The 57,226-nt window shown below is 65.7% G+C and carries 54 protein-coding genes, 1 tRNA gene and 1 other RNA gene (1 of these 56 running past the window's edge); 28 read left to right on the forward strand and 28 right to left on the reverse strand.

Annotation, left to right across the window (positions count from 1 at the left end):
* Window positions 1–89: 89 nt before the first annotated feature.
* Entirely contained in the window at window positions 90–2,036 is a 1,947-nt protein-coding gene (locus tag G6N38_RS12800) for an alpha/beta hydrolase family protein (protein WP_163747871.1), read from the forward strand.
* A gap of 17 nt (window positions 2,037–2,053) precedes the next feature.
* On the opposite strand, the gene G6N38_RS12805 is transcribed toward G6N38_RS12800, so the two are convergent.
* The 4 genes from G6N38_RS12805 to G6N38_RS12820 all read right to left on the reverse strand — a co-directional run bounded on the left by G6N38_RS12805 (window position 2,054) and on the right by G6N38_RS12820 (window position 4,927).
* A complete protein-coding gene (locus G6N38_RS12805) occupies window positions 2,054–2,722 on the reverse strand; it encodes a cutinase family protein (protein WP_246227891.1) in 669 nt (222 codons plus the stop codon).
* Window positions 2,723–2,896: 174 nt separating this feature from the next.
* Window positions 2,897–3,967 carry an NAD(P)H-dependent amine dehydrogenase family protein gene (locus tag G6N38_RS12810; RefSeq protein ID WP_163747873.1) on the reverse strand — a complete coding sequence of 357 codons (1,071 nt, stop codon included), beginning with the start codon at window positions 3,965–3,967 and terminating at the stop codon, window positions 2,897–2,899.
* A gap of 95 nt (window positions 3,968–4,062) precedes the next feature.
* The gene (locus G6N38_RS12815; RefSeq protein WP_163747875.1) at window positions 4,063–4,755 is read right to left on the reverse strand and encodes a lipid uptake coordinator LucA; all 693 of its coding nucleotides are present in this window, start codon (window positions 4,753–4,755) and stop codon (window positions 4,063–4,065) included.
* 83 nt (window positions 4,756–4,838) lie between these two features.
* Window positions 4,839–4,927 (reverse strand) — tRNA-Ser (locus G6N38_RS12820).
* Window positions 4,928–5,033: 106 nt separating this feature from the next.
* Here G6N38_RS12820 and ffs point away from each other — a divergent pair.
* The 4 genes from ffs (at window position 5,034) to G6N38_RS12840 (ending at window position 8,827) form a co-directional block, all read left to right on the forward strand.
* Window positions 5,034–5,128: signal recognition particle sRNA small type (gene ffs, locus G6N38_RS12825), an RNA gene on the forward strand.
* A gap of 13 nt (window positions 5,129–5,141) precedes the next feature.
* Window positions 5,142–6,437, forward strand: a complete 1,296-nt coding sequence (locus tag G6N38_RS12830; RefSeq protein WP_163751977.1) for an aspartate aminotransferase type Ic — start codon at window positions 5,142–5,144, stop codon at window positions 6,435–6,437.
* Between the two features lie 9 nt (window positions 6,438–6,446).
* Entirely contained in the window at window positions 6,447–8,378 is a 1,932-nt protein-coding gene (locus G6N38_RS12835; RefSeq protein WP_163747877.1) for a DNA polymerase III subunits gamma/tau, read from the forward strand.
* Between the two features lie 83 nt (window positions 8,379–8,461).
* Complete coding sequence (locus tag G6N38_RS12840; RefSeq protein WP_163747879.1) at window positions 8,462–8,827, forward strand: heme-binding protein; 366 nt, start codon at window positions 8,462–8,464, stop codon at window positions 8,825–8,827.
* A gap of 15 nt (window positions 8,828–8,842) precedes the next feature.
* On the opposite strand, the gene G6N38_RS12845 is transcribed toward G6N38_RS12840, so the two are convergent.
* Together G6N38_RS12845 and G6N38_RS12850 are read right to left on the reverse strand one after the other, a co-directional pair.
* On the reverse strand, window positions 8,843–10,156 hold the full coding sequence (locus tag G6N38_RS12845) for a class I SAM-dependent methyltransferase (RefSeq protein WP_163747881.1): 1,314 nt from the start codon (window positions 10,154–10,156) through the stop codon (window positions 8,843–8,845).
* Window positions 10,153–11,526: an FAD-binding oxidoreductase gene (locus tag G6N38_RS12850; protein ID WP_163747883.1), complete on the reverse strand. Its 1,374-nt coding sequence runs from the start codon at window positions 11,524–11,526 to the stop codon at window positions 10,153–10,155. The genes G6N38_RS12845 and G6N38_RS12850 overlap by 4 nt, the downstream gene beginning before the upstream one ends.
* Before the next feature lie 90 nt (window positions 11,527–11,616).
* On the opposite strand from G6N38_RS12850, the gene G6N38_RS12855 reads away from it, so the two are divergent.
* Entirely contained in the window at window positions 11,617–12,057 is a 441-nt protein-coding gene (locus tag G6N38_RS12855; protein WP_163747885.1) for an SRPBCC family protein, read from the forward strand.
* 4 nt (window positions 12,058–12,061) lie between these two features.
* Here the strand turns inward: G6N38_RS12855 and G6N38_RS12860 are convergent, their stop codons facing one another.
* Complete coding sequence (locus tag G6N38_RS12860; RefSeq protein ID WP_163751979.1) at window positions 12,062–12,817, reverse strand: Rv3717 family N-acetylmuramoyl-L-alanine amidase; 756 nt, start codon at window positions 12,815–12,817, stop codon at window positions 12,062–12,064.
* A gap of 158 nt (window positions 12,818–12,975) precedes the next feature.
* Between G6N38_RS12860 and G6N38_RS12865 the strand changes: the two genes are divergently transcribed.
* The 3 genes from G6N38_RS12865 to G6N38_RS12875 all read left to right on the forward strand — a co-directional run bounded on the left by G6N38_RS12865 (window position 12,976) and on the right by G6N38_RS12875 (window position 14,913).
* Window positions 12,976–13,305, forward strand: coding sequence for a YbaB/EbfC family nucleoid-associated protein (locus G6N38_RS12865; RefSeq protein ID WP_163751978.1), 330 nt, complete (start codon window positions 12,976–12,978; stop codon window positions 13,303–13,305).
* A gap of 15 nt (window positions 13,306–13,320) precedes the next feature.
* Entirely contained in the window at window positions 13,321–13,932 is a 612-nt protein-coding gene (gene recR, locus G6N38_RS12870; RefSeq protein WP_163747887.1) for a recombination mediator RecR, read from the forward strand.
* A 99-nt stretch (window positions 13,933–14,031) separates the two neighbouring features.
* The gene (locus tag G6N38_RS12875; RefSeq protein ID WP_163747888.1) at window positions 14,032–14,913 is read left to right on the forward strand and encodes a type IV toxin-antitoxin system AbiEi family antitoxin; all 882 of its coding nucleotides are present in this window, start codon (window positions 14,032–14,034) and stop codon (window positions 14,911–14,913) included.
* Window positions 14,914–14,935: 22 nt separating this feature from the next.
* Here G6N38_RS12875 and G6N38_RS12880 read toward each other — a convergent pair whose 3' ends face one another.
* Complete coding sequence (locus G6N38_RS12880) at window positions 14,936–15,652, reverse strand: type 1 glutamine amidotransferase (RefSeq protein WP_163747890.1); 717 nt, start codon at window positions 15,650–15,652, stop codon at window positions 14,936–14,938.
* Window positions 15,649–16,950 carry a Mur ligase family protein gene (locus tag G6N38_RS12885; protein ID WP_179968515.1) on the reverse strand — a complete coding sequence of 434 codons (1,302 nt, stop codon included), beginning with the start codon at window positions 16,948–16,950 and terminating at the stop codon, window positions 15,649–15,651. Before G6N38_RS12885 ends, G6N38_RS12880 begins: the two co-directional genes overlap by 4 nt.
* A 90-nt stretch (window positions 16,951–17,040) precedes the next feature.
* Here G6N38_RS12885 and G6N38_RS12890 point away from each other — a divergent pair, with 90 nt between their 5' ends.
* From G6N38_RS12890 to G6N38_RS12900, 3 genes are all read left to right on the forward strand, one after another.
* The gene (locus G6N38_RS12890) at window positions 17,041–18,030 is read left to right on the forward strand and encodes a DEDDh family exonuclease (protein WP_163747891.1); all 990 of its coding nucleotides are present in this window, start codon (window positions 17,041–17,043) and stop codon (window positions 18,028–18,030) included.
* A gap of 40 nt (window positions 18,031–18,070) precedes the next feature.
* On the forward strand, window positions 18,071–20,392 hold the full coding sequence (locus G6N38_RS12895; protein ID WP_163747893.1) for a putative bifunctional diguanylate cyclase/phosphodiesterase: 2,322 nt from the start codon (window positions 18,071–18,073) through the stop codon (window positions 20,390–20,392).
* A gap of 118 nt (window positions 20,393–20,510) precedes the next feature.
* Window positions 20,511–20,738 carry a hypothetical protein gene (locus G6N38_RS12900; protein ID WP_163747895.1) on the forward strand — a complete coding sequence of 76 codons (228 nt, stop codon included), beginning with the start codon at window positions 20,511–20,513 and terminating at the stop codon, window positions 20,736–20,738.
* 7 nt (window positions 20,739–20,745) lie between these two features.
* On the opposite strand, the gene G6N38_RS12905 is transcribed toward G6N38_RS12900, so the two are convergent.
* A complete protein-coding gene (locus tag G6N38_RS12905) occupies window positions 20,746–21,615 on the reverse strand; it encodes a helix-turn-helix transcriptional regulator (RefSeq protein WP_163747897.1) in 870 nt (289 codons plus the stop codon).
* A 73-nt stretch (window positions 21,616–21,688) separates the two neighbouring features.
* Here G6N38_RS12905 and G6N38_RS12910 point away from each other — a divergent pair, with 73 nt between their 5' ends.
* Window positions 21,689–22,348, forward strand: a complete 660-nt coding sequence (locus G6N38_RS12910; RefSeq protein WP_163747898.1) for a class I SAM-dependent methyltransferase — start codon at window positions 21,689–21,691, stop codon at window positions 22,346–22,348.
* Between the two features lie 76 nt (window positions 22,349–22,424).
* Here G6N38_RS12910 and G6N38_RS12915 read toward each other — a convergent pair whose 3' ends face one another.
* Complete coding sequence (locus G6N38_RS12915; protein ID WP_163747900.1) at window positions 22,425–22,811, reverse strand: SHOCT domain-containing protein; 387 nt, start codon at window positions 22,809–22,811, stop codon at window positions 22,425–22,427.
* Between the two features lie 10 nt (window positions 22,812–22,821).
* Window positions 22,822–24,657 carry a 2-isopropylmalate synthase gene (gene leuA / locus G6N38_RS12920; RefSeq protein WP_407662970.1) on the reverse strand — a complete coding sequence of 612 codons (1,836 nt, stop codon included), beginning with the start codon at window positions 24,655–24,657 and terminating at the stop codon, window positions 22,822–22,824.
* A gap of 430 nt (window positions 24,658–25,087) precedes the next feature.
* On the opposite strand from leuA, the gene G6N38_RS12925 reads away from it, so the two are divergent.
* A complete protein-coding gene (locus G6N38_RS12925; RefSeq protein WP_163747902.1) occupies window positions 25,088–25,972 on the forward strand; it encodes a hypothetical protein in 885 nt (294 codons plus the stop codon).
* Here G6N38_RS12925 and G6N38_RS12930 read toward each other — a convergent pair.
* The 7 genes from G6N38_RS12930 to G6N38_RS12960 form a co-directional block, all read right to left on the reverse strand.
* Window positions 25,944–26,585, reverse strand: a complete 642-nt coding sequence (locus G6N38_RS12930) for a helix-turn-helix domain-containing protein (RefSeq protein WP_163747904.1) — start codon at window positions 26,583–26,585, stop codon at window positions 25,944–25,946. The genes G6N38_RS12925 and G6N38_RS12930 overlap by 29 nt on opposite strands.
* 11 nt (window positions 26,586–26,596) lie before the next feature.
* Entirely contained in the window at window positions 26,597–27,784 is a 1,188-nt protein-coding gene (locus tag G6N38_RS12935; RefSeq protein WP_163747905.1) for an NAD(P)/FAD-dependent oxidoreductase, read from the reverse strand.
* Window positions 27,781–29,115, reverse strand: a complete 1,335-nt coding sequence (locus tag G6N38_RS12940; RefSeq protein ID WP_163747906.1) for an FMN-binding glutamate synthase family protein — start codon at window positions 29,113–29,115, stop codon at window positions 27,781–27,783. Before G6N38_RS12940 ends, G6N38_RS12935 begins: the two co-directional genes overlap by 4 nt.
* Window positions 29,116–29,802, reverse strand: coding sequence for a protein glxC (locus G6N38_RS12945; protein WP_163747908.1), 687 nt, complete (start codon window positions 29,800–29,802; stop codon window positions 29,116–29,118). It lies immediately after the preceding gene.
* Window positions 29,790–30,683 carry a class II glutamine amidotransferase domain-containing protein gene (locus G6N38_RS12950; RefSeq protein WP_163747910.1) on the reverse strand — a complete coding sequence of 298 codons (894 nt, stop codon included), beginning with the start codon at window positions 30,681–30,683 and terminating at the stop codon, window positions 29,790–29,792. The genes G6N38_RS12945 and G6N38_RS12950 overlap by 13 nt, the downstream gene beginning before the upstream one ends.
* A 32-nt stretch (window positions 30,684–30,715) precedes the next feature.
* Window positions 30,716–32,023, reverse strand: a complete 1,308-nt coding sequence (glnT, locus tag G6N38_RS12955; RefSeq protein WP_163747912.1) for a type III glutamate--ammonia ligase — start codon at window positions 32,021–32,023, stop codon at window positions 30,716–30,718.
* Between the two features lie 90 nt (window positions 32,024–32,113).
* A complete protein-coding gene (locus G6N38_RS12960; protein ID WP_163747914.1) occupies window positions 32,114–33,367 on the reverse strand; it encodes an ammonium transporter in 1,254 nt (417 codons plus the stop codon).
* 135 nt (window positions 33,368–33,502) lie between these two features.
* Here G6N38_RS12960 and G6N38_RS12965 point away from each other — a divergent pair, with 135 nt between their 5' ends.
* Complete coding sequence (locus G6N38_RS12965; RefSeq protein WP_108052556.1) at window positions 33,503–33,946, forward strand: hypothetical protein; 444 nt, start codon at window positions 33,503–33,505, stop codon at window positions 33,944–33,946.
* Here G6N38_RS12965 and G6N38_RS12970 read toward each other — a convergent pair.
* Window positions 33,887–34,522: a nitroreductase family protein gene (locus tag G6N38_RS12970; RefSeq protein ID WP_163747916.1), complete on the reverse strand. Its 636-nt coding sequence runs from the start codon at window positions 34,520–34,522 to the stop codon at window positions 33,887–33,889. The genes G6N38_RS12965 and G6N38_RS12970 overlap by 60 nt on opposite strands.
* 94 nt (window positions 34,523–34,616) lie before the next feature.
* On the opposite strand from G6N38_RS12970, the gene G6N38_RS12975 reads away from it, so the two are divergent.
* The 12 genes from G6N38_RS12975 (at window position 34,617) to egtE (ending at window position 47,459) form a co-directional block, all read left to right on the forward strand.
* On the forward strand, window positions 34,617–35,882 hold the full coding sequence (locus tag G6N38_RS12975) for an aspartate kinase (protein WP_163747918.1): 1,266 nt from the start codon (window positions 34,617–34,619) through the stop codon (window positions 35,880–35,882).
* A 2-nt stretch (window positions 35,883–35,884) separates the two neighbouring features.
* The gene (locus G6N38_RS12980) at window positions 35,885–36,919 is read left to right on the forward strand and encodes an aspartate-semialdehyde dehydrogenase (RefSeq protein WP_163747925.1); all 1,035 of its coding nucleotides are present in this window, start codon (window positions 35,885–35,887) and stop codon (window positions 36,917–36,919) included.
* 30 nt (window positions 36,920–36,949) lie between these two features.
* Window positions 36,950–38,074 (forward strand): DUF4185 domain-containing protein, encoded by a 1,125-nt coding sequence (locus tag G6N38_RS12985; RefSeq protein WP_407662971.1) that lies wholly within the window; start codon window positions 36,950–36,952, stop codon window positions 38,072–38,074.
* Between the two features lie 829 nt (window positions 38,075–38,903).
* Window positions 38,904–39,347 carry a hypothetical protein gene (locus tag G6N38_RS12990; RefSeq protein ID WP_163747927.1) on the forward strand — a complete coding sequence of 148 codons (444 nt, stop codon included), beginning with the start codon at window positions 38,904–38,906 and terminating at the stop codon, window positions 39,345–39,347.
* Between the two features lie 127 nt (window positions 39,348–39,474).
* Window positions 39,475–40,923, forward strand: a complete 1,449-nt coding sequence (locus G6N38_RS12995; RefSeq protein ID WP_163747929.1) for a catalase — start codon at window positions 39,475–39,477, stop codon at window positions 40,921–40,923.
* Window positions 40,924–40,931: 8 nt separating this feature from the next.
* The gene (locus tag G6N38_RS13000; RefSeq protein ID WP_179968516.1) at window positions 40,932–41,360 is read left to right on the forward strand and encodes an organic hydroperoxide resistance protein; all 429 of its coding nucleotides are present in this window, start codon (window positions 40,932–40,934) and stop codon (window positions 41,358–41,360) included.
* Between the two features lie 4 nt (window positions 41,361–41,364).
* Window positions 41,365–42,015 carry a sensor domain-containing protein gene (locus G6N38_RS13005; protein ID WP_163747933.1) on the forward strand — a complete coding sequence of 217 codons (651 nt, stop codon included), beginning with the start codon at window positions 41,365–41,367 and terminating at the stop codon, window positions 42,013–42,015.
* Window positions 42,016–42,081: 66 nt separating this feature from the next.
* Window positions 42,082–43,371 (forward strand): ergothioneine biosynthesis glutamate--cysteine ligase EgtA, encoded by a 1,290-nt coding sequence (gene egtA / locus G6N38_RS13010; RefSeq protein WP_179968517.1) that lies wholly within the window; start codon window positions 42,082–42,084, stop codon window positions 43,369–43,371.
* Window positions 43,368–44,654: an ergothioneine biosynthesis protein EgtB gene (egtB, locus tag G6N38_RS13015; RefSeq protein ID WP_163747935.1), complete on the forward strand. Its 1,287-nt coding sequence runs from the start codon at window positions 43,368–43,370 to the stop codon at window positions 44,652–44,654. Before egtA ends, egtB begins: the two co-directional genes overlap by 4 nt.
* Complete coding sequence (egtC, locus tag G6N38_RS13020) at window positions 44,654–45,385, forward strand: ergothioneine biosynthesis protein EgtC (RefSeq protein WP_163747937.1); 732 nt, start codon at window positions 44,654–44,656, stop codon at window positions 45,383–45,385. The genes egtB and egtC overlap by 1 nt, the downstream gene beginning before the upstream one ends.
* Entirely contained in the window at window positions 45,382–46,347 is a 966-nt protein-coding gene (egtD, locus tag G6N38_RS13025) for an L-histidine N(alpha)-methyltransferase (RefSeq protein WP_163747939.1), read from the forward strand. The genes egtC and egtD overlap by 4 nt, the downstream gene beginning before the upstream one ends.
* Window positions 46,344–47,459, forward strand: coding sequence for an ergothioneine biosynthesis PLP-dependent enzyme EgtE (gene egtE, locus G6N38_RS13030; protein ID WP_163747941.1), 1,116 nt, complete (start codon window positions 46,344–46,346; stop codon window positions 47,457–47,459). The genes egtD and egtE overlap by 4 nt, the downstream gene beginning before the upstream one ends.
* Window positions 47,460–47,513: 54 nt before the next feature.
* Here the strand turns inward: egtE and G6N38_RS13035 are convergent, their stop codons facing one another.
* The 7 genes from G6N38_RS13035 to G6N38_RS13065 form a co-directional block, all read right to left on the reverse strand.
* Window positions 47,514–48,866, reverse strand: a complete 1,353-nt coding sequence (locus G6N38_RS13035) for an MFS transporter (protein WP_163747943.1) — start codon at window positions 48,864–48,866, stop codon at window positions 47,514–47,516.
* 104 nt (window positions 48,867–48,970) lie between these two features.
* Window positions 48,971–49,648, reverse strand: a complete 678-nt coding sequence (locus tag G6N38_RS13040; protein ID WP_163747945.1) for a class I SAM-dependent methyltransferase — start codon at window positions 49,646–49,648, stop codon at window positions 48,971–48,973.
* A gap of 10 nt (window positions 49,649–49,658) precedes the next feature.
* Window positions 49,659–51,140 carry a glutamate-cysteine ligase family protein gene (locus G6N38_RS13045; protein WP_163747947.1) on the reverse strand — a complete coding sequence of 494 codons (1,482 nt, stop codon included), beginning with the start codon at window positions 51,138–51,140 and terminating at the stop codon, window positions 49,659–49,661.
* A 50-nt stretch (window positions 51,141–51,190) separates the two neighbouring features.
* Window positions 51,191–51,919 (reverse strand): class I SAM-dependent methyltransferase, encoded by a 729-nt coding sequence (locus G6N38_RS13050; RefSeq protein ID WP_246227893.1) that lies wholly within the window; start codon window positions 51,917–51,919, stop codon window positions 51,191–51,193.
* Window positions 51,916–52,785, reverse strand: a complete 870-nt coding sequence (locus G6N38_RS13055) for a hypothetical protein (RefSeq protein WP_163747948.1) — start codon at window positions 52,783–52,785, stop codon at window positions 51,916–51,918. Before G6N38_RS13055 ends, G6N38_RS13050 begins: the two co-directional genes overlap by 4 nt.
* Entirely contained in the window at window positions 52,772–55,114 is a 2,343-nt protein-coding gene (locus G6N38_RS13060) for a TPR repeat domain-containing protein (RefSeq protein WP_163747950.1), read from the reverse strand. The genes G6N38_RS13055 and G6N38_RS13060 overlap by 14 nt, the downstream gene beginning before the upstream one ends.
* A gap of 6 nt (window positions 55,115–55,120) precedes the next feature.
* Window positions 55,121–55,426, reverse strand: a complete 306-nt coding sequence (locus G6N38_RS13065) for a WXG100 family type VII secretion target (RefSeq protein WP_163747952.1) — start codon at window positions 55,424–55,426, stop codon at window positions 55,121–55,123.
* Between the two features lie 137 nt (window positions 55,427–55,563).
* Between G6N38_RS13065 and glpK the strand changes: the two genes are divergently transcribed.
* On the forward strand, window positions 55,564–57,078 hold the full coding sequence (gene glpK, locus G6N38_RS13070) for a glycerol kinase GlpK (protein WP_163747954.1): 1,515 nt from the start codon (window positions 55,564–55,566) through the stop codon (window positions 57,076–57,078).
* Window positions 57,079–57,135: 57 nt separating this feature from the next.
* On the opposite strand, the gene G6N38_RS13075 is transcribed toward glpK, so the two are convergent.
* On the reverse strand, window positions 57,136–57,226 hold the final stretch of the coding sequence (locus tag G6N38_RS13075) for a PadR family transcriptional regulator (protein ID WP_163747956.1). 683 nt of this gene lie beyond the right edge of the window; the window shows 91 of its 774 coding nt (coding positions 684–774); its start codon lies off the right edge, out of view — the gene reads right to left on this strand; the stop codon is at window positions 57,136–57,138.

The following is a 57,226-nucleotide window of genomic DNA, read 5'->3' on the forward strand; positions in this document are numbered from 1 at the left end:
CCGGTGGATTGCCGGCGGTGCCCGCGGATTCGCCACTCGCACTTGGCTTTGTGGCGCTCCAGCGCCGGGGGAGTGCGACGGCCAGTAGCGTGACGTCGGCGTTGTCCACGGCGTCGCTGACGCTCAGCAACCCCATCACCATCAACCAGTCGCTGAGCATTGTTGACGGCATCTACAACGGCAGCACCGGGGCGACGACAACGTCGACCAACCCGCTCACCTACACCTTGATCAGTGGTCCGAGTGCTGGCGGCAAGGTCACCTTCTCGAGCTCGAACGACACCAACTATGTGCTCGGCAATTTCAGCTACCTGCCGAATCAGTCGATCCTTGCCTCGGGCAGCGAGACGTTCAAGGTCCTGGTGGCCGAGAAGACCCAGTTCGACAAGATCGTCGAAGGGATCCCGCTCCTGGGCGGCCTCGCTGGACAGGTGATCCTCGTCCTGCACCAGACCCCGATCCTCGGTGGCCTGCTGGCCCCTATCATCGGCTACTCGCAGGTCGTTACGTTCGCGCCGAATCCGTCGGCCGACAACCCGCTCGGCAACCCGCTGGCGTTCACGTACAAGATGCCGTCGTTCGACGGCACACTGATCAGCCTCAACTGGTTCCCGGCATCGACGGTGGGCGCCAACGGAGTTCCGGCCGGTGACGTGGCACCGACCATCCTCAACGGCCCGGGCTTGGCCACCGCCGGTCAGACTGATCCGTACACGCCGTACGGGATCAGCGGACTCACTCCCGGTGTGCAATCGCTGCGCAACGACGGCTATAACGTCGTCACCTGGGATCCGCGCGGCGAGTTCAACTCCGGCGGCATCCTGCAGCTCGACAGCCCGGCTTTCGAGGGTCGCGATGTCACCGCGATGATCAATTGGATTGCGACGCAACCCACATCAGATCTCAACGGGCCCAACGATCCTAAGGTCGGCATGGTCGGCGGCTCCTATGGCGGTGGCATTCAGCTGACGTCCGCGGGCACCGATTCCCGCATCGACGCCATCGTGCCTGGCATCGCGTGGAACTCGCTGAACCAAGCGCTCTACCCCAGCGGCGCGTTCAAGACCTCCTACTCGACCTTGTTGTTACTGGATCTGGTCCTGAGCAACGCGCGCATCAACAACCAGATCTACCTGGGCGTCATCAGCGGCTTGCTGACCGGCTTCCTCAGTAACACCGCGCAAGCCGTGTTGGCTAGCAGCGGGCCCGATTTCGTGGTCGGGAACATCAGCGCGCCAACGCTCTTCCTGCAGGGCACGATCGACGTGCTGTTCACCCTGCAGCAAGCCATCCAGAACGCGGAGGCGTTGAAGCCGGGCGTGCCCGCCCAGATGATCTGGTCCTGCACCGGCCACGGGGTCTGCCTGACCCCCGACACCACCGGTACCCGCAACCTGGATGCGACCCTGAACTGGCTCGACAAGTACGTCAAGGGCAAGGTGGTGCCGGCGGCGCCGAACTTCCAGTACACCGACCAGTTCGGGAACTGGTTCTCCTCCAACGATCTGCCGACCGCGGGCAGCGCGTTCTTCGGTTCGAATTTCACCGCCGCCAGTGGGGCATCGGGTGGAACATTGGGCATCGTTCCGATCGTCGGCGGCTCCGGCCCGGCTCCGCAGGCCTCGATTCCGTATTCGCTGGGGTTGGCGTCGAAGGCCAGCAATGCGATCAACGTCAAGCTGAATTTGACCGGGCTGGATCAGACGGTTGGGGCGCCGACGCTGACCTTCGACTACCAGGGCCTGGGGACCAGCCGCTTCGTCTACGCGCAGTTGGTGGACAACAACACCGGCCTAGTGGTGGGCAACCTCGTCACGCCGGTACCGGTGACCCTGGACGGGCGCACGCACAGCGTGACGTTCAACATGGAGAACATCGTCTACACCTCGGATGATCCGGTCACCCCGGGTGATCTGACGCTGCAGATCACCAGTTCGGCCACGGCGTACGAGAACTTCACCGCGTTCGGTGTCATAAACATCTCCAACATCGGCCTGACACTGCAGACGCCGGCCACCGTCACCCCGGAGCCGTAGGCCACTGGCGATCCCGGTCAGCCGGCGCTCGATGTCAGCCGGCCGGCCGCGAACTGCGCAGCCTGGGCCACCAGCCCAGAACTGACGTACCTGCCGTGAGCGGTCAGGTCCGTCCCGTTCGAACAGATCGGGTCGCCGGTCAGGCAGACATCGACGGCCTTGGAGCCGTAGAGAACGCTTCGGGTCGGCAGCGGTCCGCCGCCGACCTTTCTCGACGGGTTACCGAAGACCACGACCGCCGCTATGTGGCCTGCGACGGCATCGGGCATCGGGGTGGGGGTGCCGAACGCGGCGCCCGCCGTGGTGGTGAGCAGGTCGATGACGTCAGCACCCTGTGAATACCCGCCGAGTACCACTCGGGTATTCGGACATGCGGCCACCAGGTTCTGGACATGCACCCACCCGTCGGTGGCACCGGTGGTGGACCCGCCGGCGAGATCCAGATTGGCCGGGTAATTGATGCCATAGATGGCCAGGGACTTGCCTGGCAGTCGTGCACTCAACGCGTTGACCAGAGCCTGCCCGACCTGGTCGACCGGCGGAATTGTGTCGGTTCCCCGCGCGTAGACGACCTGGATATCGGCGCAGTTGTCGGCACGTGCGACCGGTGTTGGTACGGACGCCAGATGTGCAGCGGTCATGAGGAACGCAGCAGCAAAAATCCGTGCGGCGTGGCTGTTCTGCACGGGCGCATGTTGACACCGTTGGGGCGAAGACGTCCCAGGCGCGCCGACACGGACGGCAAGTCGTGGGCAAATCCACAGCGTTGCCTAGGGGCAGTTAGGGGCGCCTAAGTTGTTGGTGGGTACGGGAATTCGACTCAAGGTCGCCTTGGCTTTGGCGCCTGCATCGAGCGTCCTCTAACTCGACGGCACCACGCCGCGGGCCTGGGGCAGGTTGAGGTCGTTGTAGGTCGCGATTCCCGGCGCCGCCGCGACGACAGCGGGGATGGCGTGGATCGGTGGCATCGCGGTCATGATGTGGCCGAGGACGAAGAAGTCCTCGATCGAGGTGGCGTTCTCGATGAGATCGGGCGGCGGCAGGAAGCCGACGTTCATGGTCACTGTCGGACGCCCGTCGATGGTGATCTTCCAGCCGTCACCGTCGAGTTTCCAATCCGGCTCCAGGGTCTGGCCCTTCTTCCATCGCACATTGATGTCGATGACGGTCTTGCCGTTGACCAAGCCCTGCCAGCTGGCGTAGACACCGGCCACGTGGCCGGCCTTGATGGTCCACGACGCCATCGGCAGATCCTCGGTGGTCTGGGCGTAGTCGGACACGCAGGTGATCTCGTCCAGCTCGACGCCGAGCGAGTCGGCGACCAATTGCACGGCCTCGGCGAAGACGGCTGTGCCCTTGGCGGCCATCGGCTGCAGTTCGGGATCGTCGATCGCCATATCGAATCCGACCGGACGCTCGGTCTCGGGGGAGTCGTACAGGGTGGTGTCCGCCGTTTCTTGGATGGTGACTTTGTCGACGCGATCGCAGGCGGTGGCGGCGACGATCGCCAGCAGTTCGGCGAAGCCGGGGCTCACACCCGAGCCGAACATCGTTGACCCGCCGCTCTTGCACGCCGCTTCGAGGCGAGCGCGGCCTTCGCCGAGGTTGTGTCCGGTGATGAACGAGGCTGAGGCGACCACGTTGACGCCGGCCGACAAGATTCGGACCAGCTCATCGACATCGATCCACATCGGGTTGTAGACCACGCAGTCCGGCTTCAGCGCCAGCAGGGCGTCGATGTCGCTGGTCGCGGTGATTCCCAGCGGTTCAATGCCGACCAGTTCCCCGACATCGCGGCCAGACTTCGCGTCTGACCAGGCATAACAGCCCACGAGTTCGAGGGTGGGATTGGCGGCGATCGCCTGGACGGAGCTCTTGCCGACGTTGCCGGTCGTCCACTGGACGACCCGATAGGGGGAAGTGTTGTGCACTCGCTCAGCATAGGGCGCGCAAGCGTCACCCGAACCAACGTTTGGGCGAAGAAGCTCGAGAGAATGGCGCTGAAACGTCGATCTCGACGCCGGGCCTACTCCGATTCGTCGACGGCGACGGCACCGCGATTGCGCCGACGCAGCCGGTGGTTCGTCTTTCCGGTCGGGCGCTTGTTACGCAGGCCGCCGGCAGAATCTTCAGGTCCGGCTTCGGTCGACACCTCGACCGTCTCTTCGATCGCGACGGCTTTTTCGATCGATACGGCCTCGGGCTCATTGGGCTCGCCGGCCGAATCTTCGCCGGACTCGACGGACTCGGCCGTCTTGTTGCGCTTCGCCTTCTCTTTCTTGGGCTTCGGCGCCTTGGCCGGCAGTTCGGCGGTGTGCGCCAGGTTGTAGGCCAGCAGCGCCAGGACCGCGATGGCGGCGGCCGCGCCGTAGATCCCGAACAACCATTTCCCGTCTTTGTCCAGGCTGACCCAGATCTCGGCAACCGCCGCCCCGACGATCAATACACCGGCCAGCACGTACAGGCTCATCGACCACACCCGCAACCGCAGCGCCACCTGTGGTGTTCCGAGCTCGGGCTTACGGGTGCGCAGCAGGGTGGCCAGCACCGGTAGCGCGGCCAGCGCGATCACGACACCGGTGACGATGCGCAGCACGGTGCCCAGGGTGTGGGACGTGTCGCCCATCAGCTCCCACCACCGGGGCAGGACGAACAGGAAGTACAGGGCGCCGGACAGTACCCACAACACGAGGTGCGCTGCAGTCGCGGCGGCGCGCATGCCCCTCCTAGCCCAGCTCGTCTGATGGCGAAAATCCGAGGTGCGACCAGGCGCTTTGATCCCCCGATCGCACCTCGGACAGGTGGCGGAGGATAGGGGATTTGAACCCCTGAGGGCTATTAACCCAACCCGCGTTCCAGGCGAGCGCCATAGGCCACTAGGCGAATCCTCCGTCGGCAATGGTAACCGACTTGGGAAGTGCCTCGCCCCGGCTGCCTGACTCGGGCTGGTCTTGCGGCCTCCGCGGCGGGCCGGCACCCGGTGGGTATTACACTCGCGATGGACCCCGCGCGGCGTCTATCCTGTGAACTCCCCCAGGGCCGGAAGGCAGCAAGGGTCAATGGGCTCTGGCGGGTGCGCGGGGTCCCCCTCTTGAAAGGCGCATGGTGTCGTTTTTGTCCCTGGGCCCCGACGAATTGCAGGCCCAGTATGAATTGCAGCGGCAGAACTACGCCGACCTGCAGGCCAAGAAGCTGTCCCTGGACCTCACCCGCGGTAAGCCGTCGGCCCAGCAGCTCGATCTGTCGAACCCGCTGCTGAGCCTGCCCGGCGAGCAGTACCGGGACGAGGACGGTACCGACACCCGCAACTACGGCGGCCTGCACGGACTTCCCGGGCTGCGGTCGGTCTTCGGCGAACTGCTCGGCATCCCGGTGCCCAACCTGATTGCCGGCAACAACGCCAGCCTCGAGATGATGCACGACATCGTCGTGTTCTCGTTGCTGCACGGTGGCGTGGACTCGCCGCGGCCGTGGATCGAAGAACCGGTGGTGAAGTTCTTGTGCCCGGCACCGGGATACGACCGCCACTTCGCGATCACCGAGAGCTTCGGCATCGAGATGATCAGTGTCCCGATGCTCGAGGACGGCCCCGACGTCGACCTCATCGAGGAACTCGTCGCCGCCGATCCGGCGATCAAGGGCATGTGGTGCGTACCGATGTTCTCCAACCCGACCGGAACCACCTACTCCTGGGAAGTCGTCCGCAGACTGGTGCAAATGCACACCGCCGCAACGGATTTCCGGCTGTTCTGGGACAACGCCTACGCGGTGCACGTTCTGACGCTGGATTTCCCCCGGCAGGTCGACATCCTCGGCCTGGCGGAGGCGGCTGGTCATCCCAACCGGCCCTATGTGTTCGCCTCGACGTCGAAGATCACTTTCGCCGGAGCCGGGGTGAGCTTCTTCGGTGGCTCGCTGGGCAACATCGCGTGGTACCTGCAATACGCCGGGAAGAAGTCGATCGGTCCCGACAAGGTCAACCAGCTGCGGCACCTGTTGTTCTTCTCCGACGCCGACGGGGTGCGCCTGCACATGCTGCGCCATCAGCAGCTGCTCGCGCCGAAGTTCGCGCTGGCCCTGGACATCCTCGACACGCGGCTCTCGGATTCCAAGATCGCGTCCTGGACCGAACCCAAGGGCGGCTACTTCATCAGCCTCGATGTATTGCCCGGGACGGCCAAGCGCACCGTCGCGCTGGCCAAGGACGCCGGTATCGCCGTCACCGAGGCGGGCGCATCGTTCCCGTACCGAAAAGATCCGGACGACAAGAACATTCGCATCGCTCCGACGTTCCCGCCAGTGTCGGATCTGACCGACGCGATCGACGGACTGGCCACCTGTGCGTTGCTGGCGGCCACCGAGTCCCTGCTGGGGTCCACCGCTGTCACACAAGGTCGGTAGCCTTCACCCGTGGCGCTCTACCGCAAGTATCGGCCGGCAACTTTTGCCGAGGTGGTGGGCCAGGAGCACGTCACTGAACCGCTGTCGACCGCGTTGTCGGCGCATCGGATCAACCACGCGTATCTGTTCTCCGGTCCGCGCGGCTGCGGTAAGACATCCTCCGCGCGCATCCTCGCCCGTTCGCTGAACTGCGAGCAGGGCCCGACGCCAACCCCGTGCGGGGTGTGCGGCTCGTGCGTGGCACTGGCCCCCAACGGCGGCGGCAGCGTGGACGTCACCGAACTCGACGCCGCCAGCCACGGCGGTGTGGACGACACTCGCGAACTGCGTGACCGGGCGTTCTACGCGCCCGCGCAATCGCGCTACCGCATCTTCATCATCGATGAAGCGCACATGGTCACCAACGCCGGCTTCAACGCGCTGCTCAAGATCGTCGAGGAGCCACCCGAGCATCTGATTTTCGTGTTCGCCACCACCGAGCCGGAGAAGGTGCTGCCGACGATCCGGTCGCGGACCCACCATTACCCGTTCCGGCTGCTGGCGCCGAAGACCATGCGCGCGTTGATCGAGAAGATCGTCGCCTCGGAGAGCGTCGAGGTCGACGATGCGGTGTATCCGCTGGTGATCCGCGCCGGTGGCGGCTCGCCCCGTGACACCTTGAGCGTCCTCGACCAGCTGCTCGCCGGTGCGGAGGGCAATCATGTCGCCTACCAGCGCGCCCTGGCGCTGCTGGGTGCCACCGATGTCGCCCTGATCGACGACGCGGTGGACGCGTTGGCCGCCGGCGACGCCGCCTCGCTGTTCGGCGCCGTGGAGTCGGTGATCGACGCCGGTCACGATCCGCGTCGGTTCGCCATCGACCTGCTCGAACGGTTCCGGGATTTGATTGTGCTGCAAGCAGTTCCGGATGCTGCCAGCCGAGGCGTCGTCGATGCGCCCGATGACATCCTGGACCGGATGCGTGACCAGGCCACTCGCGTCGGCCCCGCGACGCTGACGCGCTACGCCGAGGTGGTGCACGCCGGCCTGGGGGAGATGCGCGGTGCGACGGCTCCACGACTGTTGCTGGAGGTGGTGTGCGCCCGGTTGTTGCTGCCGTCGGCCAGCGACACCGAGTCAGCACTGTTGCAGCGCATCGAACGCATCGAGACCCGGATGGACATCTCGATACCCGCCGGCGAGGCCGCGATGAGTTCCGGCGCGCCGGCGGCCGCGCCGGTCAAGCAATACGTACGCAAGACGCAGGCGGCACCGGCCGCTGCGCAGCCCACGCCCGAGCCGGTTGCGGCGCCCGAGCCCGTCGCTTCACCGGAGCCCGTTGCCAGGCCCGAACCCGTTGCGAGGCCCGAACCCGTTGCCCGGCCTGCCGCGGTCGTCGAGGCGCCGAAAGCGGAGCCGGTCGTTGAAGCGCCCAGGATCGCGCCGGCGCCGCCGGCGGCACCAGAGCCCCCGAAGCCGGCACCCGAGCCCGCCGCGCCACCTGCTGCTGCCGTGGGGGAGCCCGGCGCGGCGGCCGTGCGCAGCATGTGGCCGACGGTGCGGGAGAAAGTCCGTGATCGCAGTAAGCCTCTCTACGCCATGTTGGATGCCGCGATCGTTCGGGCAGTCGATGGTGACACCTTGGTGCTGGGACACCCGTCGGCGCCACTGGCCAAGCGGCTGGGTGAGCAGCGCAACGCCGACGTGATTCGTGATGCCCTCAAGGACGCGCTCGGCGTGGACTGGCGGGTGCGCTGCGAGGTTGGCGTCGGCCAGCCGGTTCAGGAGGCCGAGCCGCTGCCGCCGGAGCCCGAGCCGGACCCGGTGGATGCGCAGCGCGCCGAAGAGGACAGCATGATCGCCGAGGTTGGTCGCGACGACGCTGCGCCGCGGCGCGATCCCGAGGAAGTTGCCCTCGAGCTGTTGCAAAGCGAATTGGGCGCCCGCAAGATCGACGGCTGAGGGCCCTGTGAGAGGTCTCGCCACGCCCTGTGGCTTTCCTGTGCTGTGAAGCGCGCCTGTCCGCAGGCCCCTACCGTCGACGCATGAGCATCGACACTCGCCGGCTGGTGGCTGCGCTGGCCGGATGCGGCGCGATTGCCGCCGCCATGTTCGGCCAGATCCCATCTGCGGCAGCAGATCCTGATGCGCCGCCCAACTGTACGGCCGCCGATATGGAAGGCGTGCGCATGGGTGTGCAGGCCGCGACATCGGCCTACCTGTTCACCCATCCCGACGTCAACGCCTTCTTCACGAGCATGGCCGGTTTACCGCGTGATCAGGTGCGTGCCAGGGTGAAGGCCTACATGGCCGCCAACCCGCAGACGGCGTCCGACATCACCGGCATTCGACAACCGTTGGTGGACATCAAGAATCGCTGCGGCGGTCAGCTACCCGGCTCGGCGGTTTAACTCCTAACCAAAAGGTTAGGAGCTCCACCACGGACGCAGCGGCAGCCCGCCGTCGCCGCCCCGCTCGTCGAGTTTGACCGCCAGCACCTGGTGCAGCTGAACCACATTGGTTTCGAAGCCAACTCGTGACCCGGCCATGTAGAGGCCCCACACCTTGGCGGTGGCCAGGCCGACCTCCTCGACGGCCTCGTCCCAGTGTTCGACAAGGTTGCGGCACCAGTCGCGCAGCGTCATCGCATAGTGGTGACGCAGGTTCTCCTCGTGCACCACTTCCAGACCCACGTCTTGGGCTTCGGAGATGATGCGCCCGGAACCGGTCAGCTCCCCGTCGGGGAAGACATAGCGGTCGATAAAACCGCCGGCGCTGGGACCGGTCTTGTTGTCCGGGCGGGTGATGCAGTGATTGAGCAGCAGACCACCGGTGCGCAGCTTGGTTTGCAGGAACGCGAAGTATGCCGGGTAGTTGGCCACTCCGATGTGCTCGGTCAGGCCGATCGAGGACACCGCGTCGAAACCGCTCTCCAGCACATCGCGGTAGTCGCAGTGGCGTACCTCGGCCAGATCGGCCAAACCTTGTTCGGCGATTGCCTTCTGCGCCCAGGCGGCCTGCTCGCGTGACAGCGTGACCCCGATGGCTTTCACTCCGTGGCGGGCCGCGTAGCGCACCATGCTGCCCCAGCCGCAGCCGACGTCGAGTAGCCGGTCACCGGGCTGCAGGCGCAGCTTCTCGAACACCAAGCGGTACTTGTTCTCCTGAGCCTCCTCAAGCGTCGCCTCGGCGCTGGGATAGCAGGCGCAGGTGTAGGTCATCGACGGGCCGAGCACCCACTCGTAGAACGTGTTGGACACGTCGTAGTGGTGGTGGATGGCGTCGGCGTCGCGCCGCTTGCTGTGGCGCAGGCCCTCGGCGAAGCGCCGCCACCGCGGCAGCGCCTCCTGCGGCGGCGGGGCGATCGGCTTGAGGTGCTCGATGCCGATAGAGCGCACGATGTCGACCAGGACCCGCGGCGGCGGCAGCTTGAAGTCGAGATTCTGGGCAAGTGCCACGAGCAACTCGTACGGGTCGCCGGGGTGCACGCCATGCATCTCCAGATCGCCGGCGACGTAGGCGCGGGCCAAGCCCAGATCACCGGGTGCGGTGGCCAGGTAGGTAGTGCCGCGCGGCGTGAGCAGGTCCAGGCCCAGCGCGGCGTCGGCAGGGCCTGCGCTACTGCCGTCGTAGGCGCTGAACTTCAGGGGCAGCTCGCCGCCGGCAGCGAGGATCTCCAGGATCTCGGCCAGGCTGAACTTGCGCGGCGCGTTGGCCGCGTTGTCACGGTAGGTCGTCATTGTCGTTGCACCGCCTTTGCGTAGAGGTCGAGCAGCCGTGAATCGGGGTCGTAGGTCTTCTTTACGGTGTTATACGTTTCGCCGCCGTAGAGTTCGTCAAATTCTTCACGGCTGTAGAACGCGTCGGAATACAGCGATTTGTGGCCGTCGAGATCACTGATCTTCTCCTCGATGAGCCGATTGGTGTGGCCGGGTGTCGGCCCGGCCGGGACTGATGACCAGAATCCGATGTTCACATAGGTGTGCCCGGCCCGCAGCGGGTACAGCGGCCAGCCCCCCGCGTCGTGTAGTCGTAGCGGGCACAGCCAGACCGGTTCGATGGGGACGTCGGTCAAGAACCAGTTCAGGAACTCTTCGGTGCGTTCGATCGGCACTTCGACGTCCTGGACCACCCGTTCCAGGGGCGGCCGGCCGCCCAGGGCCTCGATCCGGTCGGCGATGTTGTACTTCTGGTCGTAGCCGATCAGCTTCCAGTAGAAGCTGCTGCGCCGGTAGCGCCGTGGCCAGAACCGGCGAAGTTTCGGGTTCTGCGCGCCGAACGCCCGCGAGCACCAGAACCAGTCGGTGTCCCAGCGCCACAGGTAGTCGTGGATGGTCAGACGATCGTCCTTCACCCCGTCGGGGTGCTGGATGGATCGGTAATAGATGTCCTGACCGGTGTAGTCGCTGACCGTTCCGGCGGTTGCGGTCTGCATGCCCAGGCACAAGTAGCTCTCGTCGGCGCTGAACACCACGCCGTCGAGGTAATCGACCCGGACTCCTTGGTATCCACCGGTCTCGATGATGCGGTCCATCGCGGCGATCAGGTCGGCCAACGTGTGAAATCTCAGGTGCTTGAGCGTCACGAACGGCTTGACCGATTCCAGCTCGATCCGCAGTCGCACCGAATAGCCGAGCGTGCCATAGGAATTGGGGAAGCTTCGAAACAGGTCCTGGTGCTGTTCGCGGCTGGCTGTGATCACTTCGCCGGACCCGGTGAGAATGTCCATCTCGATGACCGATTCGTGCGGCAAGCCGTTGCGGAATGAGGCGGACTCGATCCCCAGTCCGGTGACTGCGCCACCCAGGGTGATCGTCTTGAGCTGCGGGACCACCAACGGCGACAGGCCGTAGGGCAAGGTCGCGGCGACCAGGTCTTCGTAGGTGCACATACCGGCAACGTCGGCGGTCTTGGCGGCTTGGTCGACGGAGATCACGCCCGTCAGACCGGAGACGTCCAGGCCTGGGGCGGTGCGTTTGGCGCGGGCGCGGAACAAATTGGACGTGGGTTTGGCCAGGCGTATCGAGGCGTTCGTAGGAATGGCGTGGTAGCTCGCCAGGAGCCGGTCCACGCCTTCGGAGTGAGCTGTCAGTGCTGTGGAAACAGGCACACGACTACGCTAGTCCGCAGCCACAGCCGATGCGACCGCATGGCTGGTGGATCACACTCAAAACCGCCGTCACCCGAGGAGTATTACCTGATGGGACAGGTCAGCGCCGCAAGCACGATCTTGATCGACGCCGAACCCGCGACCGTGCTCGCCGCGATCGCCGACTACCAGGGCGTGCGCCCGAAGATCTTGTCGCCGCAGTACAGCGAGTATCAGGTGCTGCAGGGTGGCCAGGGTCAGGGCACTGTCGCCAAGTGGAAGCTGCAGGCCACCAAGTCGCGGGTGCGTGAGGTGCAGGTCGCCGTTGACGTCGCCGGTCACACCGTCATCGAGAAGGACGCGAACTCGTCGATGGTGATCAACTGGACCGTCGCACCGGCCGGCCCCGGCTCCAGCGTCACCGTCAAGACCACCTGGAACGGTGCGGGCGGCATCGGGGGCTTCTTCGAGAAGACCTTCGCGCCGCTGGGGCTGCGCCGGATTCAGGACGAGGTGCTGGCCAACCTGAAGAAGGCCATCGAGAGCAAGTAGCGGCCTAACTGGTCCTGGCCGGTTGGGTGGCCAGGAACGCCGCGATGCCCTGGACCACCGCGGACGCGATCTTCTGACGGCCCTCGGGGCTTTCCATCAGTGCGGAGTCGGCCGGATTCTTCATGTTTCCGCATTCGACCAGCACCGAGGGGTATTGGGCCAGGTTCAGTCCGGTGAGGTCGGAGCGCCCGTACAGACCGTCGGAGCCGATGTAGTTGGCGGCCGGCAGCCCGGAGGCGACCATCTGATCGCGCATGATCTTGGCGAGCTGCACCGAGGGCCCGGCCTGCGCCTCGTTCAGCGGCGGGCTGGAGTAGTTGACGTGGAAGCCGCGGCCGGTCGCCGGGCCGCCGTCGGCGTGGATGGACACCACGGCGTTGGGTGCCAGGGCGTTGGCCATCGCCGCGCGTTCGTCGACGCACGCCGCGACCTGGTTGTCGTTACCGCGGGACATGGCGGTCCGGACACCGAGCTGGCTCAGCATCTGGCGGATCAACAGCACGGTGTCCCAGTTGAAGGTGTGCTCGGGGAACCCGTCGTTGGTGGTGGTGCCCGACGTCTGGCAGTCCTTGGTGCCGCCGCGGCCCGTGGGGACCTGTTTGGTCAGCGATGCGTCGTTGGCGCCGTTATGGCCGGGGTCGAGGAAGACGATCATTCCGGCGATGTTGGGTACGGCGTGGGCGAGGGGGCTGGTCACCGTCGACGCGGCCAGCAGCATGGCGGTGCATGCTGCGGCGACGACACGCGTGCGGGTGGACATAAGCACGCGCGTCACCGTAACTCTTCGCCGTCTAGGCTTGAAGTCGCTGACCGCCCAAATCCGCAGGCGCAACCAAGTCGAGACCTAGACGCAAGGAGACTGTCATGCAACCCGGTGAGATACCCAACCTGGAGGGATTTCGCGAGCGGGCCGAGGAGATGCGTGACCAGTTGATGCCAGGTCTGCAAGCCGCGCTCCAGCAGGCCCAGGAAATGCAGCAGAAGCTGATGGAGGCCCAGGCGGCGCTGGCGGCCGCCGAGGTACACGGTCAGGCCGGCGGTGGGCTGGTGCAGGTGACCATGAAGGGCAGCGGGGAAGTGGCCGCGGTGCGGATCGACCCGAAGGTCGTCGACCCCCAGGACGTCGAAACGCTGCAGGACCTGATCGTCGGCGCGATCGCCGACGCGGCGCGTCAGTTCGCCATCCTGGCGCAGACCCATCTCGGTCCGCTGGCCGGGCAGGCTGCACCGGGTCTGCCGGAGGCCTGACTTCTTTGTACCGCCATGTTTGAGGGCCCGGTCCAGGATCTGATCGACGAGCTCGGCAAGCTGCCGGGCGTCGGTCCCAAGAGTGCGCAGCGGATCGCGTTCCACCTGCTGTCGGTGGAGCCGCCGGACATTGACCGACTGACCGCGGCGCTGGGCAGGGTTCGCGACGGGGTGCAGTTCTGCGAGGTGTGCGGCAACGTCTCCGATGCCGAGCGCTGCCGAATCTGCAGCGACGCACGCCGGGATGGGACGCAGGTGTGTGTGGTCGAAGAACCCAAGGACGTGCAGGCCGTCGAACGCACCCGGGAGTTCCGCGGGCGCTATCACGTGCTGGGCGGCGCACTGGATCCGCTGTCCGGAGTCGGGCCGGATCAGCTGCGAATTCGTCAGTTGCTCAACAGAATTGGTGAACGAGTCGACGGAGTGGACATCACCGAGGTGATCATCGCGACCGATCCGAACACCGAGGGTGAGGCGACGGCCACCTACCTGGTGCGGATCCTCCGCGATATCCCCGGGCTCACCGTGTCGCGCATCGCGTCGGGCCTCCCGATGGGCGGTGACCTGGAGTTCGCCGACGAGCTGACGCTGGGCCGCGCCCTATCCGGCCGCCGCCAGATGGTCTAGTTCTACGCCCAAACCGACATTTCGCAGCAAAAGTGCGAGTAGATCGCGACATTTCGTCGATCTGGGCAAGGTGTCAGACCCTGCAGCAACGATGCCGACATGAGTGAAGTGTTTCTAGGCAGAGAAGCGCTGGCCGACGGCCTGTCACGCCATGATCTACAGCGCTGGTATCGACCGATGTTCCGGGGCGTGTACGTCCCGAAGTACGTCTCGCCGTCACTGCGTGACTACGCGTATGGGGCGTGGCTTTACACCGACCGGACGGGAGTGATCGCCGGCGTGGCGGCGTCTGCGCTCCACGGGGCGAATTGGGTCGACGACGATGAACCGATCGAAGTGCTCGTTAATGAACGACGGCGACAGCCCGGGCTGATCGTTCGAATGGATCGTCTCGCCGACGACGAAGTCGAAAGCGTCGACGGCCTTCTCGTCACAACGCCATCGAGGACTGCCTTCGACATGGGTAGGTACCTCAAGCGCGCAGCGGCGTTGGCGCGCCTGGACGCGCTGACGCGAGCAGCCCCATTCGCAGCCGCGGATGTGGAGATGATGATCCACCGGTACGGGCCTGTCAGGGGTGTACGTCAACTTCGGGACCTGCTACCGCTGATTGATAATGGCGCGGAGTCGCCGAAGGAAAGCTGGCTGCGCTTGCTTCTGATCGACGGTGGACTACCGGCACCCGAGACCCAGATTCCGATTCTCGAGGGCGGGGTTCCGATCGCCTTTCTCGACATGGGATATCGCGACCTCAAGCTTGCCTTCGAATACGACGGCGACCAACACCGCAGCGACCGTCGTCAATACGTCCGAGACGTTCGACGTCTGCCGATGATTGAACGGCACGGGTGGGAAGTCATTCGGGTCATCGCAGAAGACAGACAAGCTGAGGTGCTGTGGCGGGCGAAGGAGGCTTTTCTTCGTCGAGGTGGTGCCGAGATCGACGAAATGTCCCAATCTACTCGCACTTTTGCTGCGTAATGTCGGTTTGGGCGCAGAGGGATCAAGCGCGGCGGGGGGCGGCCAGCCGCTCGCGGCGCAACTGCTCGACCTCGGTCAGCTCCAGCGGCTCCAGCGGCCCGACGACGCGCGACAGCAGCAGATCCGCCAGTTCGGGGTTGCGCGCCAGACACGGGCCGTGCAGATAGGTTGCGACCACGCTGCCCTGCACCGCACCGTCGTAGCCGTCGCCTGCGCGGTTGCCCGCGCCCTTGACCACCGCAGCCAGCGGCCGCGCATCCGGTCCCAAAACCGTTCCACCACGGTGATTCTCGAAGCCCGTCAGCGCAAGCGTCATACCGTCGACCAATGGAGTGGACACCACTTCGCCAATGGTCCGGCTGGCCTGCGGGGACGTCGTCACATCGAGCAGGCCGACACCCTCGACCCGCTCGCCGGCCGACGTCTCGTACCAGTGACCCAGCACCTGAATCGCCGCGCAGATCGCCAGCACCGGAGCGCCGCGGGCCGCAGCGCGCTGCAAACCCTGATGGGTCAGAAGATGTTTGGTAGCCAGTCGCTGCGCGTAGTCCTCGGCGCCGCCGAGGGTGTAGAGGTCCAGCGAGTCGGGCACCGGGTCGGCCAGCGTGATCTCGACGATCTCGGCGGCAATCCCGCGCAGCCGCAACCGCTGTCGCAGCACGACGGCATTCCCACCGTCACCGTAGGTGCCCATCACGTCGGGCAACACCAGCCCAATCCGTACCGTTGAATCCGTCATTGCATCCGCCCCAAAGCGCGCGTCAGCTGCAGGAAAGCGGTGTAGTTCGCCACCACCTCGACGTGCCCCTTCGGGCATGACTTGATCGCATCAATAGTGTTGTGCACCAACGTATGCGGCACACCGGCATAGCCCAGCCGCACCGCCAGATCGGTTCCGCGCTCCCCGGCGGCCACGACGGGGACACCCTCGAAATGCTCGAAGTTGACGTCCCACAGCCACGACAGGTCTTCACCGTCGGGTACCTGACCGTTGACCGAAATCACCACCCCCTGCGCGGTGGCGTCGACCATCGACAGCGCCTCTTGCCACCCGGCCGGGTTCTTGGCCAGCAGGATGCGCGCGGTGTGCTCGCCCACCGGCACGGTCTGGTAGCGGCCGGCGACCTCGTCCACCGTGGCGACGGCGGCCACTGCCGCAGCGGGATCCGCGCCCAGCGCGACTGCGGCCGCCACAGCCTGAGTGGCGTTGCCTCGGTTGACCTTTCCCGGCAGCGACAGTCGCATCGGCAGCTCGAGGCCGTCTGGCCCGTAGATCTTCGCGTCGTCGTACCACCACTGCGGATCAGGGCGCTTAAAGGACGCAGGGCCGCCGGGCCCGACATTGGGATCCGTTCCTGTCGAGTACCAGTGCGAGTGGTCGCGCACGATCACCTCGCCGCTACGCGGGCAGCTGACCGAGTCGTTGGCCCAACCAGCGCCGGCAGCCACCCACACCACGCGAGGGCAGTCGTAGGCCGCCGAGGTCATCAGTACGTCGTCACAGTTGGCGACGATGATCGCATCGGGGTGACGGGCCAAGCCGGCGCGCAGGGTGCGCTCGATGTGGTTGATCTCACCCACCCGGTCCAGCTGATCGCGCGACAGATTCAGTAGCACGATCACCGCGGGGTCGACCGCATCGGCGACGTGCGGGACGTGCATCTCGTCGACCTCGAGCGCGGCCAGCGACGCGTCGCGGGAGCCGGCCAGCGCGGCCACCAGGCCAGCGTCCATATTGGCGCCCTCGGCATTGGTGGCGACGGTCTGATGTCGTCGCCCTTGCGGCTCGACCGGGCCGATGGTGGCCAGCGCCGCTGCCGTCATCCGGGTGGTAGTGGATTTGCCGTTCGTGCCGGTCACGACGACAGTGCGACGGCCGGCGCCGAGTTGACGCAGGATCGAGCGATCCAGGGTCATCGCGACCAGGCCACCGATCATGGCGCCGGCACCGCGTCCGGTCGCCCGGGAGGCCCAACGCGCGGCGGAACCAGCGGCCAGCGCAGCGCGGCCCCGCAGTGTCATCGTCGGCTTGGGCATTGGGATGCAAGTTTATGCGGACTCCACGCGGCCGGCCGACACGGATTCGATGTCCCGGGCGCTGTCGGACCTGCGTGCCATCCTGACTGTGTGAGCCACACCTGGGGTCGACCCGCCCGCGAGCCGGGCGATGGCTGGGTCGTCGTCGATGTCGAGACCACGGGGTTTCGGCCCGGCCACGCCCGCATCATCAGCCTGGCTGCCCTCGCGCTAGACCCAGAAGGGCGCGTCGAACACTCGGTGGTCAGTCTGCTCAATCCCGGCGTGGATCCCGGCCCCACCCACATCCACGGCCTGACCGCCGAGATGTTGGAGGATCAGCCGACGTTCGCCGATATCGCCCCCGACGTCATCGAGTTGCTGCACGGCCGCACCCTGGTCGCCCACAACGTGGCGTTCGACTACGCATTCCTGGCCAGTGAGGCCGAGCTGGCCGAGACCGCGCTGCCGGTCGACACGGTGATGTGCACCGTCGAGTTGGCCCGCCGCCTGGACCTCGGGCTGGAGAACTTACGGCTGGAGACCCTGGCCCGGCACTGGGCCGTGCCGCAGACCCGCGCCCACGACGCTTTTGATGACGCCCTGGTGTTGTCCCGGGTGCTCGCTCCCGCGCTGCAGCGGGCTCGCGAACGCGAGACGTGGTTGCCGGTGCGTCCCGCGACCCGGCGCCGCTGGCCCAACGGCCGGGTCACCCACGACGAACTGCGGCCGTTGAAGATGCTGGCCTCCCGGATGCCCTGTCCCTACCTGAACCCCGGGCCGTACCGGCGGGGTGGACCGTTGGTCCAGGGCATGCGGGTTGCCTTGTCGGCCGAGGTGAACCGCACGCACGAGGAACTTGTCGAGCGGATCATTCACGCCGGGCTGGCCTACGCCGATGCCGTCGACCCACAGACGTCATTGGTGATCTGCAACGAACGGACCCCTCAACAGGGCAAGGGCTATCTGGCCCGTGAGCTCGGGGTACCGGTGGTCTCCGACGGGCAGTTCATGGATTCGGTCGCCTCGGTGGCCAACGGCACCGGGATCGACGAGTTCGTCCCCTCGGTCGATCAAGGTCAGCAGTTCGCGCTGTTCTGAGGGTCGGCTTCGCTAGCATCGCCAGCGGGTGGTGATATAGGTGGACGATCGCAGGGGCACGCCGCGATCGGCTTTGCCGATTTTGTCCTCGGCGGTCAGTTGTCTGCTACTCGCCCTGGGGTTTGCCTTCAAATGGGGCGGCGACAACACCGTTCGGATCGTTGACGCGTTGGCCTTCGCCGCATACGGGGCGTACGCGGCGGTGTGCTCAGGAGTTGCGGCTCGCGCCGCCCACGGGCGAAACCGCACCGCCTGGACCAGCTTGACGATCGCCCTGGCAGCGTGGACGGCGGGGGAGCTGACCAGGGCGCTGTACACCCTTGTCTTGCATCGCTCGCTGTTCCCGTCTCCCGCGGACTTCCTCTACCTGGGTTTCGTCGTGCTGGTCTGCGTCGCGTTCGTGCGGTTTCCCGCCGAACCGATGCAGGGCTCACGGACGCGAGTGCTTTTCGACGCGCTGATCGCCGCCGTGGCTCTGTTTCTGGTGCTGTGGGTGGCAGTCCTCGGCAACGTCTACCAAGCCACCCGGGTGGACAGCGTCGCACAGGCTCGCGCGCTGCTGTATCCGCTGTTCATCCTGTTCATCTTCGTGGCCGCGGTCGTGTTCGTCGCCCGGTCCGGCGCCGGAAACAGCGTGGTGATGTGGCTGCTCATGGCTGCGGTCACGCTGATGGCGTTTTCCGGGGTCGCGTTCGCCTTTCTCCAACTCTCCAACCGCTATTACCCCGGGCACCTCACGAGTCTTGGCTGGGTGCTGGGGATGGTGTGCTTCGGTGCGGCCGCACTGCTCAGTAGGCAACCGCGGTTACCCAGTCCGCCGTCGAACACAGCGCAATCGTCGATCCCGTTGTGGTTGCCCTACGTGCCGCTGTTCATCGCCGGCACCGTCGGGCCGGCACTGGCTCTCACCGGAGTCCTGCAGATCGGGGTTCCGGTGCTGATGGCGCTCATCTGCGTCCGGCAGGTGCTTTCGGGGTGGGAGAACCGCCGATTGCTCACGGCCGCAGCCGATCAGGCGTTGCGCGATCCGTTGACCGGGCTGGCTAACCGCACCCTGTTCCAGGACCGGCTGGCGCACGCGATGGCACTGCGCCGCCGCGACGATCGTGCGGTGGCGGTGGTTTCGCTGGACCTCGATGACTTCAAGCTGATCAACGACAGCATGGGGCATCCTGCCGCCGACAGCCTTCTGGTCCGGGTGGGTGAACGCATCGCCGGTTGTGTGCGGCCCGGCGATACCGTCGCACGGCTCGGCGGCGATGAATTCGCCTTGCTGATCGAGGGTGGAGCCGACGAGGCTCACCTGGTCTGCGAGCGGGTGATCGCGTCGTTCGATACCCCGTTCGTCATCGACGGCCACGAAGTGCTGATGCGTCCGAGCGCCGGCATGGCGGTCACACTTCTGGCTGAAACAGAACTGGCGCCAGAGGAATTGGTGAAGCGCGCCGATATCGCGATGTACTTCGCCAAACGCTCGCGCGATTCGACGGTGCACACGTTCAGCTCGGACATGACGCTGCTCGATCCAGGCATCGAGGAAGTGACGAGCACCGGCGAGAACCGTTCGGTTGGGAATGGTGCGGCACAGGTACGGTTACTGGGCGAATTGCGGCGCACCATCGACCGCGGTGGTCTCGAGATGGTGTATCAACCGAAGTTGGACCTGAGAACCGGTCGAATAGTAGGGGTGGAGGCGCTCCTGCGATGGCCCCATCCACGGCTGAAAGTTCTTCGGCCAGCGGCATTTTTGCCCTTGATACTGCGGCATGGTCTGATGCGTCCGGTGACCGATCTGGTCTTCAAGAAGGTGCTCGATGACGCGGCCCGATGGATGTCGATGGGGCTGGATGTCCCTGTCGCGGTAAACCTGTTCGCGCCACTGCTCCGCGATCTGCGACTGCCCGAGGCTGTGAGTGGGGCCCTGCGGGAACGTGATCTTCCGGCGCGGCTGCTGACCATCGAGATCACCGAGGATCTGGTCCTTGACGAGGTGGGTCGGGTTACCGCAGTACTGCAACAACTTCGCGACGACGGGGTTCGGATCGCCATCGACGACTTCGGCAGTGGCTATTCAGCTTTGAGTTATCTGCGCGATCTGCCGATTGATGAGGTGAAATTCGATCGCCACTTCATCGCGTCGGTTGCCACCGACACGCGGGCTGCCGCGGTGGTCGGTGCAGTCATCGAACTGAACCACAACCTCGGGATCACGGTGGTCGCCGAAGGTGTCGAAGACGCCGAGACAGCGGCATGGCTGCGCGAGCATGGCTGCGACATCGGACAGGGCTACTACTTCGGTAAGCCTGTCCCCGCCGCCGAGATCCCACCCCTGATGGCTCAGCATGCGCCGCAACGCCCTTAGCTGGACCGCGGGCTGACCCTCAGAGCCTCCTGTGTGTCTCTGGTCAACCCCCTGAGGTTTATTTGTAATCGAAATATGCTGGCGTACCGTGACGTTGGGCCCACTGACAATGTGTTTCTTGACAGAAGGCAGCTCCGACATGAAAAAACTACTCGCCGCCACCGTAGGGGCGGCGGCAATCGCGCTGCTCGCGATATTCGCCGTCACCGCCGCCATTAGCGGCTCCACCTTCAACCGCACCTCCGCAGATTCCGGGCAGGAGTCGAAATTCCCCACGCCCACAGCGCCGTCGCCGGCGGAGGTTTCGGGGGGTGTAACCACAACAACAGCTTCGTCGATCCACTGAGCTCCCGCTATCTACCGCTTGGCGGGGCCTCCTGGTTGCGCCACTGGCGTGGCGAAACACCGTGGTTGCGAAGGAATACCCGCCCGAAGTAGCCGGCGTCTGCTATTCCGACCCGTCGGGAGACCTCGGTAATGCTGAGGTCGGTATCGCGCAACAGGATTCGCGCCTGACCCATCCGGCGCTCGACGATCCACTCACCGACGGTGCGGCCGGTGCGACGGCGGACAACGGTGGTGAGATGCCCTGGAGTCAGGCCCAGTTCCCGTGCGACGTCCCGCAGTGAGGTGGGCTTCTCGATTCGCCGGTCTATCACCGTGAACACGTCGGCAATCAGCGGCTCGCCGCACCGGCGCAGATCGTCGGCCATGTCTCCGGTCATCCGGGCCAGGTCGATGAGGAGCAAGGTGAGCTGAGCCAGCGCCGCCGGCCGGTAACCGTCGCGGCGAGCAGTGATTTCGGCTTCGATGGAATGGATCGTACTGTCCCAAAATTGTTTCCGATCATTCGGAACACGGAGACGAAGAATCCCGCCCGGTCGTCCGTGCAGGAACGGAAACAGCAGCGGATGACGCCGCCAGGCCGGAAACGGCGAATGGGCCCCGTCACCGAGTGCGGCGGGGTCGAATAACACCGCGAAGCCGTTCGAGGAATCGTCAACGGCCGCTGGGTCGATCGTCTCGCCTGCGGCGACGATGCACACCGATCCCGTGTCCGGAAGATACGTCATGATCGGGAAGCCGTGGATGTGCCGGGACTTCTCGGGCGGCCCATCGGGGTGCAGGCGCAATACGGACACCGGCGGGAACGCTGGGTCGGTGGGGTACTCGTAGACGGGTACACCGTCGAGATGGCGTACCCGGCGGGGGGCCGGGACCATTGGCCAAATATAGTCCGGTTTTTGCCGAAGATCGCACAAGACTTGTTCGATCAGTGCAGCCACGATGGATTACATGACCAAAAATCGTCCACATTCGGTGGTCGGCAGGTGGGGTAACGATCACGATTACCTTCCTGCCGCCGGCCACGATCGGTTGCTACCCGCTTACGACCTGTTGACCTGGGTGTTGGGCGCAGGTCCGATCTACGATCAGCTGATCGCACAGGCCTCGTTGTTCGACGGTGCGCGAGTGCTCGAGGTGGGGTGTGGGACGGGCAATGTAGCGATCCGAGCGATCCGGGCCGTCCCAGCCGCCGAGGTGACCGCATTGGATCCCGATCCACGCGCGCTGAACCGGGCCCGCCGCAAGGCCGGTGACCGACCCGGGGTTCACTTTGAGCAGGGTTACGCCCAGCAGCTGCGCTACGCCGAGGGCGCCTTCGATCGAGTGTTGTCGTCGATGATGCTGCATCACCTCGACCACGACGTGAAGGCGGCCGCGCTGGCTGAGGCGTTCCGGGTCCTCAAGCCAGGGGGTGAGATACACGTCGTCGACGTCGTCCACACACACGGGCGCGTGCATACGACGGCCGGCGAGGTGCCCGAACTTATCCGGCTGAGCGGATTTCACTGCTCCGTAACGGGAGCTCGTCGGCTGCGGTTCGTCGGGCAGGTGCAGTACTGCTGTGGCGTCAAACCCGCCGACAACTCGTCGGGACCAGTTCAGAGCTGAGCGTCACGGTCGATCAGTCCGACGGGCAAGACCAAGCCGGGCTGATCGACCGCGTGCTCGACGCGGTGTTCTTCGACTAGCTGAGGGCCTTGGTCTTCAGTGCGTCGAACTCCTGCTGCGAGATAGTCCCGGCATCCAAGAGCTGCTTGGCGTGCTCGATCTCCTGCGCGGGCGAACGCCCGGCAGCGTCCCGGATGTAGTCGTCGGTCTCCTGTTTGGCAGCCAGCGCAGCGTCGCGAGCGCGCTGGGCCATCCCCTGACCCCGCGCGATCAGGTAGATCAGCGCGGTCACCCATGGGAACACGATCAGGAAGATCACCCAGACGGCCTTGAGCCAGCCGGATGTCGTGTGATCACGCCAGAACAGGTCGACCAGGATCTGGAACAACACCAGCAGGTAGGCGATCCAGGCGAAAATGATCAGGAAGTGCCAGAGGAAATCCCATGTCGAACCCCAGTCCACGGCTTACTCCTTAACTTGTTGGGATAACACCGATTCGCGCTGCGCGGTTCACCGCTGAGACTACGGCCCGCAGCGACGCCGTGGTGATCGACGTCGCGATGCCGACGCCCCACACCGTGCGCCCACCGATGGACGCTTCGACGTAGGCCGCCGCCGCGGCCTCCTCGCCGGCGGACATTGCGTGCTCGGAGTAATCCAGCACACTCACGTCGAATCCGACCGTGCCCAGCGCGTCGACGAACGCCGCCAACGGACCGTTGCCCTCGCCGCTGATCTCGGTCTCCACCCCGTCGATCTTCACGACGGCCTCGATGACGTCGGTGCCGCCGTCGACCTCCGCGCCGACCACCTTCTGGCGGATTCGCTCCAAAGGCCGGACGGGCGATAGGTATTCGTCGGCGAACGCGTCCCACATCTCCTTGGGTGACACCTCGCCGCCCTCACCGTCGGTGATCGCTTGGATCGCTTGGGAGAACTCGATCTGTAGCCGGCGTGGCAGCACCAGCCCGTGATCGGCCTTCATGATGTAGGCCACCCCGCCCTTGCCGGACTGCGAGTTGACCCGGATCACGGCCTCGTACGTACGGCCGACGTCCTTGGGGTCGATCGGCAGATACGGCACCTGCCACAAGATGTCGTCGACATCGGAATCCGCCTCGTCGGCTGCGACTTTCATCGCATCCAAGCCCTTGTTGATGGCGTCCTGGTGGCTGCCCGAGAATGCGGTGTACACCAGATCGCCACCGTACGGATGGCGTTCGTGCACGGGCAGCTGGTTGCAGTACTCGACGGTGCGGCGGATCTCGTCGATATTGGAGAAGTCGATCTGTGGATCCACCCCGCGGGAGAACTGGTTCAGTCCCAGCGTCACCAGACATACGTTGCCCGTGCGCTCACCGTTGCCGAACAGGCAGCCCTCGATGCGGTCTGCGCCAGCCTGATAGCCCAATTCGGCTGCCGCAACAGCAGTTCCGCGGTCATTGTGCGGATGCAGGCTCAAGATGATCGAGTCGCGAGGGTTGAGGTGCCGGTGCATCCACTCGATCGAGTCGGCGTACACGTTAGGAGTGGCCATCTCGACGGTGGCGGGCAGATTGACGATCAGCGGCACCTCTGGGGTGGGCTTGACGATGTCGGCGACGGCATTGCACACCTCGACGGCGTACTCCAGCTCGGTGCCGGTGTAGGACTCGGGGGAGTACTCGAAGCGCCACTGGGTACCGGGATACTTCGCCGCCTCCTGGACGCACAAGCGCGCGCCGTCGGTGGCGATCTTCTTGACATCCTCACGGCCGGCCCGGAATACGACCCGGCGCTGCAGGATCGACGTCGAGTTGTAGAAGTGCACGATGGCGCGCGGCGCTCCGGCGCACGCCTCGAAGGTGCGGGTGATCAACTCGGGGCGGCACTGCGTCAGCACCTGGATGGTGACGTCGTCAGGGATGGCGCCCTGCTCGATGATTTCGCGGACGAAGTCGTAATCGGTCTGGCTGGCCGATGGGAAGCCGACCTCAATCTCCTTGTAGCCCATGTTGACCAGCAGCTCGAACATGCGGCGTTTGCGGGCCGGGCTCATCGGGTCGATCAGTGCCTGGTTGCCGTCGCGCAGGTCAACTGCACACCACATCGGCGCGTGTTCGATGACTTTGTCTGGCCAGGTGCGGTCCGGCAGGGTGATCGGCTCAACTTCGTGAGCGAACGATCGGTATCGGTCGACCGGCATCGACGACGCGCGCTGGGTGTTCCAGGACGGCTGGCCGGCACGGCGCGGGCCGGCGGGGGTCTTGATGGTGCGGGCAGATACGTAGGCGTCTACAGATTCAGTGGACGGTTTCTGGGTGGTCACGATTGGCTCCGGGATGTCTTGGATTGGACTTCAGACCGGCGCATCGCGAATACCCGCGACGGGAAGCCAGTCTGGATCAGACCCCGTCGCGGCGTCCGAGAAGGAGCACCCGCTGCACAGTTTCGTACTGTACTCCCGGGGTGCCGACTGGCCAAAAGTCGAGTTGGTGAATTTGTGCGGCCGCGCCGGAATGTGCCGCCGCTTCTGAGACCAAAGCCTGGGTCGCGGGCTCCCCGCGTGCACCCTGCCGCGGTACATCCCTCAGCCAAGCGCCCGGTTGAAGCGGCGAGCCAGACGGGTTCGAAAACGGTCGGGAAGCGCCCCGCGGCCGAACGTCGATCCAGCCAGGCGCGCAGCGCCCGTTCTGCGCCCAAGGATTCGCCGACAAGGTAAATTGACGGCGTCGTAAGCCGTGATCGGGGGTTTATTCGTGCAATTGAGCGTTCGCTCCATGCTGGCTACCGGGTTCGCGATGACCGCTGCCACCACCATCGTCCTGGCGCCGCTGCCCGTCACCGCCCCGCTGCCGGTGACGCGCACCTCACCCGTCGTCCTCGCCGGCGCCTGGCAGGACCTCGACGCCAATGTCACCGAGGATCTGACCAACCTGAAGGCCTTGCTCGCCAGCTCCGCTTCCACGCCGATCCTGACCCAGCTCGCATCGAACGTCACCACCTACGGGCGTTGGCTGGCCGGCCAGGACGGTGGCAGTCCCGCAAAGGTCGTGCAGACGATCGGCGAACACGTTGTCGCGGTCGGCACCACACTGACCAGTCTGGCGCTTCTGGTGCCGCTCAGCTTCATCGGGCCGTTCATCGCGCCCGCCGTCACGATCATCGAGTTGGTCGCCGACACGGCCAGGTACCCATCTACTCCAGAGACCGTGCTGCAGGCGTTCATCGACGTGCCGGCCGTGTATCTCAACACCACCCTGAACTGCTGCTCCAGCCCCCTTTTCCAGCTGTCCTTCGGCTTGCTGAACCCCGGGCCGTTGGGTTATCTGCTGCAGGTGCGGTCGGCGATCGCGGCGGCGCTACGGATAACGACACCCTCGTCGTCTGAGCCGTCCGCCAGCGCACCGCGGCCGACCGAAGACACGGTTTCGCCTGCGGCCGCGCAGTCGTCCCTGGCTACCGCGGTTAGCCGGACCCTTCGGGCGCCGCAAGCTGCCGCCAGTGCTTCCAAGACCGCATCCGCGGCCACCGAGCGGTCCGGTGCCGGGCGCAAGGCGGGCGCGAACGCTCCGGAGACGTCGTGGTCGGGCAAGGGGAAGTCGGCGCGAGCCGTCAAACCTGGGAGTCTGGGAACGCGATAACCGACAGAAACCGGATCGGCACTTCAATCAGGTCCGCTGGTCCGTGTGCGCCCTCCCCGTCGATCTGCAGGGAGTCGCCCGGATGCAGCCGGTACACCGAGCGGCTGTGTGCGTAGTCCATAACGCCCTCGAGCACATAGATGAACTCAGTGCCCGGATGCTGGAACAGTGGGTAGGTCTTGCTCTTCTCTGACAGGGTGACCAGCAGACATTCCAGGCGCTTGTGTTCGCCCCGCAGCGAGCCCAGCAGTTCGTACTCGTGGCCCTCCCTGGTGCCGTTACGCACGATCCGCGCGCCGGTGCCGGACTTCACGAAGGCGGCGGGACGCTCGACGTCGGCACCGCGAAACAGCGTGGTCACCGGAACGTCGAAACCCTTCGCCAACAGCGCCAGCGTGGACAGGCTCGGTGAGGTCTGGGCGTTCTCGATCTTGCTCATCATCGCCTTGGAGATACCGACCCTGGTCGCCATATCGGCCACCGACAAGCCCAACTGCTGACGCAGTAGCCGCACGTTGTGCGCGATCGCGGCCTCGAATTCCAGCTCCGCGACCGGCTCGTGCGGTTCGCGATCGCGGGCAGTACCCGATTGGTTGCGCAGCAGATCGGTCACAAGGGCAGTATCTATCTCATCTGCCCGGCGCCGACATAGGGATACGGACTCTTCAACAGCGCACCCTGCGCGAAGCGGGACAACCGGAAGTCTGTCTCGGGTATCCGAGGATCGCTGCTGCGGCCATCGACGACCAGGTCTGCGACCAGTCGGCCCACGGCCGGTGCGATCTTGAACCCGTGACCGCTGAAGCCGGCGGCGACGAACAGCCCGTCGCGACCGCTGGCCGAGATCACCGGGTTCCAGTCCGGTGTGACGTCATAGCATCCGGCGTAGCTGGTGGTGATCGCCGCGCCGGTAAAGCCGGGGAAGCGATTGCCCACCTTGTCGACGGTGAGGTCGATGAAATCCTCGGTGGCCCGGTTGAGGTAGTCGTCGGGATCGGCGGTCACGACATCGGAGAGATCGCTGTTGCCGAACAGCACGTCACCGCCGACTTCTGGGCGCACATATTGCAGCGACACCAGATCAGAGAACACCGGCACCGGCCCCAATTCGACGCCGGGGGAGATCATGACGATCTGCTCGCGGACCACCCGGATCGGCACGTCGATGCCGTAGGGCGCCAGGAACGCACTCGTCCATACCCCGGTTGCGACGACGACGCTGCCCGCGCTGATCTCTGAGCCGTCGGCCAGCCGCACGCCGGTGACGGCATCTCCGTCGGTGAGCAGATCGGTTACCGTGGCGCCCTGGCGGATTCGTACGCCGGCCGCGCGAGCGCTGACGGCGAACGCCTGGGCGGTCTGGTAGGCGTCGCCGTAGCCGCCGCGGGATTCCCAGCCGAACGCGGCGAACGGCGACAGGTCTGCGGTCGGCCACAGCCGGGCCACTTCGGCGGCGTCGATCTCCTCGGTCTGAACACCGACCGCGCGTTGTGCGGCCATGCTTTTGCGCAAGGAATCGACGTTGGGTTCGCCGACGCCGACGACGTATCCGGTCTGCCGAAAGCCGATATCGTCGCCGAAGATCTCGTCGGCCTTCTCGAAAACCTCCAGGCCGACGGTTGCCATCGCGGCCAGCGAGCTCACCCCGTAGTGACAACGCACGATTCCGCTGGACTTACCGGTCATCCCGGATGCCACGGTATTACGTTCGGCGACAACCACATCGGTGATGCCACGTTGGCTCAACGCCCAGGCCGCCGCGCACCCCTCGATCCCGCCGCCGACGATAACGACATCGGCTGTCTCGGTCATCGGCCTGTCCCGGGAATCCACGAGGTGCCTGCCAGCGGAACCCGGGCCATCGCCGCCGCCTCGATGGTCACCGCGACCAGGTCCTCGGGCTCCAGGTGCAACAGGTGTGCCTTGCCACAGGCACGGGCGATGGTCTGGGCCTCCATGGTGAGCACTCGCAGATAGTTGGCCAGTCGCCGGCCGGCATCCACCGGATCCAGCCGGGCCGCCAGCTCGGGGTCCTGGGTGCTGATGCCGGCAGGGTCGCGGCCATCCTGGAAGTCGTCGTAGAAACCGGCCGCACTGCCCAGCTTCTCGTACTCGGCGGCGTACTTGGGATTGTTGTCTCCCAGCGCGATCAGCGCGGCCGTGCCGATCGCCACGGCGTCGGCGCCCAGGGCCATCGCCTTGGCGACGTCCGCGCCGGTGCGGATGCCGCCGGACACGATCAGCTGGACTTTGCGATGCACCCCCAGCTCTGAGAGTGCCTGCACGGCTTGTGGAACCGCGGCCAGCGTCGGGATGCCGACGTGCTCGATGAAGACATCCTGGGTGGCGGCGGTACCGCCCTGCATCCCGTCGACGACCACCACATCGGCGCCGGCGGCCACCGCCAGCTTCACGTCGTAGTAGGTGCGGGTGGCACCGACTTTGACGTAGATCGGCTTCTCCCAATCGGTGAGCTCGCGCAGCTCGTTGATTTTGATGGTCAGGTCGTCGGGGCCGGTCCAGTCGGGGTGCCGGCAGGCGGAGCGCTGGTCGATGCCCTCGGGCAGGGTGCGCATCCCCGCGACTCGCTCGGAGATCTTCTGTCCCAGCAGCATTCCGCCACCGCCCGGCTTGGCGCCCTGGCCAAGAACGACCTCGATGGCATCGGCCTTGCGCAGGTCGTCGGGATTCATCCCATACCGGGAGGGAAGGTATTGATAAACCAGGTACTTGGACTGACCGCGTTCCTCGGTTGTCATGCCCCCGTCGCCGGTGGTGGTCGACGTGCCGACCTCGCTGGCGCCGCGGCCCAGTGCCTCCTTGGCCGGGCCTGATAGCGCGCCGAACGACATACCGGCGATGGTGACCGGAATCTCCAGATGCAGAGGGTGTTTGGCGTGCCGGTTGCCGAGTACGACATCGGTGCCGCAGCGCTCACGGTAGCCCTCCAGCGGATAGCGCGACATCGACGCGCCCAGAAACAGCAGGTCGTCGAAGTGGGGGAGTGCCCGTTTGGCGCCCCAACCGCGGATGTCGTAGATGCCGGTCTCGGCGGCCCGCTGAATACCTGCGATGGTGGCGCGGTCGAAGGTGGCTGATTCGCGCAGGCCCAGGCGGGCCCGCTCGTCGTGGGTGTATGTCATTTAGTAAACCGCGCTGTTGTCGACGTGGAAGTGGTAGAGCGCCCGGGCGGAGCCGTAGCGGGTGTAGGTGCTGGTGTCATCGTCCTCGAAGCCGGCGGCCTTGAGTAGGCGGCCAAGCTCCTCGTGGTGTTCAGCGCGCATCTCCTTGGCGATGCAGTCGGCGCCAAGTGAGGCCACCGCACCGCGGACGTACAGGCGAGCCTCGTAGATCGAATCACCCAGCGCCTCACCGGCATCGCCACGAATTACCAATCGGCCGGCTTGTGCCATGAACGCGCTCATGTGTCCGACGCTGCCACCCACGACGATATCGACTCCCTTCATTGAGATCCCGCAGCGTGCCGCGGCGTTGCCTTCGACGACGAGCAGCCCGCCATGCGCGGTGGCGCCGGCCGACTGGGAGGCGTTGCCCTTGACCCAGACCGTGCCGCTCATCATGTTCTCGGCGACCCCGGTCCCGGCATTGCCGTCGATGATGACCTCGGCATGCTGGTTCATCCCGGCGGCGTAGTAGCCGACGTGACCGTCGATTCCGACGCGTACCGGGGCGTCGAGACCCACTGCCACATTGTGGGCGCCGGCGGGATTGGCGATCTGGAACGCGCCGGACAGGCCAGGCGTATGCAGGGCGGCGTTGACCTCACGCAACGGCGTGGTGCCCAAGTCGAATCGGATTACCTCGTCCATGCGTAGACCACCTCCGGTTCGGGCTCCCAAATAGCCGCCTTCTCGACGCCGGGAAGTCCTGCCAGCGCGCGATATTCGCTTCCCATCGCCACCCAGTCGTCGGTCTCGGCGATCACCGCAGGCTTGCAGGCGATCGCGTCGCGGACGACGGCGAACGAGTCGTGGTTGGACACCAGCAGTGTGTAGAAGCCGTCGAACGTGGCGCACAGTTCCTTCAGTGCCGACTCCACGTCGCGGCCGTGGGCCAGCTGGTCGGCCACGAAACGCGCGCCGACCTCGGTGTCGTTCTCGCTGTCGAATACCACCCCGGCGGCCTGCAGGTCGCGGCGGATCGTGGCGTGGTTGGCAAACGAACCGTTGTGCACCAAACACTGATCCGGTCCCACCGCGTACGGGTGTGCCCCGGCCGGGATCACCGCCGATTCGGTGGCCATCCTGGTGTGGCCCACCCCCTGCCAGCCCTGGGCGTTCGCCAGCCCCCACGCCTCGGCGAGTGCTCGGGGATGACCGACGCCCTTGAGCACAGCCACGTTTGCCCCGAAGCCGGCGATCAGTGCGTGCGGGTAGTGCGCCGTGACCGCGGCGTGCAGGGTCTCGGGCGTGACATCGGCCGATACCAGCAGCGTCTCGTCGACGCGGTGCACGGACACCTCGCCGAGCGCCGCGCGCAGCGCCGCAGCCATCTGTTCCGGACTGTCATCGACGTCGAGCACCGAGACGGTGCCCTTCCCCGGTGGTGACCAGTGAGGGTCGCCGTAGACCGCCACCCCAGCGGAATCGCTTCCACGGTTGGACATTTCACAGAGCATGCCGGTCAGTAGTTCACCAAGCCGGGGGTAGAGCTCCGGGTTGCGTAGGTGCAGACCCACGATCCCGCACATAGTTTTCCTTTCTGGCGAAGTCAGAAGTGAAGTCAGAATGCGGTCAGGTACTGGTCGACCTCCCACGGACTGACCGCGCTGTGGTAGGCGAAGAACTCGTCGCGCTTGAGTCCGGCGAAGTAGGTCGCCACGCCGTCTCCGACGGCATCGAGCACACCGGTGATCACCGCGTCGCCCTCGAACTCGTCGACAGCGTGCAACAGGGTGGGCGGCAGGGCGGTACGGCCGTCGGTGCCGCCGATCGCACCGGGGTCGATGCTGCGCTTGATGCCGTCGATGCCTGCGCCCAGCGCCGCGGCGATGGCCAGGTACGGGTTGGCCGATCCGTCCCCGCCGCGCAGCTCGACCCGTTGGGAGTCCGGGACGCGGATGTAATGGGTGCGGTCATTACCGCCGTAGGTCGGTAACTTCGGCGCCCAGGACGCTCCCGAAGCAGTGGTGAGTGCGCCGGTTCGCTTGTAGGAGTTGACCGTTGGTCCGACGACTGCCTGTAGCGCACAGGCGTGGTCGAGGATCCCGCCGATGAACGCATACGCGGTAGACGACAAGCCCAGCCCACGGTCGTCGGAGTCTTCGGGGAACACCGGGGTGCCGCCGCTGGTCAGCGACAGATGCAGGTGCAGACCGCTGCCGGTCCGGTCGGCGAACGGTTTGGGCATGAAGGTGGCGACCATGCCGCGTTCGGCGGCGATCATCGACAGCAGGTAGCGCAGCGTGATCACCCGGTCGGCGGTGGTCAGCGCGTCGGCGAACTGAAAGTTCTGCTCGAACTGGCCGTTGCCGTCCTCGTGGTCGTTGGCATAGTTGGACCAGCCGAGGGTGTTCATCGCGGTCGATATGGCGGTGAGATGGTCGTACATCCGGGTGACACCGCGAGCGTCGTAGCAGGGCTGGGCCGCGGTGTCGGCCGTGTCGGCGGTCGCCAGAGTGCCGTCGGCGGCGCGGGTCAGCAAGAAGTACTCGACTTCTGCACCCACCCAGGGTTCGAAGCCGGCGTCGGCGGCTCGCTGGATCAGCGACTTGAGGATGACCCGTGGTGCGTACGGCCAGGGCTGGCCTTCGACATACGGATCGCAGTGCACGATCGCCAGGCCCTCTTTGATGAACGGGACCGGGGTGAACGACGCGGGGTCGGGGATCGCCATCAGGTCCGGGTCTTTGGGCTCCTGACCGATCGCCCCGACAGCGTAGCCCGCGAAGCCGACTCCGTCGGTGGCCAGTAGGTCAATGGCTTCAACGGGAACCAGTTTGGCGCAGGGCTTTCCACGCAGATCGACGAACAGCGCAAGGATGAATGTGGTTGCGGACTTCTCAGCCAGCTCGGCGAGGGTGGCGGACATGTTCTCTAACAGACTCTTTCGTGGTGTCGACGGGAAGAAGGTAGGTCGAGCCGGGCGCGGGAAGGAGGCCGCGCCCGGCTCGGGTCCTCCTTAGGCGTACTCGAGCTCGTACGCCAAGTCGCGGTGCACGTGGGCGTCGATACCCTTCTCCTCGACCTCGGAGGGGATTCGGATGCCCATCGTTTTCTTGATCGCCCATGCGATGACGAAGGCAATCGTGAACGAATAGACCATCACCGCACCGGCGGCCACCGCCTGCCGCCACAGCTGGTCGAGACCGCCACCGTAGAACAGCCCGTTGACCTTGTTCGGCATGCTGTCGCTGGCCAGGAAGCCGATCAGCAGGGTGCCGATGACACCACCGACGAGGTGCACGCCGACGACGTCAAGGGAATCGTCGTAGCCGAACTTCTCCTTGAGTCCCACGGCGTAGGGGCAGATGGCGCCCGCGACCAGGCCGAGGATGATCGCGCCGACCGGCGTCACCGATCCACAGGCCGGGGTGATCGCGACCAGGCCGGTGATCGCACCCGCGGCGGCGCCGACACCGGTGACGTGGCCGTCTTTGATCTTCTCGACCGCCAGCCAGGCAAGGGTGGCAGCGCAGGTGGCCACGAACGTGGTGACCATGACGATGGCTGCCGAGTTGCCCGCGGCCAGTGCCGAGCCGCCGTTGAACGCGTACCAGCCAGCCCACAGCAGGCCGGCGCCGAGCAGGGTCAGCGGGACGTTGTGCGGCTTGCGCAACTTGCCCCAGCTGGCGCCTTTCCCGAGCACGATGGCCACCGCCAGCGCGGCCGCGCCGGCGTTGATATGCACCGCGGTCCCACCGGCGAAGTCAATTGCCTTGAGGTTGTTGGCAATCCAGCCACCGACCGAGTCCGGGGTCACGACGCCGTTGAAGGCGAACACCCAGTGGGCGACGGGGAAGTAGACCAGAACTGCCCACAGGGTTGCGAAGACCATCCAGGCCGCGAACTTCATCCGATCGGCCGCAGCGCCGGAGATGAGTGCCACGGTGATCGCGGCGAACAGTGCCTGGAACAACGCGAACAAACTGACCGGTAGGCCGGAGATGGTGGTCTGTGACTCCATCAGGTTCTTCATCCCGGCGAATTCGGTGAAACTGCCGACGAATCCGCCGTAGGAGGTGCCGAATGTCATGGAGAATCCGAACAGGATCCACAGCACACCGACGATGGCAACTGCGCCAAACGTCATCATCATCATGTTGGTCGAGCTCTTGACCGAGACCATGCCGCCGTAGAACAGCGCGAGGCCCGGGATCATCATCGTCAGCCCGATGATGCAACACAGCATGAAGGCTGTGGTCCCTGTATCCATCTAATCTCCTGCGGGGTGGGCGGCCCTAGACGGTTGGGCCGTTCACTAGCAGTGAACTTTGTTTCTGTTACGTAGACGGCTGTTGGGTGTTGCCGCCGCGTTAAACGTTGGCGCGCACGGCTACGCTGGCTCACCATGCAACGACGACCGCGCTGGGTCCTCACCATCACCGTGGTGGTCATTGCGATTGGTGTCGCCGTGTGGTCGAAGTACTTCGACGGCCCGCCCGAGAAGTGCAAGCCCGTGATCGACTTCTTGGACTTCAGCCGGTCGCAGGCGGCGAAGATCGACTCCAAAGGAAACGAAGGCGTGCCGACGGTCGCCGAGGACGCCAACTACAAGGACTGGGCCGACGGCCTGGCCGAGCGGGCGCAGAAGGTGACCGATCCCGGATTGGCGGCGCAGGCCACCGAGGTGGCCCAGCTGGCCAACCAGTTCGTCTCCGGTCTGCCGACGCTGCGCGCCCAAACCCAATCGCGGGCCCCCGGTGCGCCCGCGCCGCCCCAGGTCTACGAGATGTCACTGCTCAACGACAGGATCGTTGCCAAGCTCGGGGACATGCGTAAAGAATGCTCCTGACCAGTTGAGCACGATCTGGTCCAGCGGCAGCCGCTCCCGCGGCCGGGCGTCGCGTTCAGCGATCTCCGGCGTCACCCGCGCGTAGTCGCCCGGGGATCCGACGGCGACCACGGCCAGCGGGCGCACCCCGTCCGGCAGCTCGAACGCGATACGGGCACCGTCGACATCGAAGCCGGCCATCGGATGCACGATCAGGCCCCGGGCCACCGCCTCGATGGACAGGTTCGCGATCGCCGCACCCGCGTCGACCGCGGAGTAGAGGGCCGTGCGGTCGTCCTCGCCCTGGTCAGCGCACACCAGGATCAGTGCGCCGGCAGCATGGGCGTAGCTGTTCCCGCGGCGCAGCAGGCCTGCCACCGCGGTGAAGGTCGCGGTGCCGCGCAGTCCCACCACGAACCGAACCGGCTGCACATGCCCCCAGGTAGCGGCCCAGCGAGCCGCCTCAAGCAGGGCGGTCAGCTGCTCGGATGTGACCACCGCGTCGGGGTCGAAGGCCCGCGGACTCCACCTGGCGGCGATGGCTGGGTGGATCGGTACCCGGGTCCGGGCGCGGCGTTCACTGGGTTGATCCGGCACGGCCGCGACGTTACCGCCGATCCGGGCGGGAAAAGCAGGTGCTTCGACCCTTTATCCTTGTAGCCGACATCCCGCGCTTTCGAAAGGGTAGACAGTGGCGCTCGTCGTGCAGAAATACGGCGGATCCTCGGTGTCTGACGCCGACCGGATCCGGCGCGTCGCCGAGCGCATCGTCGAAACCAAGAAGGCCGGCAATGACGTCGTCGTCGTCGTCTCCGCGATGGGGGACACCACCGACGAACTACTGGACCTGGCCAAACAGGTCTGCCCGGCCCCGCCCGCCCGTGAGCTGGACATGCTGCTGACCGCCGGTGAGCGGATTTCGAATGCGCTGGTGGCGATGGCCATCGAGTCGCTGGGCGCCGAAGCCCGCAGCTTCACCGGCTCGCAGGCCGGTGTCGTCACCACCGGCACCCATGGCAACGCCAAGATCATCGACGTGACGCCCACCCGGCTGCGGTCGGCGCTCGACGAGGGTCAGATCGTGCTGGTGGCCGGCTTCCAGGGCGTCAGCCAGGACACCAAGGACGTCACCACCCTGGGCCGCGGCGGCTCGGACACCACCGCCGTCGCGCTGGCCGCCGCCCTGCACGCCGACGTGTGCGAGATCTACACCGACGTCGACGGCATCTTCACCGCTGACCCGCGCATCGTGCCGAACGCGCACCGCCTGGACACCGTCAGCTTCGAGGAGATGCTCGAGATGGCGGCCTGCGGTGCCAAGGTGCTGATGCTTCGGTGCGTGGAATACGCCCGCCGCTACAACGTTCCGATTCACGTCCGGTCTTCATACACCGACAAGCCCGGCACGATTGTCACTGGATCTATCGAGGACATCCCCATGGAAGACGCCATCCTGACCGGAGTTGCCCACGACCGCAGCGAGGCCAAGGTCACCGTTGTCGGTCTGCCCGACGTACCCGGCTACGCGGCAATGGTGTTTCGCGCCGTCGCTGACGCCGACATCAACATCGACATGGTGCTGCAGAACATCTCGAAGGTCGAAGACGGCAAGACCGACATCACCTTCACCTGCCCGCGCGACATCGGCCCGACCGCGGTCGAGAAGCTCGCCGCGTTGCAGGACGAGATCGGCTTCACCAAGGTGCTCTACGACGACCACATCGGCAAGGTGTCGCTGGTGGGCGCGGGCATGCGCAGCCACCCGGGCGTGACCGCCACGTTCTGCGAGACGCTGGCCCGCGTCGGGGTGAACATCGAGCTGATCTCGACCTCCGAGATCCGAATTTCGGTGCTGGTCAAGGACACTGAGCTGGACAAGGCCGTCGCTGCGCTGCACGAGGCGTTCGGCCTCGGCGGCGAGGAAGAGGCCGTCGTCTACGCCGGAACGGGGCGGTAGAAATGGTGAACATTGGCGTAGTGGGTGCCACCGGCCAGGTCGGCCAGGTGATGCGCACCCTGCTGGAGGAGCGCGACTTCCCGGTGACCAGCGTGCGGTTCTTCGCCTCGGCCCGTTCGGCGGGTAAGAAGCTGCCGTTCCGCGGTCAGGAGATCGAGGTCGAGGACGCTGCGACGGCCGACCCCTCGGGCTTGGACATCGCGTTGTTCTCGGCGGGCGCGACGATGTCGCGGGTGCAGGCGCCGCGGTTCGCCGCCGCCGGGGTGGTGGTCATCGACAACTCGTCGGCGTGGCGTAAGGACCCCGAAGTTCCGCTGGTGGTGTCGGAGGTCAACTTCGCACGCGACGGACGTATCCGTCCCAAAGGCATTATCGCCAACCCGAATTGCACCACCATGGCCGCGATGCCGGTGCTCAAGGTGCTGCACGACGAGGCGCAGCTGGTGCGAATGATCGCCTCGACGTATCAGGCGGTTTCGGGCAGTGGCCTGGCCGGGGTCGACGAGCTGGCCACCCAGGCCCGCGCGGTGATCTCTCGTGCTGAGGAGTTGGTGCACGACGGCTCCGCGCTGGAGTACCCGGCACCGGTGAAATATGTTGCGCCCATCGCCTTCAACGTGGTGCCGCTGGCCGGGTCACTCGTCGACGACGGCTCGGGAGAGACCGATGAGGACCAGAAGCTGCGCAACGAGAGTCGCAAGATCCTCGGCATCCCTGATTTGGCGGTGTCCGGGACCTGCGTGCGGGTGCCGGTGTTCACCGGGCACTCGTTGTCGATCAATGCTGAATTTGCCCAACCGATTTCGCCTGCCCGTGCCGCGGAGCTGCTTGCCGGTGCGCCCGGGGTGAAGCTGGTCGACGTGCCAACGCCGCTGGCTGCCGCGGGCGCCGACGAGACCCTCGTCGGGCGGATCCGCCAGGATCCCGGCGTGCCGGAAGGGCGTGGACTGGCGTTGTTCCTCTCGGGGGACAACCTGCGAAAAGGTGCTGCCCTCAACACCATTCAGATCGCCGAGCTGCTGGCCGCCGAGCTCTGATTCGCTTTGCGCCGAAACAGCAGTTTGGGCGTGAAACTGCGAGTGGTCTGCGCCATTTCGTCGATCTCGACGCTGGTGTTGGCTCCGAGCGCGGCCGCTGACCCGCCGAGCCCGGCGCCCGATCCGATCCTGTCGCCGCTGGCGCCGGGCCAGGTGGTGCGCATCGGGCCGATCGCAGGCACCGGGACTCCGACCCGCGACTACGGTATCGGAGCCACTGATTTGTGCGAATTCATGGAATTCCCAACCGAATTGCTGCAGATCTGCGGTGACAGCTTTGCCGGTCAGGGGGTCGGATTCGGTGGTTGGTTCTCGCCGGTGGCTCTGCGCGTGTCCGGCGACTCGGTCGACGATCCCGACGGGGTGCGTTACACCGGGGTCACCGGCGTGGACAAGCCGCTACTGGCAGACCCCACGCCTGCCGGCTCGTCGCAGCTCCCGGCGGGGGTGGTGCAGATCAACCGGCAGAACTACCTGTTGGTGACCACCACCAAAGACCTGGCACCGCAAACCTCGCGGCTGGTGAAAGCTCAAGCTGGACAGGGTGGTTGGCAGACCATCGCCGGTTCGCAACGCCCCGCGGCCTATGCGGCCGGTCGCCAGACACAGATCAGCGGCTACTACGACCCGATTCCTACACCCGACTCGCAAACCGGCTGGGTGTACATCGTGGCCAACAATTTCGACCGGTCCGGCTCGACGGTGCTCTACCGCGCCACCCCGGAGACCTTCACCGATCGCTCCCGATGGCAGGGCTGGGCCGCCGGTGTGGGCGGCGGCTGGAACAAGCCGCCGACGCCGTTGTGGCCCGACCGGGTCGGGGAGATGAGCATGCGCGAGGTCGACGGCAAGCCGGTGCTGTCCTATTTCAATGCCAGCACCGGCAACATGGAGATCCGGGTGGCCTACGACCCGACCGGTTTGGGCACTGCCCCGGTCACGACGGTGGTGCAGGCGGGTGATTGGCCGGATCCGGTCGAGAGCCTGCCGTCACCCGATGACAATCGGCTCGCACAGCCGTACGGCGGCTACATCTCGCCGGGTTCGACGCTCGACGAGGTGCGGGTGTTCATCAGCCAGTGGAATACGGCGCCGCGTGACCGAGCGCCCTACCGAGTGCTCCAGTTCGCAGTGAACCCAATCAAACCGTGGTGAGAGGCCTCTTAACTCAGCGTTCTGCGAGGGGTCGCGAGATCGCCGCGAACCACCGCAATCAACGAGCAGTTCTTCGGTAGGCTCGCTCCTACCGAAAAGGGCCGTTTTTCCTGCGGGGCCGCCCTTCTTGTATTCAGTCGCCAGGCTGCGCCCATGGTCGGTCACGACCGTGATGATCTTGCTCGACTTCGCTACAGCGGAGTTCTCCATAGGAACCGTGCCATGCAGACCTCCCGTCGGCGGCTATCCCGCAAGCGTCACCGCTGGTCTTATCGCATCTGGACGGGCGGGCGGGAAGTCGAACTCGCTTCCTCTGACGGAGAACACGCCGACCGCTGCTACGCCGCAATCACCTGGCATTCCGATGGTGGGCCGAGTGAGTGGGTCGAGCCGGTGCCGACTATTTCTGATTCGACGGATTTGCGGTGAACCCGATTAAACCCTGGTGACCGGCTTCAGGAGCTTCGCCCGTATACGCAAGATCTGTATTTGAGCAACACCCAAGAGTAACACCGGCCACAGCAACCCAGACGCCGCGGTAAGCGCGATGCGGACTCGGCCGCGTACGGCGTCACCTGTATGAAAGGCTTCGGAGAACGCCCATGCCAGGACAGCGAACAACGGTATGCCGGTGAGGTAGAGATAGAACAGCACCGCGAAAACTCCTTTTGAGCAACCCCTGCGATATGGTTGCAAAGTTCGCTGGCACTGTCCAGTCCTGCAGCCGCAGGATGAAACCAGGCCACTCCGACGCTCCGGAACGTCATTCATAGCCAACTCAAAGGTCCGACCTAGCCCACGCTGGGTAGCAGGCTCGGATGATCGATTTATGACCGAAACACCAGAGCGGGCCGACGAGCCCGCCACCAGTCCTGTCGCCACGCTTGAGCCGCCACCGCCACCGCCCGCGTACTACGGGCCGGCTCCCGTCGCGGACCGACCAAACCGGCTCTACCAGGCTGCCGCATGGGTGGCGATCGCGGCGGGAACTATTTTCATCGTCGGCGCCGTTTTCTTTACAGGATTCGCCCTCGGACGCCACAGTGGTCACGGAGGCGGTTGGCACCAACACGGCGGTGATTCACAGGAGTTTCATCACCGCGGTGGACCCGGGATGATGCCGGGCATGGGACCCTGGGGTCCGATGGGGCCCGGTGGGCCCGGCGGCCCAGGTCCGATGGGGCCCGGTGGTCCCGCTGGGCCCAATGCCGGACCCGCTGGACCGGGCGGTACCGGCCCTGGTGCTGCCGCCAACCCCACGCCGCGTCCCTGACGTCTCCACCGAGCCGCCCAGCGCCCTCACCCCCCCAGAGGGCGCTGGGCTTTCGGCTGTGATGGGAACGTGCTTCGCGGGTACTCGCTCCTCGATAGGCCCACAGCCTGAGAGAGGGGCACGAGAAATGACAGAGAAGTACGCGACGACCGATGCTGGTGCGCCGGTCCCAAGTTTCGAGCATTCCCTGACAGTCGGACCCGATGGTCCGATCCTGCTCCAGGACCATTACCTGATCGAGCAGATGGCCAATTTCAACCGGGAGCGCATCCCGGAGCGCCAACCCCACGCGAAGGGCGGCGGCGCGTTCGGCTCGTTCGAGGTGACCAACGATGTCAGCCAGTACACCAAGGCGGCGTTCCTGCAGCCGGGCATCAAGACAGAGATGGTCGCAAGATTCTCAACTGTCGCCGGCGAGCGGGGCAGCCCAGACACCTGGCGCGACCCGCGCGGCTTCGCGCTGAAGTTCTACACCAGCGAGGGCAACTTCGACATGGTCGGCAACAACACACCGGTGTTCTTCGTGCGCGACCCGATGAAGTTCCAGAACTTCATCCGCAGTCAGAAACGGATGGCCGCCAACAACCTTCGAGACCACAACATGCAGTGGGACTTTTGGACGCTGGTGCCCGAGTCTGCGCATCAGGTGACGTATCTGATGGGCGATCGGGGCATCCCCAAGACCTGGCGCAACATGAATGGCTACTCCAGTCACACCTACAGCTGGCTCAACCCGGACGGGGAGCTGTTCTGGGTGAAGTACCACTTCAAGACCGACCAGGGCATCGACTACCTGACCCAGGAGGATGCCGACCGGTTGGCGGGCGAGGATGGCGACTACCACCAGCGCGACCTGTACAACTCAATCGAGGACGGCGACTTCCCGAGTTGGACCCTGCACGTGCAGATCATGCCGTTCGAAGACGCCAGAACCTACCGGTTCAATCCGTTCGACCTGACCAAGGTGTGGCCGCACAGCGACTATCCGTTGCACGAGGTTGGACGAATGACGTTGAACCGCAACGTCGTCGACTATCACGCTCAAATCGAGCAGGCTGCCTTCGAACCGAACAACATCGTGGCGGGGACCGGTTTGAGCCCGGACAAGATGTTGCTGGCCCGCGGGTTCTCCTACAGCGACGCCCATCGTCACCGGCTCGGCGTCAACTACAAGCAGATCCCGGTCAACGAGCCCAAGGTCGAGGTGAACGCCTACTCCAAGGACGGCGCGATGCGTATCCGCAACGCGACCGATCCGGTGTACGCGCCCAACTCGATGGGCGGCCCAGAAGCCGATCCCGCGCGGGCCGCTGAAGTGCACTGGACCTCCGACGGCGACATGGTGCGCACTGCGTATACGCTGCGGCCAGACGACGACGACTGGGGTCAGGCCGGCACGTTGGTGCGGGAAGTGATGGACGACGCCGCCCGAGATCGGTTGGTGCGCAACGTTATCGGGCATGTTTCTGACGGTGTGAAGGAACCGGTGCTGTCCAGGGTGTTTGAGTATTGGCGCAACGTCGACCCTGACCTAGGTAAGAAGATCGAGGAAGGTGTGCGCGCCGAGCTGGCATGATCGACGCCATGAGTATCGATGTCATCTACACCGCGGAGTCGACCGCCAGCGGCGGAGGACGCGACGGACATGTGAAGTCTTCGGACAAGCGAATCGATCTGGAGACCAGACCTCCGAAGGCGGCAGGGGGCAGCGGTGAAGGCACCAATCCCGAGCAGCTCTTCTCGGCGGGCTACGCCGCCTGTTTCCTGGGCGCGATTCAGGTGGTCGCCCGAACGGAGAAGATCGCACTCGATAGCGCATCGGGGGTCACCGCGCAGGTCGGATTCGGCAAGGACGACGACGGTGGTTACGGCATCAACGCTCACCTCATCGGTTACCTCCCGGGCTTGACGCAGGGGCAGGCCGAGGAGCTGATGGGCAAGGCACACCAGGTCTGTCCGTACTCCAAGGCCACCCGCGGCAATATCGACGTCACACTGACCGCCAAGGTCTGAGGCGATGCGCACCGCTGTCGCGGCGGCTGCGGCGTTGGCCGCCGGTATCACCGGTTTCGCCGCGGCCGCTCCGGCGCAGGCTCGTCCGTCGGATCCGGGTGTGGTGTCCTATGCCGTGCTCGGCAAGGGTTCCGTCGGCAACATCGTCGGCGCCCCGATGACCTGGGAATCGGTGAACACCGATCCGGTTCAGACGTACTGGGTGGACCTGCCGGCGTGCAACAACTGGGCCGATATCGGGCTGCCGGAGGTGTACCTCGATCCCGACCTGGCGTCATTCAACAGTGCGGTGACCCAGACGTCGGCGACCGACCAGAACCACCTGGTCAAGCAGGCCATCGGGGTGTTCGCCACGGTCGAGGCCGCCAACCGTGCGTTCCACCGCATCACCGATCGCACCGTCGGCTGCGCCGGCCAGACCACGGCTATGCACCTCGACGACGGAACCACGCAGGTGTGGTCGTTCGGTGGGGCCGCGCCAACGGCCACCGATGCGGTCTGGGTCAAACAGGAAGCGGGCACTGATCGCCGCTGCTACACCCAGACCCGGCTGCGGGAGAACGTGCTCCTGCAAGCCAAGGTCTGTCAGTCGGGTAACGGCGGGCCCGCGGTCAACGTTCTAGCCGGTGCCATGCAGAACACGCTGGGTCAATAGCCACGTCACGGACATGTCAGCGGTGGATCGAGGAAATTTGTCGGTGCGGTCTGGAAAATGGATCTCATGACGTTCGTCGTCACGTCTGAGCCGGGTCGAGCACGTAGCGGCCCGGCCGCCGGTGAGCGTGTTCTGAACAGCGCAACCTCGGCAGCACTGCACATCGCGGGCGCTTCTCTAGAACACGGCCCGACCGGTCGGGTCGGGTTGGAACTTGAGGCGCACTGTTTCGACCTGCATGATCCGCGGCGGCGGCCGGGTTGGTCGGAGCTCAACGACGTGATCGCCACCGTGGGGCCGCTGCCCGGCGGCAGCGCCGTCACCGTGGAGCCCGGCGGCGCCGTGGAACTGTCTGGTCCACCGGCCGACGGGCCGTCGGCGGCGATCGCGGCGTTGGTCGCCGACCGGGAAGCCTTGCGGTCGACGTTCACCGAGGCCGGCCTCGGGCTTGCCCTATTGGGGGCAGACCCGCTGCGCCGCCCGCACCGCGTCAACCCCGGCGCCCGCTATCAGGCTATGGAGCGGTTTTTCACCGCCTCGCGTACCGGACGTGCGGGCGCGGCGATGATGACGTCGACCGCCTCGATCCAGATCAACCTCGACGCCGGTCCCCGCGACGGCTGGGCTGACCGGGTGCGGCTGGCGCATGCGCTCGGCCCGACGATGATCGCGATCGCCGCCAATTCGCCGCTGCTTGCCGGCCGATTCACCGGGTGGGTCTCCACCCGCCAGCGAGTCTGGAGCCAATTGGATTCGGCGCGCTGTGGACCAATTCTTGGCGCCAGCGGTGACGACCCATGCACCGACTGGGCCCGCTATGCGCTCAAAGCGCCGGTGATGCTGGTGCATAGTCCGGAGGCGGTTGCGGTCACCGAGCATGTCCCGTTCGCCGATTGGGCCGACGGGCTCGTCTTGCTGGGCGGTCGTCGGCCCACGACCGCCGACCTCGATTACCACCTGACCACGTTGTTCCCGCCAGTGCGCCCGCGGCGCTGGCTGGAGATCCGTTACCTCGACAGCGTGCCTGATGAGTTGTTGCCGGCGGTGGTGTTCCTGGTGGTCACGCTGCTCGACGATCCGGTCGCCGCGGAGCTGGCGGCCGAGGCCGTCGAGCCGGTCGCCACGGCATGGGATCTGGCCGCCCGGGTCGGTCTGGCCGACAATCGGCTCTACGAGGCCGCCAATCGCTGCGTGGCCGTGGCCGCCGAACGGGCACCAGCGGAATTATCCGAGTCGATGCAGCGGTTGGTGCAGAGCGTGGAGAATGGCCGCTGTCCCGCCGACGATTTCGCCGACCAGGCCATCAGCAGTGGCATTGAGGGTGCCGTCCTGCAGATGGCCAGGGCGACACCATGATCGGGCGGGATACTCTGGCCCGCGATCTCGATCGGGTCCGCGCGCGCACCCTGGCTCTCACCGACTTCGACGACGCAGAGTTGCATCGCCAGTACAACCCGCTGATGAGCCCGCTGGTGTGGGACCTCGCCCATATCGGCCAGCAGGAGGAGCTGTGGCTGCTGCGCGACGGTGACCCGCACCGGCCAGGCATGTTGCCGGCCAACATCGAAGGTCTCTACGACGCATTCGTGCACACCCGAGCCAGCCGCGTCGACCTGCCGCTGCTGTCGCCTGCGCAATCACGCGCCTACTGCAGCAGCGTGCGGGCGGCCGCGCTCGAGGTGCTGGACACCTTGCCTGACCGCGATGACGACGCCGAGGTCGCGTTTCGGTTCGGGCTGGTGATCAGTCACGAGAACCAGCACGACGAGACCATGCTGCAGGCGCTCAATCTCCGCAGCGGAGCTCCGATCCTGGCGCAGCGAGGCTCCCTTCCCGCCGGGCGGTCCGGCCTGGCCGGCACCTCGGTGCTGGTGGCCGGTGGTCCGTTCGTGCTGGGTGTCGATGCGCAGAGCGAACCGCTGTCGCTGGACAACGAGCGCCCCGCCCACGTGGTCGACGTGCCGGCCTTCCGGATCGGTCGGGTGCCGGTGACCAATGCCGAGTGGCGGCAGTTCGTCGACGACGGCGGCTACACCCAGCAGCGCTGGTGGTCACCGCGCGGCTGGGGGCATCGGATCCAGGCCGACCTGAACGCACCGGAATTCTGGAACCGCGACGGCACCCGGACCCGGTTCGGTCACGTCGAGGAGATTCCCGGTGACGAACCCATGCAACATGTCACCTTCTTCGAAGCCGAGGCTTACGCGGCGTGGGCAGGCGCCCGGTTGCCCACCGAGGTGGAGTGGGAGAAGGCCGCCGCCTGGGATCCCGGTGCCGGTGTGCGGCGCCGCTATCCGTGGGGTTCCGACGAGCCGAGCGGCCGGCTGGCCAATCTCGGCGGTGAAGCGCTGCGGCCGGCACCCGTCGGCGCCTATCCCGCCGGGGCATCAGCCTACGGCGCCGAGCAGATGCTCGGTGACGTGTGGGAGTGGACCACCTCGCCGCTGCGGCCGTGGCCCGGCTTCACCCCGATGATCTATCGGCGCTATTCGGAGCCGTTCTTCGACGGGGACTTTCACGTGCTGCGCGGGGGCTCGTGGGCGGTGGCTGCCGACACACTGCGGCCGAGCTTCCGCAACTGGGATCACCCGATCCGCCGGCAGATATTCTCCGGTGTGCGCCTGGCGTGGGACGTCTGATGTGCCGGCATCTCGGCTGGTTGGGTGAGCCGGTATCGGTCGCCTCGCTGGTCCTCGATCCACCGTGCAGTCTGCGAGTGCAGTCCTACGCCCCGCGCCGGCAGAAGCACGGACTGATCAACGCCGACGGCTGGGGGGTGGGTTTCTTCGATCCCGGCGGGCAGGATCGACGCGGCTCGGGGGACAAGCACGGCGGGGACGTACGGCGCTGGCGCAGCGCGTCACCGCTGTGGGGTGACGTGTCATTCGCCTCGGTCGCGCCGGCGCTGCGCAGCGGCTGCGTGATCGCCGCGGTGCGCTCGGCCACGGTGGGGATGCCCATCGAGGCCAGCGCGTCGGCGCCGTTCAGCAACGGTAGCTGGTTGCTGTCGCACAACGGGGTCGTTGACCGCGGGGTGCTGCCGGTGAGCCGCGCCGCCGAATCGACGGTCGACAGCGCGGTTCTGGCCGCCCTGATCTTCGACCGAGGTCTGCAGAACCTTGCCGACACCATCGTCGAGGTTGGCGCGTCTGATCCAGCCGCACGACTGAACATTATGGCGGCCAACGGATCTCGACTAATGGCCACCACGTGGGGGGACACCTTGTCGATGCTGCGCCGCGACGACGGCGTGGTGCTGGCCAGCGAGCCCTATGACGACCATCCCGATTGGCAGGACATTCCCGACCGACACCTTGTCGAGGTGAGTGGTGGACGGGTGTCGCTGACGCCGCTGAGAGGATCTTCGTGACATTCACGCTGTCGAACTATCTGGCTGCCGACTCCGCTGCCCAGGCCCTGCGCAACGATGTGCGAAGCGGGCTGACGCAGAATCCAAAGTCATTGCCGCCCAAGTGGTTTTACGATGCAGTCGGTAGCGACCTGTTCGACCAGATCACCCGGCTTCCGGAGTACTACCCGACCAGGGCCGAGGCGCAGATCCTGCGCGCCCAGTCACCGGCGATCGCGGCAGCCAGTGGCGCCGATACCCTGGTCGAGCTCGGCAGCGGCACCTCGGAGAAGACCAGGCAGCTGCTGACCGCGTTGCGCGACAACGGCTCGCTGCGCCGCTTTGTGCCCTTCGACGTCGACTCGAGTGTGTTGGAGTCCGCGGGTGCGGCATTGGGGAGCGAGTATCCCGGTCTCGAGATCGAGGCCGTGTGCGGTGATTTCGAGGAACACCTGGCCAAAATCCCGTCCGGCGGGCGGCGGCTGTTCGTCTTCCTGGGGTCTACGATCGGCAACCTCACGCCCAGCCCACGCAAGCAGTTCCTGGCCGCGCTCGCCGATGTGCTCGATCCTGGGGACAGCCTGCTGCTGGGCACCGATCTCGTCAAGGACACCGGCCGGCTGGTCCGTGCCTACGACGACAGCGCCGGTGTCACCGCGCGGTTCAACCTCAACGTGCTGGCGGTGGTCAACCGCGAACTGGACGCGAATTTCGACCCGACGGCCTTCGAACACATCGCCCGGTGGAATGCCGACGAGGAGCGCATCGAAATGTGGCTGCGGGCAACGACTCCGCAGCAGGTGACAGTCGGCGGGATCGGGTTGCGAGTCGACTTCGCAGCGGCCGAGGAGATGCTCACCGAGGTGTCGTGCAAGTTCCGCCCGGATACCGTCACGCAGGAACTCGCCGAGGCCGGGCTGCGACGTACCCACTGGTGGACCGACCCGGCGGGCGACTTCGGGCTCTCGCTGGCGGTGAAGTGAGCGCGCCGCAGACCCTGGCGCAGAGCTGGCGTGATGCCCGGCTGCCCGCTGCCGGTGTGCATCTGGACAGTGCCGCGTGTTCGCGCCAGAGCCTGGTGGCGATCGACGCGGCCGCGGCCCATGCCCGCCACGAGTCCGAGGTCGGTGGCTACGTCGCCGCGCAGGCGGCAACGTCGGTGCTGGACGCCGGCCGAGCCGGTGTCGCGGCGCTCACTGGGATGTCCTCCGACGACGTCGTTTTCACCACCGGGTCGGGTAATGCGCTGCAGCTGCTGCTCGGCGGGTGGCCGATGGAGCGCACCGTGGCCTGCCTGCCCGGAGAGTACGGACCCAACCTCGCTGAATTCGCCTCCTGTGGCTTCACCCGGCGGACACTGCCGGTCGACGGCCTCGGCCGGGTCGATCCCGACGCGGCTCGCGCGGTGTTGGCGGACGATCCGCCGGCGATGGTCCACTTGACCGCGGTCGCCAGTCACCGTGGTGTCGTGCAACCGGTCGCCGCGATCGCGGCAGTGTGCCGGGAGATCGGCGTCCCACTCGTCGTCGATGCCGCACAAGCGCTGGCCCATATCGACTGTGTGGCCGACGCTGACGCTGTCTACTCCTCGTCGCGCAAGTGGCTGGCCGGTCCGCGCGGGGTCGGCGTGCTGGCCGTCCGTCCAGCGTTGGCCGATCTGCTGCAGTCCCCGCAGTGGGCGGGATCGTTGTCGGCGCTGCAGTGCCTGGAATTCGGCGAGGCCAATATTGCCGCGCGGGTGGGATTCTCGGTGGCGGTGGGGTTGCACCTCGCGGCGGGACCGGAGGCGGTGCGGCAGCGGTTGGCTGCGCTGGGGCGCCTCACCCGCACCCTGCTCGCCGACGTTCCCGGCTGGCGGGTGGTGGAACCCACCGACGAGCCCACCGCGATCACCACCTTGGCGCCAACTGACGGCGCCGACCCGGTGCGGGTGCGGGCCCGGCTGATAGCCGAGCACGGCATCGTGACGACCGCGGCCGGCATTGAGCGGGCACCGCTGGAGATGACGACGGCGGTGCTGCGGGTCTCGCCGCACGTTGACGCCTACACCGAGGATATCGAGGCGTTCGTTACGGCGCTGCGCGCCGTAACCTGAAGTGGCTCAGCTCAACAACTCGTCGAGTGCGCCAGCACGTGCGTAGCGCTGATGCTAGGAATCCTTAACTGAAGTTGCCGGGCCGTTGGCGAGTTCGAGTTCACGCAGTTCGTCGGCCTCGCGCTCGAGCTGCGAGCGTTTAGAGGGCTCGCCCATGAATGCATAGACCAGCAGTGAGACCAGTGCGGCGCCGGCCACGTAGTAGAAGAACCAGGCCTCGTGGCCGACGTTCTTGAGCCACAACGCGACGTACTCGGTGGTGCCGCCGAAGATGGCGACCGTCAGCGCGTAAGGCAGACCGACTCCCAGTGCGCGTATCCGGGCCGGGAACAACTCCGCCTTCACCACCGCGTTGATCGAGGTATAACCCGACACCATCAGAAGGCCCGCCATCATCAGAAGGAACGCGGTCATGCCCGAGTCCGTTCGGGCCACCGCCGACAACAGCGGAACGGTGAACAGGGTCGTGCTCACCGCGAAGGCGATGAGCAGCGGGCGACGGCCCACCCGGTCGGAGAGTGCCCCGAAAGCCGGCTGCAGACCGACGAAGATCACCAGCGCGACGAAATTGATCCACGTCACCTGTTCCTTCGGCAGGCCGGTGGTGTTGACCATGAACTTCTGCATGTATGTAGTGAAGGTATAGAACGCAATGGTCCCGCCGAGCGTCAGACCGACCACGGTCAGACATTCCCGCGGATAGCGCAGAAGCAGTCGCAACGTGCCGCGCTCGGTGTACTCCTCGGCGGCGAGGGTGAAGTTCTCCGACTCGTCCATCGTGCGGCGCAGCCACATGACCGTCAGTGCGGCCAATGCCCCAACGGCAAAGGAGATGCGCCATCCCCAGGAGTGCAGCTCTGCCGGGGAGAGCAGCTGCTGGAGGACGATCTGAATGCCCAGTGCCAGCAGCTGACCGCTGGTGAGCGTCACGTACTGAAATGAGGAATAGAAGCCGCGCCGGTTGGGGGAGGCCACTTCGCTCAGATACGTGGCCGACGTGCCGTACTCGCCGCCCAGCGACAACCCCTGTAGCAACCGGAGAACGACCAGCAGGATTGGTGCCAGCGTGCCGATCTGTGCGTAGCCCGGCAGCACCGCGATTCCCAATGAGCCCGCGCCCATCAGCAGCACCGACACTGTCAGGGCCGCGCGACGGCCGAACCGGTCGGCGTAGCGGCCGAAGATCCACCCGCCCAATGGCCGGACCAGAAAGCCGACCGCGAAAATACCCGCGGTGTTCAGAAGTTGCGCCGTTTGGTTACCCGACGGGAAGAACACGCTTGCGAAATAGACGCTGAATGCGGCATACGCATACCAGTCGTACCATTCGATCAGATTGCCCAGCGATCCCCGAATCACGTTGCTCGCCACTGACTTTGTGGGCAGTTCCTGTTGCACGGTCGTCATCCACCCTTCATCGCATGTCAGTGTTACCCATCATGTGATGACCGGAACGCGCTACGCGGCCGTTTCCGCTGGATTGACCACTATTTCGTGCGCGGTAAACAGATTCAGCCCTCTTTGTGCGCGCTGACCAGGAAGGCGGGCATCTTTACCCGGCCCTTCTCGTCCAGGTCCACGGGCATATCGAGGTCGGGCATGCCGGCCATTTCCGGCTTGTGCGAGTGGATCCTAGCCGGGCGGACGTCGTCGATCACGAAGTACTTGGACACCGCTGCCCGAAGCTCGTCTTCGTCGACCTCGTTGGGCTTGGTTTCCGCGTGCGGTGGGAACGCGCCCTTGGCGAACACCAGCACAAACAGCCGCGCCCCTGGTGCGGCGGCCCGGTGAATCGAACTCAGGTAGGCGTCACGGCGGTCCACCGGCAGTGAATGGAACAGCGTGCTGTCGATGATCGTGGAAAATCGCTCGTCGTATCCGGTGAAGGAGGTGATATCGGCGCACACGTACGTCGCATTGGTCAGCCCCCGTTCCTGTGCGGCCGCGGTCGCCGCCGCGATGGCCGTGGGGGACAGGTCGATGCCCACGACGGTGGTGCCGGCCGCGGCGAGAGCCAAGGACAGTTCGGCATGCCCGCAACCGGCATCGAGTACCTCACCGGTGACTTTTCCGTCCCTGATCAGCGCGGCCAGCTCGGGCTGCGGCTCGCCGATGTTCCAAGGCGGCGGCCCGGCGAACCCGCCTTCTTCTTTGTAGACGCTGTCCCAATCCATCACCTCAGAATCCATGGCCCCCAACCTACTCCGCGATCACGTCCCAGGTATGGACCGGTTCGTTGCTGTGCATCAGCTCGCAGTACCGGCGCAGCATTTCGGCCAGCGCCTGCGGACGGGCCATGCCAGAGCTCTGCAGCGCCCGCACCGTGGCGACCTGCCATGCCGATCCGTTGCGGCCGGTCTTGGCCCGGCCCTCGATCACCCAGAGATAGCGGTCGCGCACCTCGGTGGCCACCCCCCAGCGGCGCAGACCCTCGTCGGCCATCGGCAGCAGAGTGCGTAGCACCAGTTCGTCGGGGGTGATCTCGCCCAGGCCGGGCCAGTACAGCCGGGCGTCCATCCCGTGCCGAGCGGACTCGATGAAATTATCCTGTGCCGCAGTGAAACTCATCTTCGTCCAGAGCGGGCGGTCCTCTTCGGACAGTACGCGCAGCGCGCCATAGTAGAACGCCGAATTGGCCATCATGTCGACGACCGTAGGCCCGGCGGGTAACACCCGGTTCTCCACCCGAAGGTGTGGTCGGCCGTTCGCGACGTCGTAGACCGGCCGGTTCCAGCGGTACACCGTCCCGTTGTGCAGCCGGAGTTCGGACAGCTGCGGGGTACGCCCGGCGGCCAGCTCGGCAACCGGGTCCTCGTCGGACAGCTCGGGCAGCAACGACGGGAAGTAGCGGACATTCTCTTCGAACAGGTCGAAGATCGAGGTGATCCAGCGCTCGCCGAACCACACTCGCGGGCGCACCCCCTGGGCCTTGAGCTCGTCGGGGCGGGTGTCGGTGGCCTGTGCGAAGAGCTCGATGCGCGTCTCGGCCCACAGCTGGTGGCCGAAGAAATAGGGCGAGTTGGCGCCGAGTGCCAGTTGCGGGCCGGCCAGTACCTGCGCAGCATTCCAGTTGGCCGCGAAGTCGGCTGGCGAGACCTGCAGATGCAATTGCATGCTGGTGCAGGCAGATTCGGGGGCGATCGACTCCGCGTGCAGGCTCAGCCGCTCGGGTCCGGTGATGTCGATGAGGATGTCCTCGCCGCGGGCGGTGAAGATCGAGTCGTTGAGCGCCTGGTAACGCAGCGACGGACTCATCCAGCTGCCGGCCAGATGCTGCGGCATCAGCGTCGGCAGGATGCCGATCATCACGATGTGCGCATTGTCGGTGTTGGCCTTGGTTTCGGCGGCATTCAGGCTGACGCGTACCTCGTCCTCCAACTCCAGCGCCGTCCGGCCGGGAAGCGGGCGCGGCGGAACGTTGAATTCGATGTTGTAGGCGCCTAATTCGGTCTGATAGGCCGGATCCGCGATCGCGGCCAACACCTCTTGATTGGACATCGCAGGCTGGTAGTCATCGTCGACCAGGTTGCACTCGATCTCCATGCCGGTCAGCGGGCGGTCGAACTCGAAACTGGACTGCGCCAGCATGGTTTCGAACACGTCGAGGCACAGCTGCACCTTGCGCCGGTACTGCTGCCGGTGCGCCCGGTTGAAGCTGGCGTGCTTGACTTCTTCCCCCACGTCGTCGATGCAACCTGTTCAGCGGAGGCTGCGCAAGCAAATCGGCCAGATCAGGTGCGGCGCCGGGCTACCAGCACCTGCCGGTCGAACGGGTTGGTGCTGACGTCGACGTCGAGATCGGCGTGGGAACCCAGCGCCCGCAGCGCCGAGGGGCTGTAGGAGCGAAGCGAGCTGATCAACCCGTCGTGGGCGAACGGCCACCACACCAGCGGCGCCATGATCGCCAGTTTGGCGATGTGCAGCGGCGACGGCATTCGTGGCAGGTCGATGACCAGCATCGCCTTGGCTACCCGGGTGCCCTCGGCGAGGGCCTGTGCGGCCTGGGTGGGGTTCAGGTGGTGGAACGACAGCGCGAAGACGGCGAGGTCGAACTCGCCGTCAGCGGCGTCGATCGCGGTCGCGTCGATAGTGCGCACGCTTGCCCGGGGGTGGTCACCGAGGTCGGAGGCCGCCATCGCCGCGACGGATTCAGAGTTGACGTCGGAGACGGTGACGTGGGCGGTGGGATGTTGCTCGAGCACGGTGCGGCTCAGCGCGCCGTGGCCGGCACCGAGTTCGAGGATCTTGGGGTCGACGATGTCGGCCACTTCACGCAGTACGAGTTCGGCGTTGCGATCGTGCTCGCGGAACATCGTGCCGACCCGGTCCAGCGCGGCCACGATGCCGCGTTTGACGTCATCGCCGATGTCGTCGCGGTCGAGGTACTCCTGACGGTTGGTCTGCAGTAGCCGGTCCAGGCAGGAGGCATCCGGGCCGCCGCGGGGCATGTCGGCGATCATCCGGGTAGTGCCGGCCAGCCGGGCACCGGAGCAGGTGCGGGTGGGGGATTGTCGAATGTGGGGCCCGGCAGTTGCAGGCCGGGGGTCTGCATGCTGGTTGCGCACTGCTGCTCAAGGGCATCAGTTTCAGGATCTTTGCCGGACCTGCCATCTGGAGTGAACCACTCCGGCAATGGCCGTCCTGCAGTTGCAACCCACGGCCCGAACACGTCTTCGGCAGGAGCGGGCAGAGGTCCCCGTTGGGGAGCGGTAGGGCTTGCGGGCGCCGGTGGACCAGTTGTGGGTGTCTGGTCGCTGAAATCGACGCGCATGACCCATGGTTTCAGCTCGCTACCGCTGAACATCGGCCGGTACTTCTTTTCGGGCGTAACGATGTACAACCCCTGTTCGGCGACGCATACCCGCGTGGAAAAGCCGTCGGGAATCGGCGTGATCCGCAGGATGTGTAGATAATCCACGCCATACAGAGGTTTATCCAGGTAGGGGCCGATCACGGAAGTGGATTGGTCGATGCGCGGAGCCGGATTGTTGATGCGCTTGATATCGAAGACCCCGTCGGGCGGATACGGAACCGCGCGTTTAAAACCCGGGTATCCCGCATCGGGATTCGAAAGGAGATTGATGAGGAAAAACGATTCCAAATAGGCGCGAATGGGTACGGCTGGCCCGTTGTACAAGTCGATGCCAGGGTCCGCGCTCCAATGGAAACGCATGTTCGCCGCTAGCGGTGTAAGATTCGGAAATTCAGCGGCAGGGGCAGTCGGCGATTCATGGGCCGAGTCGTGGCGCGAATTGCAGCTGCTAATCGTGAATGCAACAAGCGCGATAATCAAAGCGGCGCACGCATTGGTGCTACTTGAGCGCATTGTTGTACCCCTCGGTGTAATTTGCCCAGATCTGTGAATTGGGTATCCCCAGGGTATTTAGGTAATCTTGTACCGCATTCCTGAATGCACCTCCGTCGGCCTTCGAAGCTTGAGATCGATAGTCCTGCAATCCCGAACCATCGGGCAGCGCGTACGGCGCCAGCCCGCTCGTATCTCCGACCCCAGCGCTGTACAGCTCCGCCGCTAGCGCGTATTGCGCCGGTATAGATCCTCTGAGTTCAGTGTCACCTAGGGGTAAGGGCGTTGGCGCATCACCGAGAAACATTTGGTTTAACGCATACGCAGCCGTACTGGCGTACTGGCCAGCAACCGGCACCGAGGATCCGACGCCATCGAGGCCGTCGATCCACGCCTTACGCCTGTCGTAAGCCGCTTGAGCCGCGAGATTGTCATCGGTGATTCTATCGTTGGCTTCGACTAGGTTGGCGTGGTCACGGATTCCATACATTTCACCGATGGTGGTCGCGTCGGCGTAGTCAATCGCGCTGGAGTCACCTGTGGTCAAGGACTTTGCGATCGACTGAGCCAGTTCTTGGTGCCAAAGAGCTGTATAGCCTTCTGCCGCCTTGTTGATGTACTGCGACGCTGTGTCGTCGCTGTCGAGTACCGCAAAGACGCCCTGTGTTAGTGGGAGGTGTCCTTCCCCGATGCCGAGTGCGTCATCGAGCAATCCGAAGCCGCGGGTGTCCTCCAAGCGGTTGTTCATCATGTCCGGAATGTAGTGCGACAGAGCGTGCGAAAGTTTTTGTGTAAGTTCAGGATTCATTTGTCCCAGACTGTCTCCTGCACCGTTGAGATTCAGGAGGTGCTCGTCGGAGAGCTTCAAGGCCGCAGCGTGGGCGGTTTGACCCGCCCGCTCGGCGAGTGCAACCTCGGTCGCGTTACCGGGGTCATGCACTACCGCTTGGCCTTCGATGTTGTCGAACAGGCTCCCGACCGCCTTGCCGCCGTCGGCGTAGTCATGATTGAACATGTCGCCCAGGAACTGTTGGCCCCGAGCAGGATCCGCTGACAGACCATCCACCGCAGCGCCCGTCACGGCGTCGTGAACCACCAACGAATCGCCATGCACCACATCGAGCATGTGCTGCAGTGTGGGGTCAACGCTGTTCTTGGCCCATATTGTTCGATCCATTTCGGCGCCAGCAGGCCCCGTCGGCAGCGCCTGGTCGTTCGACGCGGTGACCAGCGCGTGCGCCTTGTCCAGCACCAGAGCGTCCAGACCAGAGCCCATCTTCACCCCGGGATCGCCCTTCGCCGCGATATTGGCCAGAGCCATCAGTTGCTGGTTGGCCATCGGTGGTGCGAGAGGTTTCGGCATACCGCCGCCGGGCTGCCCCGGCATGCCGGGAGGCGGATAGAACTCTTGCATCACCGGCGCGTTGGCCAGGCCCGGCGGAAGCGCGAACTTGCCGCCCCGGTCGGGGACGTACCCCACGGTTCCCGGCTTGCCCTGGCCGGGCACTCCGCTACTGATGTAGGGATTGGACGCCAGATGAAGCGCCGAAGCGAGCTTGTCACCGTCAGGCCCCAGCTTGCCCATCAAGTCGGACACCTGTTGCGGGGTCTTGTCGCCGAGAGCTTGTGACACGCCGATCAGATAACCCAATTGGTCGGGCGGTAGCACCAGATCGCCGCGTTGGAGTGCTTCGAGCTGACTCGGCGACAAGGTCGTGGCCTCGGTAAGGCGCTGCCGCTGTTGATCGGTGAGCTGGCCGCTCTGCAGGGCCAGACCGTCGCCGGCGCCCAACCCGTTGTCCATCGGCGTGTGCGGGCCATCGTGCAGTTCACGGTCGACGTCGGCGGCCGACATGGTCCCGTTCGCGCCGTCGATCGCGGCTGCGAGGTCGCGGTCAGCGTTGTTCGCTCGGTCAAGCAACTCGACAATTTCGTCATGGATGATGTCCATCCGGCGCTCGAGCTCGGCGATGTCATCGGGATCGGTGGGCTGCGGATTCGGCGGCAGGATCTCGTTGGTCTCGATATCGATGGTGATTCCCCAGCGGTCGGCCATCCGGCAGATCTTCTGCCAGTCCGACTTGATTCCCCGGACCTCGGTCTCGGCGGTGCTCGCCGCGTTAGCGACGGCATCGAGTTGGTCGGCGTGCAGATCGAGATCCCGTTGAATGCCGGAGCTCGCCCGCATGGCCGCATCGTGTGCCGCGCCTTCCAAGGGCACCGACGCCATCACCTGGCCGAGGCCTTGCGATGTTTGTCGGGTCGCCTCGGAGTGGCCGGTCACCGCGGAGAAGACCTCATGGATGGCGTTGGGGTCCCACCGGTCCAGGTCGGCCAGGGACATGCTCATCGTGGTTTATCCCCGGTAGACGTCAGCCAGTTTGTCGGCGCGTTGCTCTTCGGTGACGGCGAAGGTGCGGGCCGTCGTGTGCAAGTGCTGGCCGTGGTCATCCACGTTGGTTACCAGCGCTTCCGCGCGCTTGTTCAGCGTCGCGGCCCAGGCACCCAACGATTGCGCCGATTGGCCGGCCCAGCCGCCGTGAGCTGCCGAGATGCGCGTTGCGGCGGCACTGTGGCCGGCAGCGAAGTCATCGCCGTGGCCCTGCACCTGGGTCGCGGACGCATGTACTCCTTTGACATTGACAGACAACTTGTCCGGCATCGTCGTCCCCCTTCGTCACCTGGACCAATTATGTCGAATTGTCGCTCCGAGTCACTTCACCTGGCGTGTTTGCTGCATGAGTTCGCGAAGCTGGCATGCTGGCCACATCGGCTACCGTCGACCTTTGAGGAGCACCGTTGGCTGACTTCGTCGCCTCGATTGACCAGGGCACCACCAGCACCCGCTGCATGATCTTCGATCACAAGGGCACCGAGGTCGGCCGCCACCAGCTCGAGCACGAGCAGATCCTGCCGCAGTCCGGATGGGTCGAGCACAACCCAGTGGAGATCTGGGAGCGCACCCAGACGGTGGTGCAGTCGGCGCTGAACACCACGAAGCTGGCCGCTGGTGACCTTGCGGCGTTGGGCATCACCAATCAGCGGGAGACCACGCTGGTGTGGAACCGCAAGACGGGCCGGCCGTACTACAACGCGATCGTCTGGCAAGACACCCGCACCGACAAGATCGCGGCCGCGCTGGATCGCGACGGCCGCGGCGACATCATCCGGCGCAAGGCCGGGCTGCCCCCGGCCACCTACTTCTCCGGCGGCAAGCTGCAGTGGATCCTGGAAAATGTCGACGGCGTGCGCGCCGACGCCGAACGCGGTGACGCCCTGTTCGGCACCCCCGACACCTGGGTGCTGTGGAACCTCACCGGCGGAACAAAAGGTGGCGTGCACGTCACCGACGTGACCAACGCCAGCCGCACCATGCTGATGAACCTGGAGACCCTGGACTGGGACGACGAATTGTTGGGGCTCTTCGGGATTCCGCGTGCGATGCTGCCCGAGATCCGGCCGTCGTCGTCCCCGGAGCCCTACGGGATCACCCACCCCGGTGGTCCTGCTGGCGGGGAGGTGCCGCTGACGGCCAGCCTCGGCGACCAGCAGGCGGCGATGGTGGGGCAGGTGTGTCTGGCGCCGGGGGAGGCAAAGAACACCTACGGCACTGGGAACTTCCTGCTGCTCAACACTGGCGAGAAGATCGTGCGAAGCGAGAACGGGTTGCTGACCACCGTGTGCTACCAGTTCGGGGACGCCAAACCGGTTTACGCCCTTGAAGGTTCGATAGCAGTGACGGGCTCGGCGGTGCAGTGGCTGCGCGATCAGCTGGGCATTATCAGCGGTGCCTCGCAGAGTGAGGCGCTCGCCGCGCAGGTCGACGACAACGGCGGCGTCTACTTCGTGCCTGCGTTCTCGGGCTTGTTCGCGCCCTATTGGCGCTCGGATGCGCGCGGGGCGATCGTCGGCCTGTCCCGCTACAACTCCAATGCGCATGTGGCCCGGGCAACGCTGGAGGCGATCTGCTACCAGAGCCGCGACGTCGTCGATGCGATGGAAGCGGATTCCGGTGTGCACCTTGAGGTTCTGAAGGTCGACGGCGGTGTCACCCAGAACGAATTGTGCATGCAGATCCAGGCCGACGTGCTCGGGGTCGACGTGGTGCGTCCGGTCGTCGCCGAGACGACGGCACTGGGAGCGGCCTACGCAGCTGGGCTCGCGGTCGGATTCTGGGCGGATCCCGATGACCTTCGGGCCAATTGGCAGGAGGATCGCCGGTGGTCACCGGCCTGGAGTTCCGAGCAGCGCGAGGCTGGCTACGCCGGCTGGCGCAAGGCCGTCCAGCGCACGCTGGACTGGGTCGAGGTCTGACGACTTGGGCGCGGTTACGTGCGCTGTACGCCCGAAACCGCGCCCAAGCCAGCGTGGTTACTCCGATTCGCCGAGGATCTGGTAGATCTCGCGACGCGCATTGTTGACGATGTCGACGATGCGCTGCTGCTGTTCGGCGTTGGCCGCG

The organism is Mycolicibacterium helvum (genome assembly GCF_010731895.1).
In the GTDB taxonomy this organism is placed as follows: Bacteria; Actinomycetota; Actinomycetes; order Mycobacteriales; family Mycobacteriaceae; genus Mycobacterium; species Mycobacterium helvum.

Bases quoted from the DNA above. Each gene is read 5' to 3' on its own strand.
- G6N38_RS12815 (WP_163747875.1), bottom strand. From the start codon at position 4,755: ATGCGCGCCGCCGCGACTGCAGCGCACCTCGTGTTGTGGGTACTGTCC.
- G6N38_RS12840 (WP_163747879.1), top strand. From the start codon at position 8,462: ATGAGCATCGACACTCGCCGGCTGGTGGCTGCGCTGGCCGGATGCGGC.
- G6N38_RS12845 (WP_163747881.1), bottom strand. From the start codon at position 10,156: ATGACGACCTACCGTGACAACGCGGCCAACGCGCCGCGCAAGTTCAGC.
- G6N38_RS12855 (WP_163747885.1), top strand. From the start codon at position 11,617: ATGGGACAGGTCAGCGCCGCAAGCACGATCTTGATCGACGCCGAACCC.
- G6N38_RS12860 (WP_163751979.1), bottom strand. From the start codon at position 12,817: ATGTCCACCCGCACGCGTGTCGTCGCCGCAGCATGCACCGCCATGCTG.
- G6N38_RS12865 (WP_163751978.1), top strand. From the start codon at position 12,976: ATGCGTGACCAGTTGATGCCAGGTCTGCAAGCCGCGCTCCAGCAGGCC.
- recR (WP_163747887.1), top strand. From the start codon at position 13,321: ATGTTTGAGGGCCCGGTCCAGGATCTGATCGACGAGCTCGGCAAGCTG.
- G6N38_RS12875 (WP_163747888.1), top strand. From the start codon at position 14,032: ATGAGTGAAGTGTTTCTAGGCAGAGAAGCGCTGGCCGACGGCCTGTCA.
- G6N38_RS12880 (WP_163747890.1), bottom strand. From the start codon at position 15,652: ATGACGGATTCAACGGTACGGATTGGGCTGGTGTTGCCCGACGTGATG.
- G6N38_RS12885 (WP_179968515.1), bottom strand. From the start codon at position 16,950: ATGCCCAAGCCGACGATGACACTGCGGGGCCGCGCTGCGCTGGCCGCT.
- G6N38_RS12905 (WP_163747897.1), bottom strand. From the start codon at position 21,615: ATGGTCCCGGCCCCCCGCCGGGTACGCCATCTCGACGGTGTACCCGTC.
- G6N38_RS12910 (WP_163747898.1), top strand. From the start codon at position 21,689: ATGACCAAAAATCGTCCACATTCGGTGGTCGGCAGGTGGGGTAACGAT.
- G6N38_RS12935 (WP_163747905.1), bottom strand. From the start codon at position 27,784: ATGACCGAGACAGCCGATGTCGTTATCGTCGGCGGCGGGATCGAGGGG.
- G6N38_RS12940 (WP_163747906.1), bottom strand. From the start codon at position 29,115: ATGACATACACCCACGACGAGCGGGCCCGCCTGGGCCTGCGCGAATCA.
- G6N38_RS12945 (WP_163747908.1), bottom strand. From the start codon at position 29,802: ATGGACGAGGTAATCCGATTCGACTTGGGCACCACGCCGTTGCGTGAG.
- G6N38_RS12950 (WP_163747910.1), bottom strand. From the start codon at position 30,683: ATGTGCGGGATCGTGGGTCTGCACCTACGCAACCCGGAGCTCTACCCC.
- glnT (WP_163747912.1), bottom strand. From the start codon at position 32,023: ATGTCCGCCACCCTCGCCGAGCTGGCTGAGAAGTCCGCAACCACATTC.
- G6N38_RS12960 (WP_163747914.1), bottom strand. From the start codon at position 33,367: ATGGATACAGGGACCACAGCCTTCATGCTGTGTTGCATCATCGGGCTG.
- G6N38_RS12965 (WP_108052556.1), top strand. From the start codon at position 33,503: ATGCAACGACGACCGCGCTGGGTCCTCACCATCACCGTGGTGGTCATT.
- G6N38_RS12980 (WP_163747925.1), top strand. From the start codon at position 35,885: ATGGTGAACATTGGCGTAGTGGGTGCCACCGGCCAGGTCGGCCAGGTG.
- G6N38_RS12990 (WP_163747927.1), top strand. From the start codon at position 38,904: ATGACCGAAACACCAGAGCGGGCCGACGAGCCCGCCACCAGTCCTGTC.
- G6N38_RS12995 (WP_163747929.1), top strand. From the start codon at position 39,475: ATGACAGAGAAGTACGCGACGACCGATGCTGGTGCGCCGGTCCCAAGT.
- G6N38_RS13000 (WP_179968516.1), top strand. From the start codon at position 40,932: ATGAGTATCGATGTCATCTACACCGCGGAGTCGACCGCCAGCGGCGGA.
- G6N38_RS13005 (WP_163747933.1), top strand. From the start codon at position 41,365: ATGCGCACCGCTGTCGCGGCGGCTGCGGCGTTGGCCGCCGGTATCACC.
- egtA (WP_179968517.1), top strand. From the start codon at position 42,082: ATGACGTTCGTCGTCACGTCTGAGCCGGGTCGAGCACGTAGCGGCCCG.
- egtB (WP_163747935.1), top strand. From the start codon at position 43,368: ATGATCGGGCGGGATACTCTGGCCCGCGATCTCGATCGGGTCCGCGCG.
- egtC (WP_163747937.1), top strand. From the start codon at position 44,654: ATGTGCCGGCATCTCGGCTGGTTGGGTGAGCCGGTATCGGTCGCCTCG.
- G6N38_RS13035 (WP_163747943.1), bottom strand. From the start codon at position 48,866: ATGACGACCGTGCAACAGGAACTGCCCACAAAGTCAGTGGCGAGCAAC.
- G6N38_RS13040 (WP_163747945.1), bottom strand. From the start codon at position 49,648: ATGGATTCTGAGGTGATGGATTGGGACAGCGTCTACAAAGAAGAAGGC.
- G6N38_RS13050 (WP_246227893.1), bottom strand. From the start codon at position 51,919: ATGATCGCCGACATGCCCCGCGGCGGCCCGGATGCCTCCTGCCTGGAC.
- G6N38_RS13055 (WP_163747948.1), bottom strand. From the start codon at position 52,785: ATGCGCTCAAGTAGCACCAATGCGTGCGCCGCTTTGATTATCGCGCTT.
- G6N38_RS13060 (WP_163747950.1), bottom strand. From the start codon at position 55,114: ATGAGCATGTCCCTGGCCGACCTGGACCGGTGGGACCCCAACGCCATC.
- G6N38_RS13065 (WP_163747952.1), bottom strand. From the start codon at position 55,426: ATGCCGGACAAGTTGTCTGTCAATGTCAAAGGAGTACATGCGTCCGCG.